The organism is Pedobacter sp. GW821-FHT01D05, from assembly GCF_059422505.1.
The window spans coordinates 1,671,600-1,724,017 of record NZ_JBWKXA010000001.1 but is presented as its reverse complement, the minus strand read 5'-3'; the positions used below and the strand labels follow the sequence as shown (position 1 = coordinate 1,724,017).

Below are 52,418 nucleotides of genomic sequence, written 5' to 3'. Positions count from 1 at the left end.
TTGTTCCCAACTGACACTAAAAACATATATTTTAGATATTCCCTTTTTTAATGGTCGACAGTCAGAAGGTAACATCTGACTGCACACGGATAAATCCTTCCTCTCTACTACAATTGATTGATTCCAAAATCGATCGTCATTTCGACTGTAACGCAGTGAAATGGAGAAATCTTTTAAATTGTTTTTAATTTTAGTGTCAGTTGTTCCCAACTGGACACTAAAAACATATATTCTAGCTATTCCCTTTTTTAATGGTCGATAGTCAGATGGTAACATCTGACTGCACATGGAGATAGCTGTACTTAACTTAATGACATTGCACTCAGCATAACAGCCTCAGTAATTAAGCTTATGTTAATTTACAGTCAATAAATCCAATTTGGTAATGATCTGAAAAATATCTTTAAACGACAAAAATTGAAGTTTTGATAGCATAAATCATATTTCATCGTCTAAATTCATTCGGTAATTCATTATTCTGCACGAAAACGTTCTTAATTGATCGGTTTATAGTCTAAAAACGTCAATTTTCGTTGCGAAACGTAATTTCCCTCATCCAAACCTGAAGTTCAACTTCATTATAACTTCATAAATCTGTATTTATTTCGCTTTCGAATTAAATCATTGCGTAACCATAATTTATTGAAATCAATTAAGTATCTGCACATCAGTTGTAGGCTACTTTCATCATAAATTGGTTGCCAAGGGAAGCTAATTAGAGAAAAATAAATCAGATTAAAACCATTCAACAAAAAAAAATGAAAAGAGTTGTCATGTGCTTAGGCTTGTGTACTTTGCTTTACGTAACGGGTTGTACCTCGAAGAAAGAAGAAAAAGAAGAAGTAGCTACTTATGCGGTAACCACGCCGTTAAGAATGGATACTTCGTTTACCAAGGAATATGTTTCGCAGATTAAATCTGTTCGGAACATCGAAGTTAGGGCCCAGGAAAAGGGTTATCTACAAAATATTTATGTAGATGAAGGTCAGCATGTAAAAGCAGGTCAGCTGTTGTTTAAGATTATGCCTAAAGCAGCACAATCTGAGTTGTTGAAAGCACAGGCAGAAACTAAATCGGCAGAAATTGAACTCGAAAATACCAGATTACTGTCTGATAAAAACATCGTTTCTAAAAACGAACTGGCTATGGCGAAAGCCAAGCTGCAATCAGCAAATGCCGAAACTTCGTTAGCCAAATTCCATTTATCAAATACCGAAATCAGAGCACCTTTTGATGGTACCATAGATCGTATTCCTTTAAAACTGGGGAGCCTGGTTGATGAAGGTGCGTTATTAACCAGTCTTTCAGATAACAGTCAGGTTTTTGCCTATTTTAATGTATCTGAGCCAGAATACCTAAACTACCAGCGTACAGCAAAAGCAAAAGGCCAGCAAGAAGTTAGCCTGTTGTTGGCAAATAATGAGCTGTTAAAATCGAAAGGTAAGGTTGAAGTGATCGAGAGCGAATTTGATAATGAGACAGGAAACATCGCTTTTAGAGCCAGGTTTAATAATGCTGATAACTTGCTTAGGAATGGTGAAACTGGTAAAATCCAGATGGTAGTGCCTTTAAAAAATGCCTTGGTAATCCCACAAAAAGCTACTTACGATATCCAGGATAAAACCTATGTTTTTGTGATTGATAAAAATAACAAAGTACATTCCAGAGCAATTACGATTGCGGGCGATCTGCCCGATTTATACATCGTGGGTGATGGCATTGCCACTGGCGATAAAATCTTGCTTGAAGGCGTACAGAAAGTTAAAGACGATGATAAAATTGCCTTCAAATTCCAGCAGCCTCAAGAAGTGATGAAACAATTAAGATTGAAAACTGAATAATCTACCCTCCATACTTATTTTATGTTTAGTAAATTCATACAAAGGCCTGTCCTTTCTATAGTAATATCGCTTATCATTGTGTTTCTTGGGGTGTTGGCCATCAGCTATCTGCCGGTTACACAATTCCCGTCTATTTCGCCGCCTAAAGTTAATATTACGGCAGAGTACCCAGGGGCAAATAACGAATTGTTGATTAAATCCGTGGTTATTCCGCTCGAACGTGCGCTTAATGGTGTGCCAGGAATGAAATATATCGCCTCTGATGCCGGTAATGATGGTGAAGCATCCATCCAGGTTGTATTTAACTTAGGTACAGATCCCAATCAAGCCTCGCTTAACGTACAGAATCGTGTAGCAGCTGTTACCAATAAACTTCCGCCTTTAGTGGTTCGTGAGGGGGTAAAAATCACCCGTGAGGAGTCTAACATGTTGATGTACATTAATTTGTACAGTAAAGACCCTAAAATGAACCAAAACTTTCTGTACAATTATGCCGATATCAACTTACTTTCTGAGTTGAAAAGGGTTGATGGTGTAGGTTTTGCCGATATTTTGGGTGATAGGGATTATGCCATGCGGATCTGGCTTAAACCCGACCGTATGCAGGCTTATAAAATCTCTGTTGATGAGGTAATGAAAGCGCTTGATGAGCAAAGTTTAGAAGCTTCTCCAGGTAAAACGGGTGAGAGTTCTGGTAAACGCTCTCAGGCCTTTGAGTATGTGTTAAAATATTCAGGGCGCTTTAGTACGAAAGAAGGATACGAAAATGTTGTACTAAGAGCAAGTGCTAACGGCGAATTACTTCGTTTAAAAGATGTGGCCGATGTAGATTTTAGTGCTTCTGCTTACAATTTGTACTCTACGTTAAACGGAAAGGCTTCTGCGGCTATCGTATTGAAACAATCGTACGGAAGTAATGCCAGTCAGGTAATTAAAGATGTAAAAGCGAAAATGGCCGAAATCAAATCGAGCTCATTTCCTAAAGGTTTAGATTATGAAGTAAGTTACGACGTTTCTAAATTCCTCGATGCCTCAATTGAAAAGGTAATCCACACGCTTGTCGAAGCTTTTATCCTGGTTGGTTTAGTGGTATTCCTCTTCCTTGGAGATTGGCGTTCAACGCTTATTCCCGCTATTGCAGTACCCGTATCCTTAATCGGAACCTTTGTGTTTATGCAGTTCTTTGGCATTACACTTAACTTAATTACCTTGTTCGCCTTGGTGTTGGCCATTGGGGTAGTGGTTGATGATGCCATTGTGGTAATTGAAGCGGTACATGCCAAAATGGAACACGATCGGAAACTTTCTGTGTTGAAAGCCACACAGCAGGCTATGAAAGAAATTGGAGGTGCAATTATCGCCATTACCTTTTTAATGGCATCGGTATTTATCCCGGTAGCTTTTATGTCAGGTCCTGTAGGTATTTTTTATCGTCAGTTCTCGATCACCATGGCAACGGCGATTATCCTTTCGGGTATTGTGGCCTTAACACTTACGCCTGCGCTGTGTGCCATTATGTTGAAAAATAACCACGGATCGAAGAAAAAGAAAACCATTATTGATCGCTTCTTAGACGGTTTCAACAATGGTTTTGCCAAGCTTTCCGGTAAGTATGAACTGGTGTTAACCAAAGTAGTAAGCCGCAGAATATTAACCTTCGGTATATTGGTAGCCTTTTGTTTGGGTGTTTGGGGACTAAGCGGAAGTGTACCATCAGGTTTTATTCCGAACGAAGATCAGGGGATGGTTTATGCCATTATCCAAACGCCTCCGGGATCCACTTTAGAACGTACCGACCAGATTTCAGAGAAACTGCAGAAAATGTGCGAAGATATTGATGGCGTAAAGTCAGTTTCGTCTTTGGCTGGATACGAAATTCTAACAGAAGGTACGGGATCAAACTCGGGTACCTGTTTAATCAACCTGAAAGATTGGAGCGAACGGAAACACTCAGCAGTAGAGATTATTGAAGAACTTGAAGAGAAATCGAAATCTATTCCGGGTGCAACTATCGAGTTTTTCCAGCCGCCAGCCGTTCCAGGTTATGGTGCTGCGGGCGGTTTCGAGCTTCGTTTACTGGATAAAGCAGGTAGCGGCGATTACAAAAAAATGGAAACCGTTGCCAACGATTTTGTAAAGGAGCTAAATAAACGTAAAGAGCTATCTTCAGTATTTACTTTTTACAGTGCAAGTTTTCCTCAGTACATGTTAGATGTCGACAACGATATCGCACAGCAAAAAGGAGTGAGTATCGATAACGCGATGAACACACTGTCCACTTTTGTAGGTAGTAATTACGAAACCAGTTTTATTAAATACGATCACCAATATAAAGTAATTGTACAGGCATTGCCTCAATACAGGGCTTTGCCGGAAGATATTTTAAAACTGTCGGTTAAAAACGACCGCGATGAAATGGTGCCTTTCTCGGCTTTTATCAAAATGCGTAAGGTATATGGTTTATCCGAAATTACCAGACACAATATGTATAATGCTTCGGAGATTAGCGGACAATCTGCCCCGGGTTATAGTTCTGGTGAAGCCATCAAGGCCATTACTGAGGTAGCCAAGAAATCACTTCCAAGGGGATTTGGCATCGATTGGGCTGGTATATCAAAAGATGAAGTATCGAGAGGTAATGAAGCCATTTATATCTTCCTGATCTGCTTGGGCTTCGTTTATCTGGTTCTGGCAGCACAATACGAAAGTTTTATTTTGCCGCTTTCGGTTATCCTTTCTCTACCAGCGGGTATTTTTGGGGCTTTCTTATTCTTAAAATTATTAGGATTGGAAAACAACATTTATGCACAGGTTGCGATGGTAATGCTGATTGGTTTACTCGGTAAAAACGCCGTGTTGATTGTAGAATTTGCTGCACAGCGGCATGCGCAGGGAGCAACGGTATTAAAGGCCGCAATGGAAGGCGCCAGCGTACGTTTCCGTCCGATTTTAATGACCTCTTTTGCCTTTATTGCAGGTTTAATTCCATTAATGATTGCATCAGGACCTGGAAAAATAGGTAACAGAACCATTGGATCGGCTGCTGCCGGAGGTATGCTTTTCGGTACCATTTTCGGGGTGGTTATTATTCCGGGATTATATTACATATTTGGAACAATAGCGGCGAGACATAAGCTGATTAAAATTGAAGAAGAACATCCATTAACTGAAGAAGTAGAAGATAATGTTTAAGAAAAATATTTATAAAGGCCTTGGTTTAGTGCTGATATGTGCCGCATATACCGCATGTAAATTGCCAGAAGTGGCCCAACGTACCGAAAATAAAAATGTTCCTGCCGCTTTTAGTGGTGCGCAGGATACTGTAAGTACAGCCAGCATACAATGGCGTAAGTTTTTTACTGATCCAAATCTGGTAAACCTGATCGATACCGCATTAAAAAATAACCAGGAGCTAAATATTACGCTTCAGGATATCGAGATTGCTAAAAACGAAATCAAGGCTAAAAAAGGGGAGCTTTTACCAAGTGTAACCTATGGCGTTGGTGCGGGCTTCGATAAGGTTGGTCGCTACACCAGTTCGGGTGCTGGCGATGCTTCTACTGAAATTACACCCGGTAAAGAAGTGCCTGAGGTATTGCCCGATTATCGTTTCGGTTTACAGGCCAATTGGGAAGCCGATATCTGGCACAAATTGCGCAATGCGAAAAAAGGGGCCATAAGTCATTATTTAGCAACTGTAGAAGGCAAAAATTTTGTGGTCACCAACCTAATAGCTGAAGTTGCAAATTCATATTACGAATTGTTGGCGGAAGATAACCAGCTGGATATTGTGAAAAAGAATATAGCCTTACAAAGCAATGCGCTGGAGCTGATGAAAATACAGAAACAGGCCACTAGGGTTACAGAACTTGCCGTACGTAAATTTGAGGCTGAAGTGCTAAATTCTAAGAGTCTGGAATTTGATATCCAACAAAACATTACCGAAACAGAAAACAAGATTAACTTCTTATTAGGTCGCTACCCTCAAACCATAATCAGGGATAAATCGGGTTTTACAGATCTGGTACCGCCAACCGTTCAGTCTGGATTACCTTCGCAGTTGCTGGCCAACCGCCCTGATATTAAACAGGCAGAGTTCGAATTGGCAGCCGCTAAGTTGGATGTTAAAGTAGCTAAAGCACAGTTTTATCCATCCTTGGGTATTTCTGCTGCCATCGGTTACCAGGCTTTTAATCCATCTTATTTATTGAGAACGCCCGAATCGTTGATCTACTCGTTAGCGGGAGATTTAGCCGGACCGCTCATTAATCGTAATGCTATTAAGGCCGAATATTTAACTGCAAACGCTAAACAGTTGCAGGCTGTATTTGAGTACGAAAAAGCCATTTTGAACGGTTATATTGAAGTAGCCAATCAGATGTCAAAGATCAGTAACCTGCAAAAAAGCTATGATCTGAAATCGAAACAGGTAGCAGCACTTACCCAATCAATCGATATTTCTAACGATTTGTTTAAATCGGCAAGGGCTGATTATTTCGAAGTGTTGATGACCCAGCGTGATGCTTTGCAATCAAAATTAGAATTGATCGAAACAAAAAAACAACAGTTAAATGCAGTGGTAGATATCTATCACGCCTTAGGTGGGGGATGGAATTAAGTAAAGTATAATCGCAATTCATATTATCGTTATATTTCTATTAAGGCTGCTTCGGGTTATCGGAGTAGCCTTTTTGTTTTATTCATTTATTTATCATAAAAATTAGTTTAAAAACAAAGCCACACACTTAGGGTTTATCTTTATCATATAGAAATTATTATCATATCTAAAAGCAAATGGGAAATACAACATTTAAATTAGGCGAATTAGAAATTAACCGTTTAGGTTATGGTGCAATGCAGCTAACAGGTAATGGTGTTTTTGGCGAAGTGGAAGATCGCGAAAATGCAATAAAAGTTTTGCAGGAAGCCGTAGCAAATGGTGTTAATTTTATTGATACCGCAGAAGCTTACGGACCAAAATTTAACGAATCTTTAATTGCTGATGCACTACATCCTTACAAACATGATCTCCTTATTGCTACCAAAGGTGGTTTTGACAGACCAGGTCCCAACAATTGGGTTCCGAATGGTAACCCTGAAAAAATCAGGCAAGATATTGAAGGAAGTCTACAGCGTTTAAAAGTAGACTCGATTGATTTATGGCAACTGCATCGCATTGACCCTAAAGTTAATGTGGCCGATACCCTTGCACCAGTTATAGAAGCGGTAAAAGAGGGTAAAATAAAATATGTTGGCCTGTCTGAAGTAACCATCGATCAGATCAAACAGGTACAGGATATTTTGCCAATTGTATCGGTTCAAAATATGTATAACCTGGCCAATAGGCAGTGGGAGAGTGTATTAGATTTTACGGCTGAACAAGGTTTGGCTTTTATTCCCTGGTATCCACTGGCTTCTGGCCCCGCAAAATTAGAAGATAAAATTAAAGCAATAGCCGAAAAACATCAGGCCACTACAGCACAGATCGCATTGGCTTGGTTATTAAAAAGATCTTCAAACATCCTGTTAATACCTGGAACAAAATCTATTGTGCATTTAAAAGAAAACTTAAAAGCTGCAGAGATCGAATTAACTGATGCAGAATTTGAAAGTTTAGCAAAATAAGAACGGAAAATTCCCCGCGATCGTCATTTCGAGCGAAGTGTAACGCAGTCGAGAACCAGAAGGCTCTGCGAAGCAAAATCTGTCTACATAGATCTCTCTCCCGACTTAATGTCGGGACTGTGCTCCAGTCGAGATGACGATTTTTTTGTTGAAATCATTCAATGGTAGCGCAGCAAAGAACCCGAAAGCGCCGCAAGGTAAATTTTTAGCATGAATACATTAACTCGTTTCGTCATCCTGAGCTTGTTTTAGGGGCTTTACTGTATAGAATGATCAAGTTCAAAGACTCTCCTCCGAAGGAGTTCCTTTGGAACACTCCGAATTACTGCAGAAGATGACGGTCTGGCTTTTGAATTTTTACGCACTTGTCATGCTGAGCGGAGTCGAAGCATCCTCCTTATAAAATAGTTAACTAAATGCATTATCTGTGTGTATCCTTTTATCTGTGGTTAAATATCCTATCCTTGCCAAAGAATGTTAATTTTTATTAAAATTATTCCTTTATAAGTTTGATATTTAAACATGAAAAAAATCTTCCTGTTTACCATCATTTTATTTTCTATCATTTTTCAAAAAGCCATGGCGCAAAATAAACCCGAAAATGTACCTGCTGTTTTAAATCATATCGCTGTTTATGTAGCTGATCTAAACATAGCAACAACTTTTTACGAAAGTGTGTTTAACCTTAAAATCATTCCCGAACCTTTTAAAGATAACCGCCATACCTGGTTTACTTTAGGACCAGCCGGACAGTTGCATTTAATCCAGGGGGCAAAAGGGAATGAGGTTTTTGATAAAAACGGGCATTTGTGTTTCAGTGTTCCATCAGTTGATGAATTTGTAAAAAAGCTAAATGCCAAAAATATCAGTTTCGAGGATTGGCCAGGAAAGAAAGGTGGAATTACTTTGCGTGTAGATGGCGTAAAACAAATTTATTTCAAAGATCCCGATGGGCATTGGTTAGAAGTAAACGATGCTAAGTAAATTTTTCACTACCTGCAGATTTGTTTTGCACCATCCCTTATATTAAGGTTTTATCTACTAAACTTATGAAACTAAAATTCCTGAAATATTTTTGTATTACCTTTTTAATCATTGGTGTAGTTGAGCAATTAAAAGCTCAAAATGCTAATGCCGAAGCAGAATTTAAAGCTGTAATGGAGAAATATAATGCGGTTGGTGCTGCTGTGGCGGTGGTAAAAGAAGGTAAGATTATTTATAGCCACTCTTTTGGACTAAAAGATTTAGAAAATAAAAAGCCTTTAACTGATCAGGATATTTTCAGAATCGCTTCGATTTCTAAATCTTTCTCGGCAACGTCGATTATGCAGCTGGTAGAAGCGGGCAAGATTTCTTTAGATGATGATTTTGGTGATCTCGTGGGTTTTAAAATCAGAAATCCAAAATTTCCGGATCAGAAAATCACCCTAAAAATGGCTTTATCACATACTTCAAGTTTAAACGATTCTCAGGGCTATTTAAATCTCGACGTGATCAATCCGGATAAAAACCCAAACTGGGCCAAATGTTATAATGATTATGCCCCAGGAAGCAAATTCGATTATTGCAATCTTAATTTTAACCTGATTGGTACCATCATCGAGAAAAAATCGGGTGAGCGTTTCGATAATTATGTAAAAAAACATGTGTTGAAGCCCTTAGGACTTTATGCAGGCTATTGCGTCGACTCTTTAGATAGCACACGGTTTGTTAATTTATACGAATATCATGCCGATACGAAAACTTATACACCGTCGCCAACAGCGTATGCGCCACGAAGAACAGAAATTGCAAATTACATTATGGGTTATAGTACGCCAGTTTTTTCGCCAACAGGCGGGATGAAAATTTCGGCTATTGATTTAGCTAAGTATATGATTATGCACATGAATTATGGCACATCAAATGGTGTTAAGATAATCACTAAAAAGAGTGCGAAAAAGATGCAGACTGCCTTAACCGATGATGAAGGGTATGGCCTGGCCATCAGGACTGCAGATCAGCTTATCCCGGGGGTAAAACTGAAAGGACATACTGGTTCAGCTTATGGTTTGTTCAGCACCATGTTTTTTAATCCAAAAGAAAAATTCGGCTTTGTTGTTATTACGAATGGTATAAATGCTACCTATACTGAAGGCTTTCCTGATTTTAGCAGGGCAGCCATCAACAGTTTGTATCAGGCATTTATTAAACTAAATCTAAATTAATCTTTAAACCTATGAAGGATTAAGAAAACGTTTATAAGCATTTCCAGATTTAATTTTTTCCAAGGTCAGATATTCTTTCACAATAGAAAATTCCATGCTCTGGATAGCTTTAACCACCGATTTTAGCTTTTCACCTGTAACACCTAGTCTTGCAGCCCAGTAATTGCGGTCTTGCTCATCTGCAATCTCAATAAACTCTTTCCGGGCATTCATCGAATTAATTTGATATTCCATCTTTTACTGATTTTGGTTAGTTAATATGTGATATAAACACCGATAATTCTGGTTTGGTTTTGGAGTTTTGCCTATAGATGATCAAATATAACTGTGCTAAAGCTTTTTTGTTAATGATTATGAAGCGAAAATCCTTAATTACCCTGAACCGATTGCAAAACCGGTCTTAAAAATCGATTTAGGCCTATTCTTTTTGAATGCTATTTTACACCGAAAAAGAGTAACATTTTCTTTACAAAACATTAGGAATTCTCAATTAGCATTTTTATTATTGTATTGTAATGTAATTTTTACAAATGTTAAATCATTTTCTAACTAACGCTTCAAAAATATTCCAACGCACAAAATTTTATCAGGACAATCGTTTTGTGTTATTTCTTTGGGTATTGATTACACTTATTTTTGTAATAGATTCTTGGGCAACACATCGGTATAATAACTACCTCATTTTTGAGAATACCTTCAGGAATCTTCTTCAACAAAAATCTCTTTATGCATGGTACCCAGCTTATCATGAAGATGCCAATCATTATGGCCCTATTTTTAGTGTTTTAATTGCTCCATTTGCCTTAATGCATAACTGGATTGGCTTGCTCTTCTGGAACCTGTTTAATTGTTTCCTACTTTTTAAAGCTATTCAAACTTTACCCTTAAGTGAGGATAAAAAGATAGTTATCGGCTATATTGCCATTCCCTGTTTAATAGAATCGATGCTCAACCAGCAGTTTAATGCTGGTGCCGCGGCCTTAATGATATTGAGTTATACGCAAATAAATAAAGGAAGAGGAATATGGTCTGCGCTTTGTATTGTGCTGGGTACATTTATTAAACTTTATGGCATTGTGGGTTTAGTATTCTTCTTTTTTGCTAAGAAAAAACCAGTTTTTGTGTTGTGGTTAATCATGTGGTCTCTCGTGATATTCTTATTGCCAATGTTGTTTGCCACTCCTGATTTTGTTGTGCAAAGTTATATCGATTGGAAAAACTCACTGGTCGGGAAAAATATGATTAATGTTTCTGGTGGAGGAGATATTTCGATTATGGGTTTCTTTAGGCAACTTTTAGATCAGCCAAGGATTTCTAATTTATTCTTTATAGCCATCGGTTCTTTGCTATTTATGTTGCCTTTTAGTCGTATAGCAAGTTTTTCGAAAGGTAAGTTTCAATTAATGATTCTTTCTTCAGTGATGCTGTTTCCTGTATTGTTTAGTACTGGAGCAGAAGATTGTACGTTTATCATTTCTATAACTGGTGTGGGCATTTGGTATATAAAAGAAAATAATAAAGTGCTGAAAAATGTATTGTTGCCAATTTTACTTTTCATTACCTGCAATTTCCCTTTGCTACTTTTTCCAACTTTTGCAAAAGCACATCGTTTATCATTATCTATCATTAGTTTTCCTTATTTTTTGGTTTGGTTGAGGGTTATCTATATCGCTATAAATAATAAACTCATTCATGAAGAAGAAACAGAAGCAGAGATGGTTACAGCACTGGTAGATTAACTTTTAAATTTTATTTTTTTTAAGGTTTTAATATCCGTTTATAAAAATGGCTGTTAAAACCTTTTTTATTATTCGGCTGTTTTATAACTGTCTAATCAAAAAATAGTTATGGATGATAAACAAAAAAACGGTAATGCTGATCGGGCTAGGATCAACATTAACGAAGGTTATGAGCTAGATTATTGGTCTAACAAATTCGGGGTAAGCAAAGATAAGCTGAAAGCCGTAGTGCAAACAGTTGGTACCTCTGCCCGCGCAGTTGAAGATTATTTGAAAAAGTAAAATATTGATTATGAGCCTGAAAAAGTATGTTGCCAAGCGCGATTTCTCAAAAACTACCGAACCAAAATCGGGTAAAAGCAACGATCGGAACAAATTACATTTTGTGATCCAAAAACACGATGCTTCGCGTTTGCACTACGATTTCAGGCTCGAAATGGAAGGTGTTTTAAAAAGCTGGGCGGTACCAAAAGGGCCTTCAACCGACCCTAAAACCAAACGCCTGGCCATGATGGTAGAAGATCATCCATACGATTACAAAGATTTTGAAGGCATTATTCCACAGGGTGAATATGGTGGCGGAACCGTTATTGTATGGGATGAAGGAACTTACGAGCCGATAGAAACGATTAAAGGCAAAAAGGCACAAGAAAAACATCTGTTAAGCCAGTTAAAAGATGGCTCTTTAAAGATCAAATTAAATGGAGAAAAGCTTCATGGCGAGTTTGCCCTTGTTAAAACACATGGCATGGGTGAAAACGGCTGGCTTTTAATCAAACATAAAGACGATTACGCATCTACAAAAGACATTACCAAAGAAGATAAATCTGTGCTTTCCGGAAAAACAATCGAAAAGATGGAAAAAACATCCGATAAGGTCTGGAAAGAAGGAAAGGAGCAGGATTTAAAAACTGAAAAAAAAAGCCCCAAGCAAAAAGCAGAGAAAGAAACTAGGCCAGTGGGCGATGACTTGAAGGTGGATGTAAAAAGCGTATTAAAGAAAGCACCCAAAACAGCTATCCCAAAAGGGGTAAAACCTATGCTGGCTACCTTGGTTAACGAACCTTTCGATGATCCTGATTGGCAATATGAGGTAAAATGGGATGGTTACCGCGCCCTGGCTTTTATTAATAAAGGAGAGGTTGATTTGTTATCCCGAAATAATAAATCCTTTAATGAAAAATTTTACCCCATTTACGACCTGCTTTTGACTTGGAAAATGAATGCGGTATTTGATGGTGAGATTTTGGTGTTAAATAACAAAGGTGTATCCAATTTTGGCTCCTTGCAGAACTGGCGTAGCGAAGCAGATGGTGAACTTGTTTTTTATGTGTTCGATATGCTATGGTACGAAGGTAAAAACCTGATGGAGCTGCCGCTTTATCAGCGACAAGCCATATTGAACGATATACTGCCAACTGATGATGACCGTGTGCGCCTTGGTAAGGTTTTTAAAGCCAGTGGAGTCGATTTTTTCGACGCGGCAAAGAGAATGGGATTAGAAGGCATTATCGCAAAAAAAATGGATAGCACTTATGCAACAGACCGAAGATCAAAAGAGTGGCTGAAAATTAAGGTGCAGAAACGACAAGAAGTGGTTATTGCGGGTTTTACCAAAAATGCCGATACTTCTAAATCTTTTAGTTCTTTACTGTTGGGTATTTATGAAAAAGGAAAATTGCAATATGTAGGTAAAGTTGGAACAGGATTTTCGGATAAATTGCAGAAAACAATGATGGAGCAGTTTAAGCCGATTATTATCGACAAAAGCCCTTTCGAAAGTATACCTGATGTAAACAAGCCTTCGCGCTTCAGGCCAAATCCGCCAAAAGCGAAAGCTACCTGGTTAAAGCCAGAACTCGTATGTGAAGTCGCTTTTACAGAAGTAACCGATGATGGTGTTTTTCGCCACCCGTCTTTTCAGGGCATGCGTGAAGATAAAAAAGCCAAAGAAGTGGTAAGAGAAATAGAAGTACCAACAGAAAAAATTGTAGACAATACTGGTGAAGAAAACCCACATGCACAGGCAATAAAAGCACCAAATGGCAAAGTCCCTAAAACTTTGTTGAACCCAAAAGATGAAACGCAGGTAAGAAAAGTTAAAGGCCATGAGCTTAAATTTACCAATCTGAGTAAAATATACTGGCCCGAAGATAAAGTAAGCAAAAGAGACATGTTTAACTACTATTATCAGGTTGCTGAGTACATTTTGCCATACCTGAAAGATCGCCCACAATCACTTAACCGCTTTCCGGGCGGAATACACGGTCCTAGTTTTTACCAGAAAGATGTAAAAGGAAAAGCGCCAGATTGGGCCGAAACTTTTCCTTATGAAAATGGTGAAGGCGAAAAAAAGGAATACATTGTTGGAACAGATGAAGCTTCATTACTCTGGATGGCGAGTTTAGGCTGTATAGAAATGAATCCTTGGTTTAGCCGGGCGCAAAGCCCTGATCATCCCGATTACTGTGTAATTGATTTAGATCCTGATAAACATACTTTTGATCAGGTGGTTGAAGCTGCTCTGGAAACAAAAAAAGTATTGGATGCCATTAATGTTCCCAGTTATTGTAAAACCTCAGGTTCAACCGGAATGCATATTTACATTCCGTTAAATGCCAAATATACATATGAGCAAAGTCAGATGTTTGCCAAAATAGTGGTCAACCTCGTACACAATCAAATACCTGAATATACTTCACTCGAGCGGATGGTAGCAGCCAGAAAAGGAAAAATGTATTTGGATTTTTTGCAAAATAGGCCAGGGGCAACAATTGCCGGACCATATTCATTACGGCCAAAAATTGGTGCAACCGTATCAATGCCTTTGCATTGGGATGAAGTTAAGCCTGGCTTGAAAATGAAAGATTTTAATATTTTTAATGCTATCGATCGCCTAAAAGTTGAAGGAGATCTGTTTAAGGGAGTATTGGGTAAGGGGATCGATTTAATAAAAGCTGTCGATAAAGCTAAAAGTGTTTTTAGATAAAGTCCACGATCTTTTCCCGCTTTCATTATATTTGGAAAAAATTAAAAAATGATCGCACACCACGTTTTATTCTGGCTAAAAGCCGATACCACCGATGAGCAGAAAGTTGCTTTCCGCAATAGCTTACAAACATTAGAAAACATTGAAGTTGTTAAAACTTTTCACATTGGTGTACCCGCACCGATTGAGCGTGCTGTGGTAGATACCACTTATACATTTAGCCTCCTTTTATTATTTGAAGATTTGGCAGCGCATGATGTTTACCAGGTTCACCCATTACATAAGGCTTTCCTGGATGAATTCAGGGTTTATTTCGAAAAGGTTGTAATTTACGACGCGGCATAAAAAAATACCTCCGACAAAAATCGGAGGTATTTTTTTTGCTTTTATTTATAAATTGAATTTATTATTTGGAATTATTCTAAATAATAAGATATTTGTTAAATCTATTGATCAATTTTAAATGTAAAGCCCATGTGTAAAACAACTGTACTTGCTCAAAATGAAAACATCACCATCGCACAGTGCAATAATTGTAAAGTTCTAAATATATGGCGCTCGGGTGTTTTAATGAAATTTTCTTTTGATCAGTTTGATGCTTTTTATGTGGCTACTAAAAAACTCGATTTCGATGATTATTTAGAGAGCAGGCCTGATGGGAGGCAGGTTGTTATTTTATCGACTCCTTTCCCTGATATCAGTTTAGTTTTTACGCGTGAAGAATGGTATGAGTTTTTTACCAAGATAGACGAAGCCTTGTACATGAAGAGAGTTTATGAGATTGTGTATTACTAATTAACACTACAATTTTGTATGTTTGATACTTATTATTAGGTATTTCATGGCGCTACAAAACCTAATGGTTTTCGGTTACGTAAATACTTCAAACTGCAATCTTATGGAAAAAACAGCTACATTAATTAAAAGAGGATCCCTTAACGTAAATCAGTTAGATAACATTAAAATTGGTGATTTATTAGCTGATGAATATGGTAAATCAGGCAAAGTGTGCGAAATCGAAAAAGTAAACCGCCATGGTGAGTTTCACTATTACTTTAAATTATTTAAATCGGGCACCATCTTAATTATTCTTTAATTTCTTTCTTGCCTTAACCAATTGGTTGTGTTTTTTACAAGGATATATCTCGTAACCATTGGTTTTGTATTGTACATCTGTTACTTGGTTTTGGCGTAAAATACCAATGATGGAGGATGTACAAATATTGCCTAATTTGTAAACACAAAAGCTCCAGATCTTTCGGCCTGGAGCTTTTTGTAATTTATTCTTGTAATTAGAATTTATAAGATAATGTGGTCATGAACTGACGTGGCGGAATTGGATTTACACTGTAGTTTTCATGTACGAAATAATTCAGCTCATTGGTAAGGTTAGAAACTTTAGCAAGAAGCGAGAATTTTTTCCAGTTGTATCCTGCAGAAAAATCTAGGGTAGTGAATGCACTTAGCGGAATCAACCTTATAGTTGCTGCATTTTTAGCATCGTTCCAGCCTCCGTTGCGCTTGCCTGTATAAAATGCAGAAGCACCCAATTTTAAACCTTTTATTGTACCATCCTGGAAAGTGTAAAATAAAGTGGCGTTCGCCGTATTTTTCGTAGTACCTACTAAACGTACATCCTCAATCATACCAGTAACATCAGCTGTATTGGTATAGCGCATAAAATTATAGCTATATCCCATTAAAAAGTTAAGCCCTTTAGCAAGATTTCCATTAACATCAAGTTCTAACCCATCACTTGTGGTTTGGCCATTTAATTGCTTAAACACACTGCTGGTAGTCCCGTCTGGAAGTATAGCTGCCTGCGAAATATTGTCGTTAATGATTTTATAATAAGTTAAATTTGCTGATAATTTCCCGCCGAAGAAATCATTTTTAAGCCCGGCTTCGTATTGATTTACGGTTGATGGTGGAAGCGCATTGCTGTTAATGTCTACACCAGTATTAGGAATGAAGTTATTTGCATAACTTATGTACATTGACATGGTTTTAAGAGGCTGGTATATTAAACCTAATTTAGGAGAAAAAGCATCATCAAACTTTGTTGCACCTGGTGCTGTTATTCCACTTTCTAAGTTTAAGGCTCTTGAACTTGCATTTTTCTGATCCGTATAACGTATGCCTGCCAATACTTTAAATTGTTCAGTTACTTCGATTAAATCCTGAACGAAAGCACCATATCTATAAATTGGGGCAAGTGTTCTTGTTATCGCAAATGCTTCAGGCATTAATCCTGAACCGTAATAAGTAGATTCATCGAAAACGTTAACATTTCCATAATTAAAAGTAGTAATGTATGCACCTTTAGCGTCTTTACCATAAGCGAATGCATTGCTGGTTACTCTCGATTGATCTGCATCTACACCAAACAAAACAGTATGTTTAATACTTCCTGTGCTAAAACTTCCGTTAATGTTAATTTGTTGGTTGTAAGTATATTCTTTACTTAGCGCTCTCGAAAGATTTCTTGCAGAAATACCAGCTGTATTGGCTTGGATACGATCCGATCCATAATAGTTACGATTATAAGCCTGAAAAGATCCAATTGCATTTAATTTCCAGTTTTCGTTAAACTTGTGGGTTAAATTGGCTTGAGCGGTAGTGGTATTCGTTTTATTGTAAGCCCAAGGGGTATTGATAAATTTATCGCGACCAAAATCTACAATCTGACTGTTCACCGATCCTACACCAAAATCTGGAGTAAAATCACTTTTCAAATAATCTCCCTGAACCAAAACTTCAGTTTGCTCACTTATCTTATATAATAATGATGGGTTAATGTAAAAACGTTTTGATTTTACAACATCTCTAAAGCTTCCGGCATTTTCGTAAGTGCTAATCGCTCTAAAAGCGAGTTTCTTTGATATTGGACCATAAAGATCAACCATTGGTTTGTATTGATCATAACTACCAGTTCTCATGCTTACCTCACCTCCATTTTCGAATTTAGGTTTTTTCGTAACCATATTTACAACAGCTCCACCAGTTACACCGCCATAAAGCAAAGCAGCGCTTCCTTTTAAAACCTCTACCGATTCTAATGTACTTGCCTCAGGACTACCCCCAATAGTTGTTCTTGCACCATTTTTGAAAATGTTATTGCTACCTAGGCTATAACCCCTCGCAAAGAAGTTTTCACCAACTGCCCCGCGATTAGCACCCAAAGCTACTCCATTCACATTTTTCATTACGTCGCCCAAGCTATTTACCTGTTGATCAGTAATAATCTGCCTTCCAATAATCTGTACGGCCTGTGGAAGATCCATAGGGGCAATGGCAATTTTACCCAGATTAGCTGGCTTTCTATTTGGTGTTTTGTAACCATTAATCGCTACTTCGTCCAATTGAGATGAAGATTCTGCAATGGTGAAATCAGCAGTTACAGTTTGACCAGCCGCTACAGTAATTGATTTTTCCTGAGCAGAAACGCCAATAGCAGATGTTTTGATCGTATAGGTGCCAGGTGTCAGATTTTTAATGGTGAAATTACCTTTCTCATCTGTTTGTGTAGTTTTACCAGTGTTTTTTAAACCAACACTTACATAAGCAGCTGGATTGCCATCGCTGGTTTTAATTGAGCCCGAAACAGAGCCATTTTTGCTTTGTGCCATGGTATCTCCTGCCAAAAACAGGAAAAAAGCTATAAAACTTAAAAGAAAAGTAAATTTTTTATTCATCTTTATTTAGATTAATTCTTATTTGGCGCAAAGGAAGCGTTTTTGCAGCGGAATTACAAAATTATTTTTATTCGTTCTAAATAAGATTAGATTTTAGTTTGCTTTTTAAAATACATGACTTTTTTGAATGCGTATATTAGGATATATCAAATTTAATTATGCAAAATAGCGAAGACCATTTCTACTCTAATCTGCCCGTTCATAAAATGCCATTACATCAATTGTTGATTCAAAATCAATTATTTGAAAAAGTGGTTGCCAGCTGGTCTGTAATCATCACCGATATTAAGCGCTCAACAGTGGCTGTAAATTCGGGCCTACACGAAAATGTTAACCTGATTGCTACTGGAAGTATTGTTGCGGTACTCAATATTGCATTTAAAGCAAACATTTTGGTTCCGTTTTTCTTCGGTGGCGATGGGGCTACTTTTATTGTTCCGCCCAGTATTGTAGATGATGTGATGAAATCGCTGCTAAAATACAAAGCTAACACCTTACAAAATTTTAACCTTGATTTAAGGACTGGGATTATACCTGTTGAAGAAATCTACAAACAAGGGCATAGCCTTAACATTTGTAGATTCAGTAGCGCTGAAACGTTTTCCATCCCCGTTATTTTAGGCGATGGACTGGCCTATGCAGAACAGATTATCAAAGGAGATGATTACCTGCTTGCCGGCCATAATACTGCAAGTGATGAAATCGATTTAAGTGGTATGCAATGCCGTTGGGATAAGATAGCGCCACCCGAAAACAGTGATGAGGTGGTTACATTAATTGTTATAGCTTCAGAAATAGAACAACAGGCAATGGCATTCAGTAAAGTGATCCATCACCTCGATCAAATTTATGGAACCCCCGAAAAGCGCCAGCCGATTTCAGTTTCTAAGCTGATTTTTAAGACAAGTTTTAACAGTTTAGGGCAAGAGATGAAACACCGGGTTGGAAAGATTAAACTCTTTGAACTGATCAAGTCATGGCTCATCAATATTTATGGCTACATCTATTTCAGAACGGAGCGGGGTAAAAAATACCTGAAGCAGCTTGTAGAAATGTCGGATACGCTGGTGATAGATGGTAGAATAAATACTGTAATTACCGGAACTGCACAGCAGCGATTAATATTGCAGAAAGCGCTTAATCAGCTGGAAAAAAATAATGAAATTTTATATGCGCTCTATGTTAGCGGCGAATCGATCATGTCTTGCTATGTTAGGGATCTGGAGGATGATCACATTCATTTTGTTGACGGAGCAGATGGGGGATATACTCAGGCTGCGGGAATACTTAAACAGAAAATACGCGATAAATTAAATACCAGATGATAAAAGGTTAACAATAGCCAAACATTTGTAATGGCCAACTTGTATGATAGTTAGTGTGATTTGATTTTATCATAAGTATCAGCATAGTCGGGTTTTAATTTTTAAAGTATAAATGGAAAGTTATTCAAGGGTTTTAAGTAATAATCAGCTTTTAGAGGTTCTTTCCTTATCAAAAGATGCAACAGCCATATACACATCCGAGCATATTGTAATCGAAATGGCCAATGATGCCATGATTGCTTTTTGGGGAAAAGACCGCTCTATTATTGGTAAACCGTTAGAAGATGCTGTGCCTGAGTTAAAAGGTCAGCCCTTTATCAATATGCTGAAAAACGTGTTGCTAACCGGGATTACAGATAAAGGAGATGCTATTCCGGCTGAAACCCTAAGGGATGGAAGGTTACAAACAGCTTATTATGCTTACGAATACCGCGCCATTAAGGATGAAACTGGGATGCCTTATTGTGTTCTTCATACCGCAAGCGATGTTACTGATATGGTTAATGCGAAAAAAGCCATTAAAGAAACTGAACTGCAACGGGAAGCACTAGATCAGGAACAGCTTCTAATCAGTATAAAGGAGGAGCGGCAAAAGAATGATTTTATCAGTATGGTAAGCCATGAGTTAAAAACGCCTTTAACCTCTATTAGTGCTTATGTTCAATTGATGCAGAATCGGAGTTTAACAGATCTTTTTATCGTAAATACTTTAGATAAAGTTCAAAAACAGATCCGGAAAATGAGTTCCATGATCACTTCTTTTTTAAATGTATCACGTTTAGAATCAGGAGAAATTCACTTGAACCTATCTCATTTTGATCTTGATAAACTGATTTCTGATCTTGTAGAAGACCTAAGGTTAGTCCATCCCGCTAATCAGATTAATTATGCAGCGGATAAGCCTAAATTAATATATGCAGATAAAGATAAAATTGACTCTGTAATTTCAAATTTGATTAGCAACGCTGTAAAATATTCAGATCAGGGCAGTACTGTTTCTGTTCAATCAGAAGCCCTGGAAAATGAAGTACATGTTGCTGTAGCAGATAATGGCATTGGCATACAGGCTCATGATTTAGAGAAACTTTTTGATCGGTTTTACAGGGTAGAAAATCAGCAAACTAAAACCATCTCAGGTTTTGGGATCGGTTTATACCTAAGTGCGGAGATTATAAATTTGCATCATGGTAAAATTTGGGCAGAAAGTACCTATGGTGCTGGTTCTACATTTCACTTTTCGCTTCCTGTAAGCGCTAATCTTACATGATTAAACCACAATTGAAGTTTCGAGGTTAGTTTAAGAAAAAGCAAAAGATTGGACGCCAGGATGATAAATCGTCATTTCGACTGGAGTACGGTTCCGAAGCTAAATCCTACTGTGTGGACACATTTTTTTGATTTTTTAGGCGTTTTCCTAGCTTCCTCTAATAACACATTGTTTTAACCGAAGAACTTCGTCAATCCCAAGGGCCCGAGAAATCAAAAAAACAGTTGTAGGAAGGAACAAATAGTACTGCCAAACCTAAACGTAGTGGTTTTGTGTTCATAAACGCTAATTAAAGTTTTAAATAAGTATTGAACACAAACCCCAAAGGGCTCAATCAGCCCAAAGAAAACACAAACAAAAACTGATTAAACGATGTGCCTCTGTTTTTTGATGTGTGTAGGATTGTGTAAAAGGCCCATTGCTGGATTGACAGAGCGTTTTGGGTACTTTGGCGCTCCAAAATGCGCCAGCATTCTTGAGCACTAATAAAAACAACTTGATCTGCGAAAAACTACCATGCCCCCGCGGCAAAGAGCGGAAAAGTCAATGTTTGTTTAATTATTTTTTTTTGAAACAATGTCTTTTAGTAGCTGGAAAGATGCTGAAATGAATTCAGCATGACGATTGCCTTAGGAATGTATGTTAAAAACAACTATAAAATTAACAAAAGATGTGCCCGCACGGTAGGGTGTTAAGTCGAAAGAGAAATCTTTGGACGATGTTTATTGAATTGTTCAAAGATTTCTCCTTCGAAAGAGTTCCGTTGGAACATTGCGGTCAAAATGACGGCTGACTTTAACTATTTAAAATTTCATCAATCAGTTTTATTTCAGTATCGCTAAATTTTATATTATCTAAAGCTTTAATTGAATCCGTAATCTGCTCTGGTTTACTGGCACCTATTAATACCGTGGTAATTCTATCGTCTTTTAGGATCCACGATAAAGCCATATGTGCTAATTTTTGCCCACGCGATTTGGCAACACCATTTAGTTTAGCAATTACGGCTAATTTCTCCGGCGTAATATTGCTTTCTTTCAGGAAAATACCACTGGTGGCTACTCTCGAATCAGAAGGAATACCGTGTAAATATTTATCGGTAAGTAAACCTTGTGCCAATGGCGAAAACGGAATACAACCCAAACCATTTTGCGCTAAAACATCAAGTAAACCACCTTCCACCCAACGTTCGAACATCGAATATTTAGGTTGGTGGATTAAACATGGCGTGCCGTTATCTTTTAAAATTTTGATGGCTTTTGCAGCTTCTTCTGCCTGATAATTTGAAATACCTACATATAAAGCTTTTCCCTGTTGAACCATAAGACTTAAAGCCCCCATAGTTTCTTCAAGCGGAGTTTCAGGATCTGGACGGTGGTGGTAAAAAATATCAACATAATCCAGTTTCATACGTTTTAAACTTTGGTCTAAACTAGAGACCAGATATTTTTTCGATCCCCAGTCGCCATAAGGACCATCCCACATGGTATATCCCGCTTTGCTCGAAATAATCATTTCATCACGGTAGCCCCTAAAATTTTCATGAAGGATTTTTCCGAAAACTTCTTCAGCCGAGCCCGGAGGCGGCCCATAATTATTTGCTAAATCGAAGTGGGTAATTCCATTGTTAAAAGCAGTATAAATTAGGTTTTTGCTGTTTTCAAAAACGTTTACATGCCCGAAATTATGCCATAAACCCAACGATATTGCTGGCAATTTTATGCCACTGTTTCCGCAACGGCGATATAGCATTTTGTCGTAACGATCTGTTGAAATGATTTGATTCATATTTGGAATTTGATTGTCGCAATAATAATCAGTTTTACCGGATTTTAATTGATATTAGGTTAATATTTGTCTGCTGGCGAGCAAAAATTAGTTGCACGCAGTTAAAATGTATTTTCTCATCATACTGAAACTGTTTAAACCTTCCAGTTAATCCATCTCTTTTAAAAAAAAAATCTCCAATACGTTTTTGAAAAACAAAAAAATAAATCAAATATTTTTAATCATTCATCATTTTGTTATCGCCATTTCTACAAATCGTATCATTACTGGCATTTAATTAAAATTATTCTTTAATATATGTATTTAGATTATTCTAAATCGTTTTATTTAAAAAGTTAAGTCATATATTTATATTTAAAAACTTAATTAAAAATCTAAACCAAGTATTCCATTTTATGAAATTACAATCATTAACGAACCTCGGTATGCTCGCTGTAATTGGCTTTGCATCTTGTCAATCCGGAACCAAAAAATCTTCATCAGCTAATCGTTTAAAAAGCGACTCATTAGCCGTCGTAAAACTTGTCGCCGATTCTTTTAAAAAGGAAATTGATGGTAAACAAACAACGTTATACACCTTAAAGAATAAGCATAATGCGGAGGCTATTTTTACCAATTATGGTGGTCGCCTGGTGAGTTTATTGGTGCCAAATAAGGATGGTAAGTTAGTGGATGTGGTAGTGGGATTTAAAAGTGTTCATGATTACGAAAAATCAACCGAGCCCTATTTTGGTGCAACTATTGGCCGATATGGAAACCGCATAGCAAAGGGTAAATTTACACTTGAAGGTAAAACCTATTCACTGTTTACCAATAACGGACAGAATACCCTTCATGGTGGAAAAAAAGGCTATCAATATGTAGTTTGGGATGCTACTCAGCCAAGTGCCAATACCTTAGTACTTCATTACTTATCAAAAGATGGCGATGAAAATTTTCCGGGCAATTTAGATGTTAAAGTAACTTATACCTTAACGGATGATAATGAACTGAAAATGGACTACGAGGCTAAAACAGATAAAACCACTATCGTAAACTTAACAAACCATGCGTTCTTTAATTTAAATGGTGATGGAAGCGGTGAGATTTTGAACCACGAGGTACAGATTTATGCAGATGAGTACACGCCCGTTGATTCTACCTTGATCCCGACAGGAAAAATTGAAAAGGTTAAGGGAACGCCGTTTGATTTTACCAAAGCAACTACCATTGGTGCCCGTATAAACGATAAAAACGAGCAGTTAACCTTCGGGAAAGGTTATGATCATAACTACGTGCTAAATAAAACCAAAGCAATGGGCATGTTCCACGCGGCTACGGTTAAAGGAGATAAGTCGGGTATAGTGATGGATATTTATACCCAGGAGCCAGGCTTACAGTTTTATAGCGGAAATTTTATGCAAAGTAAAAATACTTTTAAAACTGGTGCTAAAGATGATTTTAGAACAGCAATTGCATTGGAAACACAACATTTCCCAGATTCACCAAATCAACCCGCTTTTCCATCAACGGTTTTAAAGCCTGGGCAGGTGTATAAAACAAGCTCGATATATAAATTTACCAAATAATCTTTTGTTGGTCGCTGTATCCCAACAATAATAAAATAAAAACGGCCTGTAGAAATGCAGGTCGTTTTTATTTAGAAAAGTTCTTGTAAAACTGGATCTGTATAATCTTCTATAAAAGCAATAATGTTGTTGTAAGCTGCAAATTCTTCTTTAGTATGCATGGTTGTTAGTACAACACATCTCATCCCAGCATTCTGCGCTGCTTCAACACCTTTTGGTGCATCTTCAAAAACGATGCATTGACTGGCTTCAACGCCTAAAATTTCAGCCCCTTTGGTAAAAGTTTCCGGATCGGGTTTACTATTGACCACATCTTCAGCACTTACTATGGCTTTAAAATAGGAACGCACATTTAAATTATCGAGTACAAAATCAATATTGAAGGGAATAGCAGCAGAGCCAATTGCCATTTGAATGCCTGATTGTTTTGCTTTTTCTAAAAAATCGCCTAAACCTGCTATTAATGTTAAATGTTTTTTATAAGCCGCTTGATATCTATGCTCTTTTTCGATTGAAATCTGATCAATCTGTTCCTGAGAGAAATGACCAATACCAAAAACACGTTCTAACAGATCTTGATTTTTACCATACATCTGTTTTTTTACCGCATCGAAGCTAATACTTGCTCCTAAATCTTTTGTAAGTATGTTATGCCAGGCATGATTGTGGAAAGCCATATCGTTAATCATGGTTCCATTAAGATCGAAAAGAAAAGCTTTGGGTTTGTTATCCGTCATGGCGGCAAAATTATCAGATTTTTTTATGATTAAGTTAAATTATTGTGATCAAAGCTAAAATTTAATGAATAAATTATTCCTTAAAGTGGTGCCAAAAACAGATGGCGTGAAAATAAATTTTCCACAACTGTAATTTTTTGGCTGTAGAACTCGTTTTCATATTTGGAAATCCGGTATTCAAGCAATAGCTTGCATCGTTTTAAAACCCAGATAAATATTATGACTGCTGCCCATCATGAAAGTGAGCCTCTTATTAAGTATTTACTTGAGCTGCAGCCATTAAGAAAAGAGATAATTGAGCGGATAAAAACTGAAACATTTAAAATCTCTGTGCATAAGAATGAGATTTTACCTAACCTTAGTGAGATCAGTGGTGAGTGTTTATTTTTTATTGTTAAAGGTTTAGTGCGGGCTTTTGTAATGGATGAAGGAAAAGATATTACCGCCTGGTTAACAGATGAAAATCACCTTGTTGGTAGTATTCGAAATCCGGGAACGCTTATCCCAACTTATCAGGAACAATATCAGGCCCTGGAAGATTCGGAACTGCTCATACTACCATATCGTTTTATTGACGATATGTATATACAATTTCCTGAAACCAACATTTTAGCCAGAAAATTATTGGCCATACTTTACCATATGTCGCAGGAGCGGTCTATTTTGTCGCGAATCCCTTCAGCAGAAATAAGGTACAAACAGTTTAAAATTGGTTATCCTACCATAAAGTCGAGGGTTCCTTTAAAATTTTTGGCCAGCTATCTGGGGATGCGGATCGAAACTTTAAGCAGGATCAGGAAGAAAGAAAAACGGGAAGAAAAGGATTAATCCGTTTTCTTTTTAAAGTAAAAATAGCAAAGCGGGAAAAGGCAGATTAAACCCAATAGAAAACCGCCAACTGTATCGGTAAACCAATGAGCGCCCAGGTAAATTCTCGATGGGGCAATGGTAATCATCAAAAACGCTGATAGATAAGTCACTATATTTCTAGTTAGCTTAGGCATGTCTTTCCGCGTATTCATCAAAATAATTAAGAAGCCAAAAAAAAGGGTATAAGAAAGTACATGCCCACTGGGGTAGCTCTGAAAGCGGTTTACTTCCACCAATCGTACATAAAAGGCAGTAGGGCGAGGACGGTTAATTACATTTTTTATACCCAGGATAATTAATCCAGATAATAAAACTGATGAAATGAATAGACCTTCTCGTTTATATTTCTGCTGATAAAATATGATTGCCACCACTACTACTGAAAGTAATGAATAGGGGAGTTCGCCAAAAAAACTGATGGCCAACATTAATTTATCTAACCAGTCTGCATGGTATTGCTGAATAAACAATGAGGTTTTAATATCAAAATCAAGTATAGGGTGCTGCGCAATGAAAAAACTTAAACAGGTAAATGCAGCAATTAATATAATGAGGATAAAAATTAGCGTATTTCGTTTTAAAATCATAGGTATAGGTGGATCAAAAACCAAAACTATGGATTTTATGCTAATAGATACAAAATTTTCAGCTTTTTAGAAATGGATTTGAGCATCAAAATCTGTGAAAGTCTAAATTTAAAGTATGAGAAAAACTACAAGACCAAAAATATTCATCAAGGAAATAAAACGATTCATCAAGGAAAAACGCCTATCTGTATAATCCGTTATGATATGTTGAAATGATTTTTAATCTTCGAATCAGATAATAAGGATATCTATGCTTACGAGGTTGGCAGGATTAATTTCCTGCCGACTGAAGGAGCACACCACTCGACAATTTACTCACAAATTATACGTTTTGTATTAACGCTCCAACCGAAGCCTCCTCCTTTAAATGAGGAGGTGCTTAGGTTGATCAATATCGTTCCTTCTATCACCAATTTTTTAAACAATTTAGAATTATTAACGGTTTCTTTGGTATGGAGCCTAAGCCATATAAAGATGAGGAGATCAAAGTTCCCCGCTTTGAAGAAAGTGCTGGTTTTTACACTACTGCGCAACGGAGTAAGAACATGTCTAAAATTAGGTCAAAAAATAGCCTGGCCGAATTGAAACTACGTAAGGCGCTTTGGGGCAAACATATAAGGTTCAGAATCCATCCTAAAAATTTTCCTGGCAAACCCGATCTGGTTATCAATAAGTACAGGCTCGCCATATTTGTAGATGGCGATTTTTGGCATGGTTACAAATGGGACGAAAAGAAATCAACTTTAAAAACAAATTCTGGCTTTTGGATCCCGAAGATTGAACGAAATATCCAACGCGACAAACATATTAACGAACAGCTGCATGCTCAAGGTTATACCGTAATGCGGTTTTGGGAACACGAAGTAAAAGAAAATTTAACAGCATGCGTTAATCAGGTTTTACTTTATATCGAGGCGGCTAAAGCGGCAATAATACCGCAGTTTGAGGATTAGACTATTTATTTTACGATAATCTGCTTCGGGTCGGTAACTAAAATCTGTTTTTTACCTTTATAATCAGATATAATTCCGGTAACACAAATTTTATTTCCCATAAACATGCTTGAAGGTTCTGAAGGAAATTTAACAATGTCTTCTTTATTGATGACTACGGTAATCAGCTCTTTTGGATAGGCACCACCTAAATTAATTAATGTTAATTTATCTAATGCCTTTGCACTATATACCGAATCGCAAATGGTTACATTTTTACCAATATATTGAGCAACGTCTTTGGCTAATACCAGCGTTTGGCTCTTTGTATAAAGTGCCGAAGCAGTTAGCAACAACAGAAGAGATAATTTTTTCATGAATGGGATGATTTAAATGAAAATTTAATAAGGCCAAAAGCATTGGTTTATCCTTTCAAAGGTAAGCTGAATTTGGTAGAAATCAATAACTAAGACCAAACAAGCACAAATATTACATGAATTGGATTTTATGTTGACCTAAAAAATTTCTAAATTGTAAGGTAAATATTGCTAGCCAAATATTTTCTTCGCATTTATATGAAAGTAGATTACATTGCGTTATCTGTACCCGTGTTTTTTATTCTGATCGGAATAGAATTGGCCTATAATTTTTATAAAAAACTAAATTATTATCGGCTTAATGATAGTATTGCCAATTTAAGTCAGGGTATAGGGCAACAGCTCACCGGGATATTTATGAAAACCGCATTGTTTTTTGGCTACAAATATATTTTTGAGCACTGGCATTTATTTGAATTACCCAAAACAATATGGGTTTGGATACTGCTATTTATTGGCGTCGATTTTTTCTATTATTGGTTTCATCGGATGAGCCACGAAGTAAATGCTCTATGGGCAGCACATATTGTACACCACCAATCAGAAGAATATAATTTAACCGTGGCTTTACGGCAAAGCTGGTTTCAGGGCTGGTTTAGCTGGGTGTTTTATCTTCCATTGGCATTTGTTGGTTTTGATCCGATTATGTTCTTAACACTAAGTTCTTTCAATACATTGTATCAGTTTTGGATTCATACCAGAGCCATTAAAAGTTTGGGCTTTTTAGAGTATATTTTAAACACACCTTCGCATCATCGGGTACATCATGGCTCTAATCCAAAATATGTCGATAAAAACCACGCTGGTACATTGATTATATGGGACCGCTTTTTTGGTACTTTTCAGAAAGAAGAAGAAGCGGTTTATTATGGCATCACCAAACCCTTAGCCAGCTGGAATCCCGTTTGGGCGAATCTTCATTATTGGGATGATCTGGTTAAAACAGCAAAACAATCACCTAAATTCAGTGATAAAATTAAAGTTTTTCTTAAACCGCCTGGCTGGTTTCCAGTACACCTGGGTGGATTTCAACATGCGCCTGAAATAGATGCAGAAACCTATAAAAAGTATAATCCAGCCTATCAATCAAAGTTAACGGGTTACGTCCTGATTCAGTTTTTAATTGCTTTAACTGCTGGTTCTGCGATATTGTTTTCTTATCAGAAAGTGGAAACCATTGCTTTAGTATCAGGAGCTATTTTTACTATATTCACATTAATTACCTGTGGTGCTTTATTAGAACAAAAGATATGGCAAATTAGGTTCGAATATTTTAGGCTGCTGTTTGGTGTTTTGCTGGTTTTATTTTTGAAATTTCCGATCGGATATCAAGTAATTTTTGTGGCAATCCAGTTAATATCCGTAATTTGGTTTTTTAATTTGCAAAAGGCAAATCCCAACCCTGATGAAGACTAAGCTATTTTCATTTATATTTTTCCTCGTATTTGTAATTCAGCTATATGCCGAATATGCCAATAATATTGAGCTCCGAAATTTCTCTAAGCCATTAATTGTGGTGGTACTTTTAGTATGGCTTTATCTCAGCACAAACTTGAAAGGACGTTTCCATAAGAGAATTTTCATCGGATTAATTTTTGCTTGGGCTGGTGATATTTTGCTGATGTTTCAAAGCGGTAAACCAAGTTTTTTTATTTATGGGTTAATCGCTTTCGTTGCCTGCCATATTTTTTACATCAGGGCATTTACACTTGATCATAGATCGAATCCCAACCACAAAACACCTTATTTTTTGTGGGCTGTGGGCGCATTTGCTATTTTTTGTTCAGGTCTGTTTTTCTACCTGCAGCCAAAACTAGGCGCAATGCAGTTCCCCGTTTTAATGTATGCCATTATTATCACGGTTATGGCTATTATGGCTGTTAACCGGTACGGGAAAGTGAATATTTTCAGCTTTAAACTTATTCTATATGGGGCACTGTTTTTCTTACTGTCAGACAGTGTATTGGCGGTGAATAAATTCGCTCAGCCCATTCCGCAAAGTGGGGCTTTAATTATGGCAAGTTATATGATTGCGCAGTATCTGATTGTTTATGGAACCATTTCTCGTCAGTTAGTGGTTACAAGAACCGAAGTATAACAGATTTACTTAAGCCATTTAATCTTTGAAGTTTTCGAAAAGCAGGTTTCTATGGTAATCGGTTGAAGAAGTCCTGCTAGCGTTCCAATTTTTTTAATGCTGCGCTAAAAAGGTAAGTTACTGGAAATTAAAAAGGATTACCACTTGATCAGGTTTTATAGCACTTTGCACAGTTGAAAACAAGCCAAATATAAAACGGTGTTAGTGCTTGAGCGCTTAAACCCTCCACCTTATCACCCTCTACCTTCCACCTTTCTTTTCCTTGTCTAAAACCGTAAAAGTTTGCACCAGTCGTTCTCCATTTTCGTCAACCAGGGTTAAAGTATGTCTACCAGGCGGAGGACTAATGGCCAGTTGATGAAAGTTAGTAGTAGTGCTAACATATTCATTATCAATATGCCAATGTATTTTAGCGCCTGAATTTCTGTGGGCTGCATTAATTACAATTTTGCCTCTTGTTCCATCTAGTTCTAAGGGGATGTAAACTATTGCATTGTTTTTCGGGTAAATTACTTCCATTACACTGTTACCGCCTGAAAGGTCGCAGCCACTTTTAAAAGGAGGAAGGGATTTATAATCGCTATTCTTTATTTTATAATAATATTCCATAGCTGGTGGTAAAATAAACCAGTTTTTATGTAACATATGGGTTATGCTTTCACATTGGTCGGTAACCCTAAACGTGCCTGTTCTGTCCAAATGAACCAATTTATGGAAAGGACAAACGGCCGTTTTTTCTCCTGCAACCGGCACTAATTCTTCTGTCACATTTGTACAGTATTCTCCAGCCTTATAACCGCTCTGTTTGCATATTTTTATCTTTTTAAGTTTGGTGACTGGTGTTTCGAACCATTTTCCATTAGGCAGTAACCTGAAAATATCAAATAGAACTGGGGCAGCTGCTTCAATCCCTACCAGGCCAGGCCTTCCTTCTCCATCGGCATTGCCCACCCAAACACAAACCACATAATTTGGTGTTAAGCCAACAGCCCAGGCATCGCGAAAACCGAAACTCGTTCCTGTTTTCCAGGCAACTCTTTGCGAAGAAGAAAATTGCTCCCATAAACCTTCATCGCCTGGCCGCATTACCTCTTCCATTGCATTAAAAGTAGCCCAAATAGCGCCGTGATCTAAAAAGGAGGTGCGCTGATAATCTCTTTCATCTTTATTTTTACTATTGAAATAGCTTGCAGGTTTATAATCTTCAGGGTTATACAAACCTTTATAGGTATTGAAATGATTTAGCGTACGCACCATGCCCATGTAGGTGTTGGCCAGATCCCACATCGTAACTTCGCTACCGCCTAAAATTAAAGACAGGCCATAATGATCTGCTGGTTGGTTAAGTGTTCCTATACCCAGTTTTTTTAGTTTATCGTAAAATCGTTCGTATTTATATTGCTGCAACATTTTCACCGCAGGGATGTTTAAAGAGCGGCTCAACGCTTTATCGGCAGCAATGGCACCATCATAGCCCAAATCATAATTTTGTGGTGAATAACCCGCTATTTGAGTTGGGATATCGGGAACTAAAGTGTGCGGCAAAATAAAGCCATCATTCATCATACTCGCATAAAGCAAAGGTTTTAAGGTACTGCCAGGACTTCGTGGCGCTTTAATCATATCCACGTGGCTTTGCAGGTCAGTATTTTCGGGCTGGTAAATATTGCCTACATAACTTACCACTTGACCAGTTTTGGCATTGAGTACCAGCGCCGAAATATTATTAATGTCGTTTGCCCGGTAGCGGTTGTTGTACCGTTTTAATATGGCATTAACTTTTAGTTGGATATTTTCATCCAGCGTAGATGTAATTCTGGTAAAGGGAATTTTAAGGTTCGCCCGTTCTACTTTAAAACGGTTTAACAGATGCGGTGCATTTTGGGGCAGGGGCATAGGCTTGCCCGGAACGGGTTCTAGCTTAGCTAAATTAGCTGTTGCCTGATCGATGTATCTTAACTTAGCCAGCTTATCTAATAAATCGTTTCTTTTTTTAATTAACCGCGTTGAGTTTTTACCAGGATGGACCAAAGAAGGACTATTGGGCAATACTGCTAATGTTGCCATTTCGCCCCATGATAGGGTTTTTGCATTGCGACCGTAATAGCGCCAACTTGCCGCTTCTAAACCCACAACATTACTGCCGAAGGGTGCATTTGCTGCGTATAGTCCAATAATTTCTGCTTTTGAATATTTTGTTTCCAAGCGAATGGCTAAAACCACTTCCAATAATTTCTGCCAAACCGTTCGGTCTTGTTTTCGCGATAATCGGATTACCTGCATGCTTAATGTACTACCGCCACTAACCACACTTTTTGCCTTCCAGTTTTGCCGCATGGCCCTGCTCATGGCTAAAAAATCAATGCCAAAGTGACTATAGAACCGCTTATCCTCGAAAGCAATGATACAATCTTTAAATTTTACAGGAACACTGTCTGCTACTGGGAATCGCCATTGTCCGTCGCTGGCAATGGCTGCGCTTAATAAATTGCCGTTGCTGGCTTCGATTACAAAGGAAGTAGGCGTTTTAAATAATTTTGAGGGCAGCGAAAAAAGAAATGCCAAAAGCAGGACAAAGCAGATGAGATCGGAAATGAGGAAAGCTTTTGGGATTTTATTCATTTAATTTTTAACGCTGGTTTTATCGCCTCGTTAAGACGTTTATTATTTTTTATTTTCGAAGGTCGTAGCACGACACTATAACTAGATACGAGCGCTACAAACAGGATTATGCGCTTTATAAATTTATTTATCAAGCGCCTTATTTAATATGGCTTCAAAAACGGGCTGAAAATGGATTAAAACTTTATCGTTTATAAGTTTGTAGTTTTCTTTATCAAAAACCACATCATCGAATTTTTGATTTTTGTAGCCAGGCTCCAGGAGTACTTTAAAATCATTACTTCCTTTTAAATACCTGATGATCGAAAAATTATAGAACAACATCGGTCGTTTATCATACATGCTCAATGTTGCAATGCCAAAATCGTGATCGAAACCAAAAAACATTCGCATAGGATCTGCTAAGGTGTAGGCATTTTTTGTTCTGATAATTATAATCTGATCCAGGTTATTTTTGATACAGAAATCTTCAGCATAGGCAACCATTTTTTTATATTTATATCGCTGAGAAAAATACTCAAGCTCTTTAAAGTCAAAATTTTCTAATTCCTTATTTTCAACATTTTTTTTATTTAAATAAGTAGTTAAATAAGTTAACAGATTAAAATTTAAGTCGTTTTCGGCAAGTACTTTTGGTTTAAACGCTCCTTTAAGGTAAACATATCCCATCTGGTAGTTACTGTCGGATACAATTGCGGTTTTTTGTGCAATTGAACACAAGGGAATAAAAAAAACAAGAATTGTAAATATAATTTTCATTCGGGCTGATTTCTGTTTTGTATATTCTTCGATTGGTCGTAGCGAGACGCTACGACCAATATTTTGTTTTGCTGTTGCCATGGTTCGTGTCTCCACGAACCACTTATGTGTTTATAAAAATTCTAATCTTAAATCACTTAGAAACGAATAATTAGTTTTGTTCTTTTCGTAAAAGGAAGCTGATGAGTACAAATAATCTTCTGGTTCTGTTGCTAATTGCCAATGCTCCGTACAGGGGTTATTATGCAAATAATCCAGTTTTTGATATGCAACTTCTGGAGTATATAAATGTATTGCTAAAGGATCTCTTTGCCAAAATTCATAATTTTTATTAATGGAATTTGTATGATAATTGCTGAGCTCATTTGGACTTAATAGTTTTTTGAACTCATGTGCTGAGTATTTTAAAAATGAGCCTTGTGCTGTTTCTTTCCCATTTAATTAATTGATTCTCCATATGGTATGAATATGATTAGGCATAATTACAAACGCGAAAACATCAATCTTGTTTAATCTACTCAGGTATTCAAATGAATTCAATATAATATCCTTAAATTCATTTCTATACAATAATTTTTGCCATTTGTTTATCGTTGCTGTCCAAGAGTAAATTTGTCTGATTTCAATGTAATTCTTTCTTCTGGCTTCAAATAATTTATCCATTGTCATTAAATTTCGGTTTATGGAGATACAAATGTGGACTGGCTGTATTTTTTCAAGTTTCGGTTCGTGGAGACACGAACCGAGGCTTTGAAATAAACTTTATGCCATGGTTCGTGTCTCCACGAACCATTAGCAATTTACACCAATCCCTTACTTCACAACCTGCACCCATTTGCCAGCTTCAGTTGCCGAAATATCATTATTGTACATCGCTTCGCATTGAACGGCCGATAAGTAATATTTACCCAGATAAGATGCGTTAAGCAACACCTTATAAACTAAACTTTCGCCTTCCCTAACATTAAAATAGGTGAAAACACGGTCATCTCTGATATCCTGATAAGTAAAAGGAGATGAGGCTAAAATGCTCTGATTATCGTTAACGCGGGTATTGATGATTTCCCAACCTGAAGGGAAAATCTGTGTGAGCGCCATTTGTTCATAATATCCCATTCTGCCAGGATTTTTTACGGTTACCTCTGCATAAAAATCTGTTCCCTGTTTTAAGGTAGTCGGATCCAAAACTTTGCCGTTTAAACGTTTATAAGTCACGTTCATATCTAATACCTCTGGTCGGTTTGGTAAGAAATTGTTCTGACCAGCAATTGGCTGTCCTTCTAAAACCAAACGGACAAATAATACATTATTGCCGTTATTGGTAACAGAAGCCGTATTTCCTTTAAAGGTTACAGGCGTACTGCTGATGTATTGATTCGAACTTACCGGTGCCGATTTTCCGTCTAGTACATACTGATATTGCAATTTATTAGCGGATTGGTTTGAACCACAGAATTTTGCAATAGCCAACAAACTATAAGCGGTTGTTTGTGTGCTATACCAGGTATTTTCGCCAAGTTTAGCAGCTAAAGGTTGTAGTAAACTTGCAGCTTTTGCTTTCTGCCCGAGTAGGGTAAGGGTTTCTAAAATCATGGCTTCATCGCGTACATCAGAGCCATAAGTTCCACCCAATTGTTTGTAAGCCTGAATGGATGTATCTAAACCTCTGATCATATTTTGAGCAACATCATTTTGTCCGGCCAGTTTATAAGCAGCTGCCAATCGCCATTTTGCAGCTATTGATAAATATTCAAAAGCTTTTAAACGGTTCATTGCTGCCATTTCAGGTTTTTTAGCTAATGCAAGCATGTACAAACGATAGGCCTGAGACAAATCGCCTCCATAAAAATTATTACTGTTTGGCGCCCAGTTTGCTGCTTTTGATTTTTGGTAACGCAATAGCTCATCTAAAAGACCAACAGGAAGGGTGTAACCTGCATTTTGTGCTTCAACCAGGAAGTGTCCTGCATAATTGCTTCCCCATTCATCAGAAGTACCTTCGCCAGGCCAGTACGACAAACCGCCCTCTGTAGTTTGGAACCCTTTCAGCCTGTTTATACCGGCTTTAATGTTTTTCTCTGTGGTGGCTTTTTGTTGTTCATTCAACGGACTCAATCTATCCAAAAAGAGTTGAGGAAATATACCCGAAGTAGTTTGCTCAATACAGCCATGCGGATATTGGATAAGGTAACTCAATCTTTTACCAAGGTTAATCGCAGGGATAGAGGAGACTTCTAGTGAACCGGAGTTTGTACCCGTCATACCAATTGGCAAATAGTTTACAGCCCATTTGGTATGCGGCTGAACCGTTGCAGACACTACATTGGTTACATATGGGTTTGGATTTCTAATATCCATTTCCACATCGTAAACTGTTTTTTCAGCCCCACTTTGTGCAATCACTTTTACTTTGGCAATACCTACTGTATTCGGTGCTTTCACTTCAAAATAGGTCATTTGCTCGCCTGTTTGTTTGTAGTAAAGCTGCTGTTTGTTATTGCCTTGAACAATTAAATTATTTGCCTGAAGTTGTACTGATACATTTTTAAGGTTGTTCTCTGTAGCAAAAACGGTTACCGGTAAGGTAAAACTTTCTCCCGGACCGATAACCCTTGGCAAAGTAGCCAAAACCATTAGCGGCTTTTTAACCTGAACTGACTTTTCGGTAAAACCATATGCAGCATCCTGTCCGGCAACTACCATAGCCCTTACCGCACCAATATATTGAGGTAATTTAAATTTGTGTGTTTTACTTTCGCCTTTGCCAATGGTAAATGGCCCCATAAATTTAACCACCGCTTTAAAACGGTTGGCTTTTGCTGGATTTAAGTTCTTGTTGACGCTACCATCACCACCAATGCTTAAAATGCGTTCTAAATTTCCTCCCCACGCACCAAGCACATAGTCGAATAAATCCCACGTTTTTACGCCTAAACCTTCGCGGGCATAAAATGCACCATGTGGATCAGGTGTTTTAAAGCGTGTTAAGTCGAGTAATCCTTCATCTACTAGGGCAATGGTATAAGTCATTGCTTTACCGTTCTGCTCAGCAACAGTGATGGTGTTTTCGGTCTCAGGCTTGATTTTATCCAACATTTTTATGGTTGGTTTCAGGATGGTTTGCGGATCTTCAACCGAAAGCGGAATAGCCCCATACATTCTAATTGGTAAATCGTTAACCGTTTGTGCATGCGGTTGTAATAAAGTAATATTGGCAAAAACATTAGGTGCCATTTCTTTCTCTGCCTTAAATTTAAATTGCGTTTGTCCGGCTTTGGTATCTACCCAGAAGGTTTTTAATACACGGCTTCCATTCTCAATAGAAATTAATGCCCTTCCATTTTTACCTGTTGGGATGGTTAAGGTAATATCTTCTCCAACGGTAAATTTTTCCTTATTAGCAGTGAAAGATAACATAGATGCCTCAGTTGGATTGCTGCCCTGTTCGCGCTGCGCCCAGCCCGGCCAATCTACATAAACAGATTTACCGGTAACGTGCCCACCATTTACATCGCGTACTAAAATCAAATAGCGGCCCCATTCTGGTTCATCAACGCGTAAATTCCAGCTTCCTTTTCCGTTGAACAAGTTTACCTGATGGCTTTCTACCAGTTTATTATACTGATTTTGGGTAAAGTTGGCATAGGTATATTGATCATCCTGTTCCCACCACCAACGCCATTGTGTTTTATATAATTCTACCTGAACGGTTTTGGTTCCGCTTAACAGTTTTCCATCGGTATTTACATTTACTATTTCGATTTTATGCGCTTTACCAGTAACCAGCATGCCACTCAAACGGTCGCCTTTTTCTGGTCGGATACCCAAATAACTGCTATATACATGATAAGGAATGCTAAAATTATCAATACTGAAATTACCTCCTGGTTCGAAAACTTTGGTTGTAAAGTTTGCTCTTAACACGCCGGGAGCGGTATTATTCTCATTAAGGTTAGTGTTAATCTGAGCTGTACCGTTCTGGTTTAAAGTGCCTTCGAAAATGGTTTTAACCTGCGATTCGAAGTTAACTGTTGGGTTATCGAAACTAAAACCCTCAAAACCCTTAAATTTGGTTTCTGTAGTGTTTAAGTTTACATCAACCTTCGCTTTTAAGTTTTGGGCAACGGCACCGAATAGCCATTTGGCCGATAGGGTAGCGGCTGATGTTCCCGCGCTTAAATATGTTCTATTGCCAACATTGAAATCAATTTTCAAACGGTTTGGCATTACAGTTTCGATTTTTAGGGTTTTGGTAAATGTAGCACCACCTGCTTTAACTTTCGCCATCCAGTTACCGGTAGGTGCTGTACTTTCAGTAGCGGTTTTAAAGGTGTAGAATCCATTTAAAGGTTTGCTATTGATTAATCTTTTATAAAGCTGACCTTTCGGGTTATAGAATTCCATGGTTACGGGATAATTGGCGGGCAATTTTTTTAGTTTGTCTTCCAGCACGAAAGAAACAAATAAACTGTCGCCTGGCCGCCAAACGCCGCGTTCGCCGTAAATAAAGCCTTTTAAGCCACTTTGAACTACATCGCCGCCCACATCGAAGCGGCTTAACGGAAGCGAGCTTCCATCGTCTAATTTAAGATAGCCGCGTTCTGAACCATTTTTGGCGATTAATAAGAAAGGCTGACGTTTCAGGTCAAAACTTGCAAAACCGTCGCCATCAGTTTTAGTCGTGAATATGATCTGTTTTTGGTAATCCATCAACTCCAGGTTTACACCACTTAATGGTTTTGCCGTCAATAAATCTGTTGCAACAATGAGCATACTGTTGTCGTTACCACGTTTGGCCACCAAGCCAATGTTCGAAGCAATTAGGTTTCTGCTGGCCCAGCGCTGGTTGGTATAAAAAGATGGTGTACATGGATTGTCTTTATCATTCCACCTGTAATTTGGCGGGTAATAATTATTATAGCGCTGCCAAAAGTCATCATCTTCATCAATTTTTTCACCATAACCTTCGTAATCTCTATATTCGGCTTCTTCGTCACTACCGTCAGCTTTTTCTTCCCCGGTTTTACAATTGTAGGCATTGTACTCCTGTCGGAAAGCAATAGTAACCCTATACATGGCACCGGGTTCAGTACGGATCATCTTGTCAAGATCGAGGGTGAAACGGTTCTTTTTATGGAGGTTAAGTGCTTTATCTTCATCTAATCGCACCGTTTTTTGCAGAATGGGTTTCGCTACCCTACGCAATTCGTTGCCATCTTTATAGCTGTTAGTTTGAAAAAACTGCGGGATGTTGTTTTCGTAAATTTTGATCACCGTAACATCAACAGCCTTTAAATTAATCGCTTCGAAAGGTAGAACCAGCTTTCCGGCGTTAGGTAAGATTGTACCTGCACCCGCAATGGTAACTGATGGTAATTTATCCTCGAAAACTAGATTGGCTACTTTACCGTTTGGAAGTGTTTTCGCATTGATGTTTTCTACTCCTGCATTTACACTTAAAGTATAATTGCCTTTAAGTTCTTCGGCAGCATAAACTTTAACCTGACTGGCGTCAATGGTATACCTTAAGTCGCTCAGGTTACCGAGCGTAATCATACCGGTTAAATCCTGTCCTACGCCAATCGGTTCAGAAAACTGTACCAATGCATAATCTTCTTCACCCTGGATGGCCTTCATGTCCAGGATTTCGAATTTATTTATCGCCGGAACACGTATTTCAACTTCTCCTTTTTGTTCTGCATCAATGGCATCGCCATCCCAGTCTATTTTTAAATTTTGGTCGTTTCCAGTCTTTTTTATGCTGTCGATGGTAAATTTAGAGGTGTTTTTTGCCGGATCGTGTTGCCATTTAATCTTTAACTTTTGGTCAAAATCTAAAGAAATTGTTTTCTCTATTTTACTGGTTTCTTCCACATCGGCAGTAGCCACTTCGCCGGTTAATTTCATGTAATCCATCGCAGTATTGTTCTGCGAAACCAACCCGTTTTGAGAAAGCATCATGCCTGGAGTAATGACTTTAAATTCAAAGTCGAAATCTTCAAGGCCTTTTTCTGTAGCAGAAACCTCCGAAAGTTTGAATGTTGCTTCGTAGTTTTTACCTGGTTTAAGGTTTTCATCAGGTCTAAATTCAACCGTTTGTGGATCTATCCAATAGGTTTTGCCCGAGATAGAAGGGGAGAAGTCGAAAAGTTCGCGTGAATCTGCTTTGCCCAGATCCTGCATGCCTGTTGCCGCATTGGCCAGGTGAACCCTGATAAAACTCTTTTTTGAAATGGTTCCTGAAGTATAGGCCTCGATATATTTTGCATAAGCCTGATTTTCTTCATGATTTTTTTTCTTTCTATTGAAATAGATAAATACGATTGCTGCTATAGATACAGCAAGTAGTCCGATGAAGATAAATTTCTTTTTAGAGGAAGATTGGTAGGTAGATGGTTGTTCCATGTTTGAAATTCGTTAAGATAAATGGAAATATAATGGTGCGGTAAAAGCAATAGATGTGCCGCAATTTATCCTTTGCAGCCGAAACCCTATATTTCATCCGAAAATTAACTAAAATTCACGTTAAAATAAATTATGTTGAAAATTAACGCTTAGGGTTTGTTCCTTTGCGTGGTTTTGGATAAGTTTACAACATTAACCCCAATACAACCAGATATGATAAAGAAACTCTTGATTTTTTCGAGCCTGTTAATTTCGACCAGTTTTTGTTTTGCTCAAAAAACACAAGTAGAAGATGCTGTAAGCAAATTAACCAAACTGATGGTTACACCAGATAGTTTGGCACTTGATAAAATTATTTTGAATAACCTGAGCTATGGGCATTCGAGTGGAAAGATTCAAACCAAGCAGGAATTTATGCACTCGTTACTTTCTGGAGAATCTGATTTTGTGGATATTAATTTAACTGATCAGACTGTTGTAGTTCAAAATAAAACAGCTTTGGTTCGTCATACACTAAATGCCAAAACAAATGATAAAAATGTGCCAGGAAATGTGAAATTGTATATTCTTTTAATCTGGAGCAAAGAAAAATCAGGATGGAAATTAATTGGCAGACAAGCGGTTAAAGTATTATAAATATTTTTTTTACAATTTCGGAATTTGATTCCGAAATTGTAAATTTATAATATGATTGAAAGAATTGCTAAAAAAGAATTACTTTAAGTAACCAATTTAAATCAATAGCTGTAATTGGTCCAAGGCAATCTGGCAAAACTACCTTAACCAGAAATGTTTTTCCAGAGAAACCCTATGTTTCTTTAGAAAACCCGGATACGCGCTTATACGCTGAAGATGATCCACGTGGGTTTTTGAGTCAATTTCCTGATGGCGCTATCTTAGATGAAGCGCAGAGAACCCCTAAACTCTTTTCTTATATACAACAAATTCTGGATGAATCGACATCTAAAGGGAAATTCATTATTACAGGATCTAATAATTTTTTACTTCAGGAAAGCATCGTACAAAGCTTAGCGGGTAGGGTGGCTTATATTAAACTTTTACCGCTTTCTATCTCAGAATTAAAATCAGCAAACATGTTTAATGAAAATGTTAACGGTTTTATTCTAAAGGGCGGATATCCACCTATTTATGATCAAAATATCCCACCCAACAAATGGCATCAAAACTATATAAATACATATTTGGAAAAAGATGTGAGACAGATAAAGAATATTACCAATTTGTCATTGTTCGAAAGATTTTTAAGATTATGTGCGGGTAGGATTGGACAATTATTAAACATGAATAGTTTAGGGATTGAAGTTGGTGTAGATAGTAAAACAATAGCTTCGTGGATTGGGGTTCTTGAAAGTAGTTTCGTGATACATTTACTGAAACCTCATCATCAAAATTTTAATAAACGCATAGTTAAAATGCCGAAATTATATTTTTATGATACTGGATTGGCAACCGCCTTACTAGGGATACAGAATGAACTACAATTAGATACTCACCCAAGTAGGGGAAGTCTCTTTGAAAATATGGTTATTATAGAAATGCTGAAGTCAAGATTTAATTTGGGACTAACCGATAATCTATATTTTTGGAGGGATAATGTAGGCAATGAGATTGATGTTTTAATTGATGAAGCAGGTACGCTTTACCCAATAGAAATTAAAGCTGGTAAAACGATAAATACCGATTACTTTAAGGGAATTAATTTTTGGAATAAATTAACATCTGGAACAGGGGGAACAATAATATATGCAGGAATTGAATCGCAGATGAGAAGTACTAATATTAATATCTATCCCTGGAACAGTATGGGCTGGGAATAACAGTAGCCTTATATCGCGGGTTTAGGACTCTCAACTAATGACTCATGACTACTTTATCATCACTCCAGGTCTGTTTACCAATGGGATTTTGATTAGATTGGAATCTATGATACTTTCTGGTAAGAAAATAAATTTCTTATCGTAAATGGTGCTGCCAATGTAATAGCTTAGCCAATATTCGTTGGTTAAGCCGAAAACTTCAGGATCTATGGCTTCCACTCCTGTAAAAGAATTTGCCTCCAAATCGCCTACAAAATGCCTTAAAACAGAAGTTTTTACCTGCTTTCCGTCTTTTTCACCATAACCTTTAGAGCTGATTAGAACATTGGTTATCGGTTCGTTTTTTAAATTAACGAGATAAACCGTCCAGCTTTTTACTTCAGGTGTTTCGCCCATCAATACAACGGCCATTGCGATATCTTCAACTGTATTTTCTGGTAAATCTGCTTTCATAACCATTATTTGTCGTCATGCTGAACTTGTTTTACTAGTAGAAATAGTGTTTTCAATTGCCTTGTAGCTACTTCGTGGTCAGCATCTTTCGCAAACAGAGACCCTGAAACAAGTTCAGGGTGACGTGCTGTTAACTATTTTTTCTTCGCTACAGCCTTTTTAGCTGGGGCTTTTTTCTTTGCCGGTGCTTTTTTCTTCGTTTCGAAAGCATTGGGCACCTGCTCTACAATCATTTTCTTAACCACTTCCAGATCAATATCAACCAATTCTTCCGGTGTATATTTTTGCTTTGTAGACTCGTTATTTCTCAATTTAAGCATCAATTTACCAAAACGGATAAACGGACCCCAACGGCCATTTTCGATAGAAATTTTTTCAGCATCCCAGGTTTTAATATATCTGTTGGCCTCTTTTTCTACTTTTTTGCCGATTAAGGTATTAATATCTTCTTGTGTTAAATTGTCGAAATCGTATCCTTTTGCAGGAATATTGATAAATAGGTCGTTCCATTTAATAAACGGACCAAAGCGGCCTTTTCCTTTTGTTACGCCTAAACCTTCATAATAAGCAATAGGTGCATCATCGTCCATTTTCTGGCGGATAATTTCAACTGCTCTTTCGTATGTTACCGATAAAGGTTCCTCGTTTTTAGGAAGGGAAATAAAACTTTCGCCCCATTTAACGTACGGGCCAAAACGGCCAACTCCGATCATTACTTCTTTCCCTTCAAAATCAGGTAGTTGGAAAGGAAGTTTAAATAGCTCCAGCGCATCCTCTAAAGTAATGGTTGCAACAGATTGTGTGCGCATTAAGCTGGCGTAACGAGGTTTTTCCTCTTCATCAAGCTCACCAATTTGAACCAATGGTCCGAATTTACCAACCTTGGTATATACATTTTTACCAGTAGCAGGATCTAAGCCCAACAAGCGCTCACCAGTGGCACGTTCTGCCGTTTCAAGCGTTGTTTCTACTTCGGTATGAAATGGATTATAGAATGAGTGCAGCATTTTAGTCCACTCTTGTAAACCCTGCGCAATTTCATCAAATTCTTTCTCCACCTTTGCTGTGAAGTTAAAATCGACAATGCCTTTGAAATGTTCTACCAAGAAATCGTTTACTACCTCACCAATATCGGTAGGGAAGAGTTTTGATTTCTCCGCACCGGTAATTTCTGATTTTATTTCTTTTTTTACTTGTCCATCAGCTAAAATGATAGAAGTAAACTTACGTTGTTTGCCATCTCTATCTTCTTTAACCACATAACCACGGTTTTGTACTGTAGAAATGGTTGGTGCGTAAGTAGATGGACGGCCAATGCCCAGTTCTTCTAGCTTTTTAACCAAACTGGCCTCTGTATATCTTGCAGGCGGACGCGAATAACGCTCGGTTGCCTGCATTTCTTTTAAAAATAGTTCCTGCCCCTTGCTTAAAGGAGGTAAAATTGCGCCACCTTCTTTTTCTTCGTTTTCTTCATCATCAGTAGATTCCAGATAAACTTTTAAGAAACCATCAAATTTTAATACCTCACCTTCAGCAACTAAATGTTCTTTTCGGGTTGAAGCCGTAATTTGAGCGGTTGTTTTTTCGAATAATGCTTCGCTCATTTGTGAAGCAATTGAACGTTTCCAGATTAAATCGTACAAACGTTTTTCCGAAATATCACCGTCTACACTATGCCTGTCGAAATAAGTAGGGCGGATGGCTTCGTGCGCTTCCTGGGCGCCGGCAGATTTTGTTTTATAAACGCGATGTTGATGGTATTTATCGCCATACGCAGATTTAATCTCAGCAGCAGCGGCATTTAATGCCGTTTCTGATAAGTTTACAGAGTCTGTTCTCATGTAGGTAATCTTACCTGCTTCGTAAAGTCTTTGTGCAACCTGCATGGTTCTGGCTACCGAAAATCCTAATTTTCTCGAAGCTTCCTGTTGTAAAGTTGAAGTGGTAAATGGGGCAGCAGGATTACGTTTTGCCGGCCTGGTCTCTAAACTGGTAATGTCGAATTTGGCATCTACACAATCCTGAAGAAATTTTTCAGCATCAGCCTCGTTTTCGAAACGTTGTGGCAATTCTGCCTTTACAATTTCTCTTCCTTTGCCGGTAGAGAATTGAGCAGTAATTTTATAGGCAGCGGCTGCATTAAAGTTTAAAACTTCTCTTTCTCTATCAACAATTAAACGTACAGCAACTGATTGTACACGACCAGCAGATAATGATGGTTTTACCTTTTTCCATAATACAGGAGAAAGTTCGAAACCTACTAAACGATCTAATACACGGCGTGCCTGTTGCGCATTTACCAGATTATAATCAATTCCCCGCGGACTATCGATTGCTTTTAAGATTGCTGGTTTGGTAATTTCATGAAAAACAATGCGTTTTGTTTTCTCCACTTTTAGGCCTAAAGTTTCGAATAAGTGCCACGAAATAGCTTCTCCCTCACGGTCTTCATCGGATGCCAGCCATACCATTTCGGCTTCCTTAGCTAGTTTTTTTAACTCGGCGACAATGTTTTTTTTGTCGGCGGGTACTTCGTATGTCTGCGCAAAATTATTTTTGATATCAATGGCCATATCACCTTTAACTAAATCGCGGATGTGGCCGTAGCTAGATTTTACAAGAAAATCTTTGCCTAGGTAGCCTTCTATAGTTTTAGCTTTTGCGGGTGACTCGACGATTAATAAATTTTTGGCCATGAAATACGTTTTTGTGCAAATAAAGCTATAATTAAAGCATAAATCCAAACCTGAGGAGAATTTAATACAATTTTTTTATTAATTGCAAAGGAAATATGTTGGTTTATAGGTTGATTTTAATGTGGTTTTAATCTTTTTTTGAAAAGCAATATTAGTAATTGTAGGTAAGGCTTAGTCCCGCCCTTTACTACAAATCCTCAACCTCGTTCCTCGGTCTGCAGGTTTTTCGCTTCGGTCGGGTTTAGGTGGCCTGTGTAGTACTGCTATTTAGGTTTTAATGGAGTTGTGCCAAGCTGAAGGTATAAAATGGCTTCACGCTTTGTTAATTAAACCAGATAGAGCGGAATAGCCCGGAGCGTAGCGAGGACTATAAGCGATAGCGGGGCTGTAACCGCTAAGAACCACTGCCTTCAATTTCCTAATCAAAAAAACTTTTCATCTGAGCGATGAAATCCTGCTTTCATTTTCAAACTCAAAACCTTAAGTGCTTTAATTATCCATATCCCATAATTTACAACAACGTTACGTTAACACAACCTATTTGTGCCTATATTCGTATATAAAAATAAAACAACGATGATCAGCACAATTTTAATCCTATTAAACTTATTGGTATCTCCACCAAAAAATGTTTACGATTTCAGCTTTAAAACCATTGATGGTAAAGAAATTAAACTATCGAAATTTAAAGGCAAAAAAATCTTAATTGTTAACACAGCTTCTAAATGTGGTTTTACCCCACAGTATGAAGATTTGGAAAAACTTCAAAAGCAATACGGCAAAAAGGTAGTATTAATTGGTTTCCCTGCGGGTAACTTTGGCGGACAGGAATTTTCTACCAATGCAGAGATTAAAGAATTTTGTACTGGGAAGTATAATGTTTCGTTTTTGCTTGCTGAGAAAAGCAGTGTAAAAGGTGATGATATCAGCCCATTGTTTAAGTACTTAACTTCTCAAACCAATACAGAAGAGCAAGGTGATATTAAATGGAACTTTGAGAAATTTTTAATCAATGAAAAAGGAGAATTGGTACACCGTTTCCGTTCTAAAACAAAACCTACTGACGAAGCGATTGTAAAGAACCTATAAAAAGCGGGAAGGCGGAAGGTTTAAGGTAGAAGGTTTTTCTTCCAGCCCTTAAGCCTGCCGCCTTTTACCTTATCAGTTTTTCTCCAAAACAGTTTTCCAAACTAAGGCACTGAGCGCAGCACCAATAATGGGTGCTACAATAAAGAGCCAAACCTGGCTTAAAGCTTCTCCGCCAACCAAAAGTGCAGGACCGATATTTCTTGCCGGATTTACTGATACACCCGTTACCGGAATACCAACAATATGAATTAGTGTTAAACTTAAGCCAATTGCAAGTCCTGCAAAGCCGCCGTTGATATTTTTAGTAGAGGTTGAGCCAAAAATAACCAGTAAGAAAATAAAGGTGAGTACAATTTCGGCAATAAAGCCAGCATGTAGGCTATAATGCTGTGGAGATAGTGCTGCAAAACCATTTTGCCCTAATCCATTTGTTGTCAAAGAATATTCTGGCTTTCCTGAGGCAATTTGCAGTAAAATAGGCAAGAGAAAGGGGCTTAAATCCATAAGCCCCAATAAACCAAACAAACTATTTATGAAGTTTATATAAAACCCATATTAGAATAAAATGTTTGTATGAAAAATAAAATTATTTACAATTTTTGCGGGTAATTATGGTTTTGTCCATTCAATCGCTATTTTTTGCTCAAAATAAGCCCTACTGTAACTAAATTGATATAAAAAGGCAAAGTGTTTTTGGTTTTAGGGGTTTAAAACAGGTTAAGCTGTTCTGGCTGGTATAGGCTAGGGTCAAAATTGTAAGCTTCGGGTGTGTTTTCATTATTGCTAACGTAATACAGCGCTGTTTCCTCATATCTTGAAGCTACTTTAACGAAAGTATTGCCAGCAACATTTTTAAAAAGATTTTCAACCAGCTCTGGGTCGTTATTATCTTTTGATAAGTGGCTCAATAATAAGTGACTCATGTACGGAGCTTTATGGTTCCTGAAGAGCTCCAGGGCCTGTGTGTTACTTAAGTGACCGTGACCGCTTGTAATCCTCCGCTTCAAAAAATAAGGGTATCGGCCATTTTCCAGCATCGCCGTATCGTAGTTAGCTTCTAAGAAAGCGGCATGGCAGTTTTTGAAATGGGCGATTAAACGATCGCATACCGAGCCTATATCTGTAAAAACACCCACTCTTACCTCGTTACATTCAACAGTAAAACTATAAGGATCAGCCGCATCATGAAATTTAGAAAAGGCAGAAATCTTTAAATCGCCAATCTGAATGTGCTGTAAATGGCTTAATGAAAAGATATTGTTTGTATCCAAAACCAACCGACTGCTTTTTAGGGTAGCGGTGCTAATGTAAACCGGGAGTTTGTGTTTTTTAGCAAACACGGCTAGCCCCTTAATGTGGTCGCTATGCTCGTGTGAGATAAAAATGGCTTTTAGTTTACTAATTGATAAACCTAAACGGTTCATCCTTATTTCGACCTCTTTACAGGTGAGGCCTACATCAACCAAAATAGCTTCATTATCGTTACCTACATAGTAACAATTGCCATTACTGCCCGAATTGATTGATGTAAAATATAGTGCCATTTTCAGCCTGCAAGATAAGGCTTATTTGCTGAAGGAAAAAGCAAAATTATACTCTTGCACCGTTGTGTTCTACCAGGCGCGAGAGGAGTGGCAGGAAAGCCTGGATCAGGTTGATTTCTTCCGAAGAAAAAATTTTCTCCATGGTTTGTACCAGCCATTCTTCTTTTATTTTTCTGCTGGCAATAATGTGTTTTTCACCAAGCTTGGTTAAGCCGATAAAAACTTTTCGCTTATCTTCTTCACTTGGAAAACGTTCTACGCATTTGGCATCGGACAAGCGGTTAATGATCTGCGAAATAGCTTGTTTAGATACTCTTTCCATATCGGCTAATTCGGTTGATAACATTTTACCATGTTGCTCGAGCAGCGACATCGTTAGCAGTTCGGCGTTACTAAAGTCCGAACTTACGTTCTGTTTGCGTAGCTGTCTGGTTAAGCGGGTAACGGTGCTTCTTAACTTCGCTGCAATATCTTGTGTTTGGGTTGGCATGTTAATGGTAAATAAACTTTACAAATATAAGCTTTTAATTTTATAGAAAATGCAAATTTATTTTCTTATATCATGTAATTATGATTTTAGAGTGATAAAAATACTCGTTTTCGGTTTTAAAGTTAAAGCTTGGTTTTGTACTTTTGTAAAGTTACTTTACTATTTTAAACATGAGTATTTTTCGTTCGCTAAGGCATTACAATTACAGGTTATTTTTTACAGGTCAGGCTATTTCGTTAATCGGTACATGGATGCAGCGTGTAGCCATCAGCTGGTTGGTTTACCGTTTAACAGGGTCGGCTTTTTTGCTGGGATTGATCACTTTTTTGAGTTTAATTCCTTCGCTGGTGCTGGCACCATATGCGGGGAGTTATGTAGACAGGCATAATAAGTATAAGATATTGGTGATTACCCAGGTGATCCTGATGTTACAGGCTGGTGCCCTGGCTTTGATGATCTGGTTTAAAGTATATGATATGTTCTGGATTGCAGCACTTTCGCTGGTTCAGGGCTTGGTAAATGCTTTTGATGTTACCGCCCGTCAATCGTTAATGGTAAATTTAATTGATGATAAAGAAGATTTGCCAAATGCCATTGCGCTCAACTCTTCCATGTTTAATGCAGCCAGGCTAATCGGACCAGCGCTGGCAGGGGTCATTTTAAGTACCTTAGGAGAGGATGTGTGTTTCCTGATCAATTTTGTAAGCTTTATTGCGGTATTAGGTTGTATGGTAATGATGAAGCTTAAACTTTCTGCACATCAAAAATCGAAAGAAAATATCTGGATCGACCTGAAAAAAGGTTACAATTACCTTAAATCATCGCCAGACTTAGCCTCAATGGTATTAATGATGGCCGCATCGAGTTTATTGGTTATCCCTTTCACCACTTTATTGCCTGTTTTTGCCAAAGATATTTTTAATGGAAATGCTACAACATTTGGCTGGTTTGAAAGTGCGGCAGGGTTCGGAGCCTTTTTTGGGGCCATTTACATGGCTACCTTAAAGGTGAATCAGAATTTGCAGAAAATTGTAATGATGTCGGGTATTTTGCTGGCCATTTCAGTTGTGGCACTGGCTATATCACCATCACTTATTCTGGCCTTAATCTGTACTGGTTTAGCTGCTCTGGGTTTAATGGCGCAAACCTCATCGATCAATACTTATCTGCAGACCCATGCCGACGACGTAATGAGGGGAAGGACTTTAAGTTACTATATTATGGCTTACCAGGGGGTGTTACCAATAGGGAGCTTATTAATGGGCTATCTGGCACATCTTTTTGGTACACAGGTTGTAGTTGCTTTTGAAGGGGTTGCGGGGTTGTTGATTGTAGCTGCGTTTGTGTACAATGAAAAACATAGGAATCAATTGAAGGGCAGTGCAATGTCGTTAAATTAATATGTGCCTTAAATTTTCTTTAGTATTTCTATTAGAATCGTCATGCTGAATTTATTTCAGCATCTTTCTTGCATATGATAGACCCTGAAATAAATTCAGGGTGACAATCGCTTGGATAAGGCGCATTGTTTAGCCGCTTAGCGCCAAACGCCACTACCTATGCACAATCAACTTACAATCGACCATTACTTTTTGGTAATTTTTGATGTCGATTTCTTTATTAATCAATTGTATCAACAGTTTAATCGCATTTTCGCCTACCGATTCGGGGTTTTCTTCTATCGAAGCAATTGGTGGTGAATCAAGGTAACTGATAAAAGAAGTGTTCCCAAAGCCTATACATTCAATTTCGTTAAAGTTGGGGTGATTTATCGATCTGAGGTATTTTATCGCATCAAACAGGATAGGCTCTTTAAAAGCCACAAGCGCTGTAGGCATATTTTCTGGATTGGCAAACAAGTTTTTAATTGCTGAAATTGTATTTTCTTTATCAAAATCAGTATAAGCAACCAGTTCTGATGAAAAAGGTACCTGATTATCTTTTAGCGCGTTGATGTAACCATTAAAGCGATCGTGTGTAAAATTAATCATTTTTGGGCCGCCCAAATAAGCGATCTTTTTATGTCCTCTGTCTATTAAAAACTTTGTGGCCTGGTAACAGCCCTGAAAAGTATTGCCCAGTACTTTATGGCAGCTTAAGTTAAAACTTGGGTTTCGGGTATAATACACCACCGGAATGCCCATATTTTCGAACTGGTCTAAATGCGCAAAATCTTGTGTGTGTTTCGAAATAGCTACAATTAAGCCGTCCACACGGCTTCGCAGCAACATATTTGCAGACTGAATCTCTTTTTCCAGATCATCGTGAGATTGACTGATGATTACATTGTATCCATTTTGGGTAGCAAACTGCTCCACACCATAAATACTTCTGGTAAAAAAGTGATCTAAAAGATTGGGTAAGATTATACCAATAATGCGCGACCTTTTTTCCTTTAAATTAATAGCTGATTTATTGGGTGTAAAATGCAAATCGCGAGCCATTTCCTGAACACGTTTTTTTGTGTATTCGTTTATGGTTGGGTAGTTGTTAAGGGCTTTTGATACTGTTGATACTGACATCTTTAACTTCTCAGCCAAGAATTTTAGTGTAACAGGGGTATTGTTCGTCATCTTTTCCAATCTCAATGCATAGTTAAGAAAAAAAACGCAATTATTTCAAACGTTTGAAATGTAGTTTCAGTGGATTTTATTGCGTTTTGACCTACTTTAAAACGTTTTAATCTTTTTAGCTTTTCTAAATTCGTTATCACAAACACAAACTAACCAAATAAACATGATGAAATCATTACTTACTAACTTCAGTTTTAAAAGGGCATCTACTGAAGTATCGGGTTTAGTTGCAAAAACTAACTTTATTTTGTCGCAAAAATATTACGCTTCAAAGCCCACATCATACCATTCTCAAGACGCTTAACCACAGGGCTCAAACATTTTTCTTATCGCTGATCATGTACATGGTGGGCAATATTTTAGACTGAATTAACTGGATATGTACAATTACAAATCTGTTTAATAAGGGACTTATTACGCATTAAATTTTAACAAAATAGATTTAGTATTTATTACAATTATGGATAGACTTTACAATTTGAAAAGTACTTTACCATCTGTTGGGTTTGAGAAAACCCACTGGTTAAAAGTGCTTTATACCCTTGCTTTCCTTTTTCTGATCAGTTACTCTTTTACAGCCTATGCGCAAACAACGGTAACAGGCACAGTGAAAGATAATAAGGGAATTACGCTACCGGGCGTAAGTGTGAGGATAAAAGGAACGCAGATCGGGGCTGTTACCGATGATAATGGAAAATATGCCATTAAAGGTACTACCGGAAGCTCAGTATTGGTTTTTGTTTACGTAGGGTATGCCACAAAAGAAGTTGCAGTTGCCGGTAAAGCAGTAATAAACGTAACGATAGAAGACGATGCACAGGGATTGGACGAAGTAATGGTGGTTGGTTATGGTACACAGAAAAAATCGACCTTAACAGGTGCTGTTGCACAGATCAGTTCGGAAGATATCATGAAATCGCCAACTCCAAACCCAACCAATAGTTTAATTGGCAGGTTACCTGGTTTGCAGGCTGTTCAAACCAGTGGTCAGCCAGGGGCCGATGCTTCAACACTTAAAGTACGTGGCGTGGCAACTTATAATAATTCTTCGGCAATTGTTGTGGTGGATGGGATTGAAAGACCAAGTTTTGCTGATGTAGATCCAAGTGAAATTGAAACAGTAACCGTTTTGAAAGATGCTGCTTCCACCTCAATTTATGGCATCAGGGGAGCAAATGGTGTAATTGTGATTACGACCAAGCAGGGGAAAATTGGTAAACCGCGGATTACCTACACAGGTAATGTGGCTTTACAGACTTATACGGGTTTGGCCGTTGGATTAAATGCTTATGATAATGCCCGCTTATTAAACCAGGCTTATAAGAACGACAGTCAGGCAGCGCCTTTTGCCGATGATGAGCTCCAAAAGTTTAAAGACGGATCTGATCCGATCGGCTATCCTGATGTGCAGTGGTTTGATTATTTAACACGTAAGTTTTATCCTCAAACTGCACACAATATCAATATTAACGGAGGAACAAAAATTGCTAAATATTTTGTTTCCGCAGGTTATTCATTTCAGGATGGTATTTTTAAAAAATTCGATTCACCTTACGGAATCAATACTGTTCCTAATTTTAGCCGTTACAATTTTCGTTCGAATGTTGATTTACAGCTGAATAAAGATTTTACCGTTGGGATTAAATTGGGCGGGCGTTTTTCTAACCGCTATCAGCCATCAGGTTTGTTGTCAGCATCAGCATTCTCATATGACACTATTGAAGGAATGATCTCGCGTATTCTTCAGGTTCCTGCTTATGCTTATCCTGTTACTTTGCCTGATGGCAGAATTACCGCAAACCCGAACGTAGGGACCAATATCTGGAATCCATATGCCATTTTAACCCGCTATGGAACCCGTAATGATGATAGTAATACCATTGAAAGTACTTTTAACCTCGAATATAAATTAGGATTTATTACCAAAGGTTTATCATTTAAAACCAATTTTGGTTACGATTCTTATTTTGTAAATCAGCAGCGTAGAAACGCAAACTGGGCAGCTTATGTTTATGATCGCAAATCGGGTGCAGTTACACTTTCAACTGATACAAGGAACCGTGATGAGCCTTTAAGCTCTATTATTAGCGTTACGCAGGGAAGTACGAATTATAACCTGCAGACAGGTTTTTATTATGACCGCGATTTTGGTAAAAGCAATGTATCGGGTTTAATTTTGGGTACACGCCAGCTTGTACGTACAAATGGTGGAGACATTTATACCGCACCGCCAAGAGCTGCGCAGGGTGTGGTTGGTAGGGTTACCTATAATTATGCACAAAGGTATTTTGCAGAGTTTAATGC

At 37.7% G+C, this 52,418-nt stretch carries 40 protein-coding genes (1 of these 40 only partly in view); 24 read left to right on the top strand and 16 right to left on the bottom strand.

The genetic code is table 11. From position 1 onward, the window contains the following. Positions 1-276, bottom strand: a 276-nt coding sequence (locus tag AC07VK_RS07025) for a hypothetical protein (RefSeq protein ID WP_494939790.1), incomplete at its 3' end; no start/stop codon positions are given. 482 nt (positions 277-758) lie between these two features. On the opposite strand from AC07VK_RS07025, the gene AC07VK_RS07020 reads away from it, so the two are divergent. The 6 genes from AC07VK_RS07020 to AC07VK_RS06995 all read left to right on the top strand — a co-directional run bounded on the left by AC07VK_RS07020 (position 759) and on the right by AC07VK_RS06995 (position 9,673). Further along, a complete protein-coding gene (locus AC07VK_RS07020) occupies positions 759-1,841 on the top strand; it encodes an efflux RND transporter periplasmic adaptor subunit (protein WP_492952097.1) in 1,083 nt (360 codons plus the stop codon). A 21-nt stretch (positions 1,842-1,862) separates the two neighbouring features. Then, entirely contained in the window at positions 1,863-5,033 is a 3,171-nt protein-coding gene (locus AC07VK_RS07015; RefSeq protein WP_492952098.1) for an efflux RND transporter permease subunit, read from the top strand. Further along, positions 5,026-6,459, top strand: a complete 1,434-nt coding sequence (locus tag AC07VK_RS07010) for a TolC family protein (protein ID WP_492959281.1) — start codon at positions 5,026-5,028, stop codon at positions 6,457-6,459. The genes AC07VK_RS07015 and AC07VK_RS07010 overlap by 8 nt, the downstream gene beginning before the upstream one ends. A gap of 176 nt (positions 6,460-6,635) precedes the next feature. Then, positions 6,636-7,466 carry an aldo/keto reductase gene (locus tag AC07VK_RS07005; RefSeq protein WP_492952100.1) on the top strand — a complete coding sequence of 277 codons (831 nt, stop codon included), beginning with the start codon at positions 6,636-6,638 and terminating at the stop codon, positions 7,464-7,466. Positions 7,467-7,988: 522 nt separating this feature from the next. Next, positions 7,989-8,450: a VOC family protein gene (locus AC07VK_RS07000; protein ID WP_492952101.1), complete on the top strand. Its 462-nt coding sequence runs from the start codon at positions 7,989-7,991 to the stop codon at positions 8,448-8,450. Between the two features lie 65 nt (positions 8,451-8,515). Further along, positions 8,516-9,673 carry a serine hydrolase domain-containing protein gene (locus tag AC07VK_RS06995; RefSeq protein ID WP_492952102.1) on the top strand — a complete coding sequence of 386 codons (1,158 nt, stop codon included), beginning with the start codon at positions 8,516-8,518 and terminating at the stop codon, positions 9,671-9,673. A 9-nt stretch (positions 9,674-9,682) separates the two neighbouring features. Here the strand turns inward: AC07VK_RS06995 and AC07VK_RS06990 are convergent, their stop codons facing one another. Continuing rightward, entirely contained in the window at positions 9,683-9,907 is a 225-nt protein-coding gene (locus AC07VK_RS06990) for a DUF3606 domain-containing protein (protein ID WP_492959279.1), read from the bottom strand. 296 nt (positions 9,908-10,203) lie between these two features. On the opposite strand from AC07VK_RS06990, the gene AC07VK_RS06985 reads away from it, so the two are divergent. From AC07VK_RS06985 to AC07VK_RS06960, 6 genes are all read left to right on the top strand, one after another. Then, a complete protein-coding gene (locus tag AC07VK_RS06985; RefSeq protein WP_492959277.1) occupies positions 10,204-11,412 on the top strand; it encodes a glycosyltransferase family 87 protein in 1,209 nt (402 codons plus the stop codon). 108 nt (positions 11,413-11,520) lie between these two features. Next, positions 11,521-11,694 carry a DUF3606 domain-containing protein gene (locus tag AC07VK_RS06980; protein WP_492959275.1) on the top strand — a complete coding sequence of 58 codons (174 nt, stop codon included), beginning with the start codon at positions 11,521-11,523 and terminating at the stop codon, positions 11,692-11,694. A gap of 10 nt (positions 11,695-11,704) precedes the next feature. After that, positions 11,705-14,401: a DNA ligase D gene (ligD, locus tag AC07VK_RS06975; protein WP_492959273.1), complete on the top strand. Its 2,697-nt coding sequence runs from the start codon at positions 11,705-11,707 to the stop codon at positions 14,399-14,401. Between the two features lie 48 nt (positions 14,402-14,449). Continuing rightward, the gene (locus AC07VK_RS06970; RefSeq protein WP_492959271.1) at positions 14,450-14,746 is read left to right on the top strand and encodes a Dabb family protein; all 297 of its coding nucleotides are present in this window, start codon (positions 14,450-14,452) and stop codon (positions 14,744-14,746) included. Between the two features lie 129 nt (positions 14,747-14,875). Next, on the top strand, positions 14,876-15,196 hold the full coding sequence (locus AC07VK_RS06965) for a hypothetical protein (RefSeq protein WP_492959269.1): 321 nt from the start codon (positions 14,876-14,878) through the stop codon (positions 15,194-15,196). 103 nt (positions 15,197-15,299) lie between these two features. Next, the gene (locus AC07VK_RS06960; RefSeq protein WP_492952107.1) at positions 15,300-15,497 is read left to right on the top strand and encodes a hypothetical protein; all 198 of its coding nucleotides are present in this window, start codon (positions 15,300-15,302) and stop codon (positions 15,495-15,497) included. Positions 15,498-15,693: 196 nt separating this feature from the next. Here AC07VK_RS06960 and AC07VK_RS06955 read toward each other — a convergent pair whose 3' ends face one another. Then, positions 15,694-18,096, bottom strand: a complete 2,403-nt coding sequence (locus AC07VK_RS06955) for a TonB-dependent siderophore receptor (RefSeq protein ID WP_492959267.1) — start codon at positions 18,094-18,096, stop codon at positions 15,694-15,696. A 158-nt stretch (positions 18,097-18,254) separates the two neighbouring features. Here AC07VK_RS06955 and AC07VK_RS06950 point away from each other — a divergent pair, with 158 nt between their 5' ends. Together AC07VK_RS06950 and AC07VK_RS06945 are read left to right on the top strand one after the other, a co-directional pair. After that, positions 18,255-19,421: a DUF3095 domain-containing protein gene (locus AC07VK_RS06950; protein WP_492952109.1), complete on the top strand. Its 1,167-nt coding sequence runs from the start codon at positions 18,255-18,257 to the stop codon at positions 19,419-19,421. A 112-nt stretch (positions 19,422-19,533) separates the two neighbouring features. Next, complete coding sequence (locus tag AC07VK_RS06945) at positions 19,534-20,688, top strand: PAS domain-containing sensor histidine kinase (RefSeq protein ID WP_492952110.1); 1,155 nt, start codon at positions 19,534-19,536, stop codon at positions 20,686-20,688. A 795-nt stretch (positions 20,689-21,483) separates the two neighbouring features. Here the strand turns inward: AC07VK_RS06945 and mgrA are convergent. Further along, positions 21,484-22,476: an L-glyceraldehyde 3-phosphate reductase gene (mgrA, locus tag AC07VK_RS06940; RefSeq protein WP_492959265.1), complete on the bottom strand. Its 993-nt coding sequence runs from the start codon at positions 22,474-22,476 to the stop codon at positions 21,484-21,486. Positions 22,477-22,871: 395 nt separating this feature from the next. Between mgrA and AC07VK_RS06935 the strand changes: the two genes are divergently transcribed. After that, on the top strand, positions 22,872-24,044 hold the full coding sequence (locus tag AC07VK_RS06935; RefSeq protein WP_492959263.1) for an aldose epimerase family protein: 1,173 nt from the start codon (positions 22,872-22,874) through the stop codon (positions 24,042-24,044). A 71-nt stretch (positions 24,045-24,115) separates the two neighbouring features. Here AC07VK_RS06935 and AC07VK_RS06930 read toward each other — a convergent pair whose 3' ends face one another. Continuing rightward, the gene (locus AC07VK_RS06930) at positions 24,116-24,781 is read right to left on the bottom strand and encodes an HAD family hydrolase (protein ID WP_492952113.1); all 666 of its coding nucleotides are present in this window, start codon (positions 24,779-24,781) and stop codon (positions 24,116-24,118) included. Between the two features lie 219 nt (positions 24,782-25,000). Between AC07VK_RS06930 and AC07VK_RS06925 the strand changes: the two genes are divergently transcribed. After that, positions 25,001-25,609, top strand: a complete 609-nt coding sequence (locus tag AC07VK_RS06925; RefSeq protein ID WP_492959262.1) for a Crp/Fnr family transcriptional regulator — start codon at positions 25,001-25,003, stop codon at positions 25,607-25,609. Here AC07VK_RS06925 and AC07VK_RS06920 read toward each other — a convergent pair. Next, the gene (locus tag AC07VK_RS06920; RefSeq protein WP_492959260.1) at positions 25,606-26,238 is read right to left on the bottom strand and encodes a phosphatase PAP2 family protein; all 633 of its coding nucleotides are present in this window, start codon (positions 26,236-26,238) and stop codon (positions 25,606-25,608) included. The two genes, AC07VK_RS06925 and AC07VK_RS06920, sit on opposite strands and share 4 nt — an antisense overlap. 452 nt (positions 26,239-26,690) lie before the next feature. On the opposite strand from AC07VK_RS06920, the gene AC07VK_RS06915 reads away from it, so the two are divergent. Continuing rightward, positions 26,691-27,191 (top strand): very short patch repair endonuclease, encoded by a 501-nt coding sequence (locus AC07VK_RS06915; RefSeq protein ID WP_492959258.1) that lies wholly within the window; start codon positions 26,691-26,693, stop codon positions 27,189-27,191. Between the two features lie 5 nt (positions 27,192-27,196). Here AC07VK_RS06915 and AC07VK_RS06910 read toward each other — a convergent pair whose 3' ends face one another. After that, positions 27,197-27,547 (bottom strand): hypothetical protein, encoded by a 351-nt coding sequence (locus AC07VK_RS06910; RefSeq protein ID WP_492952117.1) that lies wholly within the window; start codon positions 27,545-27,547, stop codon positions 27,197-27,199. A gap of 198 nt (positions 27,548-27,745) precedes the next feature. Here AC07VK_RS06910 and AC07VK_RS06905 point away from each other — a divergent pair, with 198 nt between their 5' ends. Then, a complete protein-coding gene (locus AC07VK_RS06905; protein WP_492959256.1) occupies positions 27,746-28,963 on the top strand; it encodes a sterol desaturase family protein in 1,218 nt (405 codons plus the stop codon). Beyond that, positions 28,953-29,645: a lysoplasmalogenase gene (locus AC07VK_RS06900; RefSeq protein ID WP_492952119.1), complete on the top strand. Its 693-nt coding sequence runs from the start codon at positions 28,953-28,955 to the stop codon at positions 29,643-29,645. Before AC07VK_RS06905 ends, AC07VK_RS06900 begins: the two co-directional genes overlap by 11 nt. A gap of 240 nt (positions 29,646-29,885) precedes the next feature. Here AC07VK_RS06900 and pbpC read toward each other — a convergent pair whose 3' ends face one another. The 3 genes from pbpC to AC07VK_RS06885 all read right to left on the bottom strand — a co-directional run bounded on the left by pbpC (position 29,886) and on the right by AC07VK_RS06885 (position 39,431). After that, positions 29,886-32,267 carry a penicillin-binding protein 1C gene (gene pbpC / locus AC07VK_RS06895; RefSeq protein WP_492959254.1) on the bottom strand — a complete coding sequence of 794 codons (2,382 nt, stop codon included), beginning with the start codon at positions 32,265-32,267 and terminating at the stop codon, positions 29,886-29,888. A gap of 123 nt (positions 32,268-32,390) precedes the next feature. After that, complete coding sequence (locus AC07VK_RS06890) at positions 32,391-33,026, bottom strand: hypothetical protein (RefSeq protein WP_492959252.1); 636 nt, start codon at positions 33,024-33,026, stop codon at positions 32,391-32,393. 813 nt (positions 33,027-33,839) lie between these two features. Beyond that, positions 33,840-39,431, bottom strand: coding sequence for an alpha-2-macroglobulin family protein (locus tag AC07VK_RS06885; RefSeq protein WP_492959250.1), 5,592 nt, complete (start codon positions 39,429-39,431; stop codon positions 33,840-33,842). 213 nt (positions 39,432-39,644) lie between these two features. Here AC07VK_RS06885 and AC07VK_RS06880 point away from each other — a divergent pair, with 213 nt between their 5' ends. Then, on the top strand, positions 39,645-40,067 hold the full coding sequence (locus AC07VK_RS06880) for a nuclear transport factor 2 family protein (RefSeq protein WP_492959248.1): 423 nt from the start codon (positions 39,645-39,647) through the stop codon (positions 40,065-40,067). 77 nt (positions 40,068-40,144) lie between these two features. After that, a complete protein-coding gene (locus tag AC07VK_RS06875) occupies positions 40,145-41,269 on the top strand; it encodes an ATP-binding protein (protein ID WP_492959851.1) in 1,125 nt (374 codons plus the stop codon). 48 nt (positions 41,270-41,317) lie between these two features. Here AC07VK_RS06875 and AC07VK_RS06870 read toward each other — a convergent pair whose 3' ends face one another. Continuing rightward, positions 41,318-41,722, bottom strand: a complete 405-nt coding sequence (locus tag AC07VK_RS06870; RefSeq protein WP_492952125.1) for a hypothetical protein — start codon at positions 41,720-41,722, stop codon at positions 41,318-41,320. 134 nt (positions 41,723-41,856) lie between these two features. Further along, entirely contained in the window at positions 41,857-44,418 is a 2,562-nt protein-coding gene (gene topA / locus AC07VK_RS06865) for a type I DNA topoisomerase (protein WP_492959246.1), read from the bottom strand. A gap of 576 nt (positions 44,419-44,994) precedes the next feature. Here topA and AC07VK_RS06860 point away from each other — a divergent pair. Next, positions 44,995-45,507 carry a glutathione peroxidase gene (locus AC07VK_RS06860; RefSeq protein WP_057934336.1) on the top strand — a complete coding sequence of 171 codons (513 nt, stop codon included), beginning with the start codon at positions 44,995-44,997 and terminating at the stop codon, positions 45,505-45,507. A 72-nt stretch (positions 45,508-45,579) separates the two neighbouring features. Here the strand turns inward: AC07VK_RS06860 and AC07VK_RS06855 are convergent, their stop codons facing one another. The 3 genes from AC07VK_RS06855 to AC07VK_RS06845 form a co-directional block, all read right to left on the bottom strand. Then, entirely contained in the window at positions 45,580-46,011 is a 432-nt protein-coding gene (locus AC07VK_RS06855) for an aquaporin (protein ID WP_492959244.1), read from the bottom strand. 203 nt (positions 46,012-46,214) lie between these two features. Further along, positions 46,215-47,051, bottom strand: a complete 837-nt coding sequence (locus tag AC07VK_RS06850) for an MBL fold metallo-hydrolase (RefSeq protein WP_492959242.1) — start codon at positions 47,049-47,051, stop codon at positions 46,215-46,217. A 46-nt stretch (positions 47,052-47,097) separates the two neighbouring features. Further along, entirely contained in the window at positions 47,098-47,541 is a 444-nt protein-coding gene (locus AC07VK_RS06845; RefSeq protein ID WP_492952128.1) for a MarR family winged helix-turn-helix transcriptional regulator, read from the bottom strand. Positions 47,542-47,711: 170 nt separating this feature from the next. On the opposite strand from AC07VK_RS06845, the gene AC07VK_RS06840 reads away from it, so the two are divergent. After that, positions 47,712-48,941: an MFS transporter gene (locus AC07VK_RS06840; RefSeq protein WP_492959240.1), complete on the top strand. Its 1,230-nt coding sequence runs from the start codon at positions 47,712-47,714 to the stop codon at positions 48,939-48,941. A 153-nt stretch (positions 48,942-49,094) separates the two neighbouring features. On the opposite strand, the gene AC07VK_RS06835 is transcribed toward AC07VK_RS06840, so the two are convergent. Then, positions 49,095-50,114 carry a LacI family DNA-binding transcriptional regulator gene (locus AC07VK_RS06835; RefSeq protein ID WP_492952130.1) on the bottom strand — a complete coding sequence of 340 codons (1,020 nt, stop codon included), beginning with the start codon at positions 50,112-50,114 and terminating at the stop codon, positions 49,095-49,097. Positions 50,115-50,574: 460 nt separating this feature from the next. Between AC07VK_RS06835 and AC07VK_RS06830 the strand changes: the two genes are divergently transcribed. Continuing rightward, on the top strand, positions 50,575-52,418 hold the 5' portion of the coding sequence (locus AC07VK_RS06830; RefSeq protein WP_492959238.1) for a SusC/RagA family TonB-linked outer membrane protein. 1,324 nt of this gene lie beyond the right edge of the window; only the first 1,844 of its 3,168 coding nucleotides appear in the window; the start codon lies at positions 50,575-50,577; its stop codon lies beyond the right edge, outside the window.

Bases quoted from the DNA above. Each gene is read 5' to 3' on its own strand.
- AC07VK_RS07020 (WP_492952097.1), top strand. From the start codon at position 759: ATGAAAAGAGTTGTCATGTGCTTAGGCTTGTGTACTTTGCTTTACGTA.
- AC07VK_RS07015 (WP_492952098.1), top strand. From the start codon at position 1,863: ATGTTTAGTAAATTCATACAAAGGCCTGTCCTTTCTATAGTAATATCG.
- AC07VK_RS07010 (WP_492959281.1), top strand. From the start codon at position 5,026: ATGTTTAAGAAAAATATTTATAAAGGCCTTGGTTTAGTGCTGATATGT.
- AC07VK_RS07005 (WP_492952100.1), top strand. From the start codon at position 6,636: ATGGGAAATACAACATTTAAATTAGGCGAATTAGAAATTAACCGTTTA.
- AC07VK_RS07000 (WP_492952101.1), top strand. From the start codon at position 7,989: ATGAAAAAAATCTTCCTGTTTACCATCATTTTATTTTCTATCATTTTT.
- AC07VK_RS06995 (WP_492952102.1), top strand. From the start codon at position 8,516: ATGAAACTAAAATTCCTGAAATATTTTTGTATTACCTTTTTAATCATT.
- AC07VK_RS06990 (WP_492959279.1), bottom strand. From the start codon at position 9,907: ATGGAATATCAAATTAATTCGATGAATGCCCGGAAAGAGTTTATTGAG.
- AC07VK_RS06985 (WP_492959277.1), top strand. From the start codon at position 10,204: ATGTTAAATCATTTTCTAACTAACGCTTCAAAAATATTCCAACGCACA.
- AC07VK_RS06980 (WP_492959275.1), top strand. From the start codon at position 11,521: ATGGATGATAAACAAAAAAACGGTAATGCTGATCGGGCTAGGATCAAC.
- ligD (WP_492959273.1), top strand. From the start codon at position 11,705: ATGAGCCTGAAAAAGTATGTTGCCAAGCGCGATTTCTCAAAAACTACC.
- AC07VK_RS06970 (WP_492959271.1), top strand. From the start codon at position 14,450: ATGATCGCACACCACGTTTTATTCTGGCTAAAAGCCGATACCACCGAT.
- AC07VK_RS06965 (WP_492959269.1), top strand. From the start codon at position 14,876: ATGTGTAAAACAACTGTACTTGCTCAAAATGAAAACATCACCATCGCA.
- AC07VK_RS06960 (WP_492952107.1), top strand. From the start codon at position 15,300: ATGGAAAAAACAGCTACATTAATTAAAAGAGGATCCCTTAACGTAAAT.
- AC07VK_RS06955 (WP_492959267.1), bottom strand. From the start codon at position 18,096: ATGAATAAAAAATTTACTTTTCTTTTAAGTTTTATAGCTTTTTTCCTG.
- AC07VK_RS06950 (WP_492952109.1), top strand. From the start codon at position 18,255: ATGCAAAATAGCGAAGACCATTTCTACTCTAATCTGCCCGTTCATAAA.
- AC07VK_RS06945 (WP_492952110.1), top strand. From the start codon at position 19,534: ATGGAAAGTTATTCAAGGGTTTTAAGTAATAATCAGCTTTTAGAGGTT.
- mgrA (WP_492959265.1), bottom strand. From the start codon at position 22,476: ATGAATCAAATCATTTCAACAGATCGTTACGACAAAATGCTATATCGC.
- AC07VK_RS06935 (WP_492959263.1), top strand. From the start codon at position 22,872: ATGAAATTACAATCATTAACGAACCTCGGTATGCTCGCTGTAATTGGC.
- AC07VK_RS06930 (WP_492952113.1), bottom strand. From the start codon at position 24,781: ATGACGGATAACAAACCCAAAGCTTTTCTTTTCGATCTTAATGGAACC.
- AC07VK_RS06925 (WP_492959262.1), top strand. From the start codon at position 25,001: ATGACTGCTGCCCATCATGAAAGTGAGCCTCTTATTAAGTATTTACTT.
- AC07VK_RS06920 (WP_492959260.1), bottom strand. From the start codon at position 26,238: ATGATTTTAAAACGAAATACGCTAATTTTTATCCTCATTATATTAATT.
- AC07VK_RS06915 (WP_492959258.1), top strand. From the start codon at position 26,691: ATGGAGCCTAAGCCATATAAAGATGAGGAGATCAAAGTTCCCCGCTTT.
- AC07VK_RS06910 (WP_492952117.1), bottom strand. From the start codon at position 27,547: ATGAAAAAATTATCTCTTCTGTTGTTGCTAACTGCTTCGGCACTTTAT.
- AC07VK_RS06905 (WP_492959256.1), top strand. From the start codon at position 27,746: ATGAAAGTAGATTACATTGCGTTATCTGTACCCGTGTTTTTTATTCTG.
- AC07VK_RS06900 (WP_492952119.1), top strand. From the start codon at position 28,953: ATGAAGACTAAGCTATTTTCATTTATATTTTTCCTCGTATTTGTAATT.
- pbpC (WP_492959254.1), bottom strand. From the start codon at position 32,267: ATGAATAAAATCCCAAAAGCTTTCCTCATTTCCGATCTCATCTGCTTT.
- AC07VK_RS06890 (WP_492959252.1), bottom strand. From the start codon at position 33,026: ATGAAAATTATATTTACAATTCTTGTTTTTTTTATTCCCTTGTGTTCA.
- AC07VK_RS06885 (WP_492959250.1), bottom strand. From the start codon at position 39,431: ATGGAACAACCATCTACCTACCAATCTTCCTCTAAAAAGAAATTTATC.
- AC07VK_RS06880 (WP_492959248.1), top strand. From the start codon at position 39,645: ATGATAAAGAAACTCTTGATTTTTTCGAGCCTGTTAATTTCGACCAGT.
- AC07VK_RS06870 (WP_492952125.1), bottom strand. From the start codon at position 41,722: ATGAAAGCAGATTTACCAGAAAATACAGTTGAAGATATCGCAATGGCC.
- topA (WP_492959246.1), bottom strand. From the start codon at position 44,418: ATGGCCAAAAATTTATTAATCGTCGAGTCACCCGCAAAAGCTAAAACT.
- AC07VK_RS06860 (WP_057934336.1), top strand. From the start codon at position 44,995: ATGATCAGCACAATTTTAATCCTATTAAACTTATTGGTATCTCCACCA.
- AC07VK_RS06855 (WP_492959244.1), bottom strand. From the start codon at position 46,011: ATGGATTTAAGCCCCTTTCTCTTGCCTATTTTACTGCAAATTGCCTCA.
- AC07VK_RS06850 (WP_492959242.1), bottom strand. From the start codon at position 47,051: ATGGCACTATATTTTACATCAATCAATTCGGGCAGTAATGGCAATTGT.
- AC07VK_RS06845 (WP_492952128.1), bottom strand. From the start codon at position 47,541: ATGCCAACCCAAACACAAGATATTGCAGCGAAGTTAAGAAGCACCGTT.
- AC07VK_RS06840 (WP_492959240.1), top strand. From the start codon at position 47,712: ATGAGTATTTTTCGTTCGCTAAGGCATTACAATTACAGGTTATTTTTT.
- AC07VK_RS06835 (WP_492952130.1), bottom strand. From the start codon at position 50,114: ATGACGAACAATACCCCTGTTACACTAAAATTCTTGGCTGAGAAGTTA.